Below are 57,671 nucleotides of genomic sequence, written 5' to 3' on the forward strand. Positions count from 1 at the left end.
AAACGGGTTGGTCGCTGCGAGTTGCCGCACCTTGTCGTAGAGGGCAAACGTCCTCAGGCGCCAGTCAGCTATGTCAACTGCGGACATCGCTGGGATAGTGTCCTCGAACTCGTCGTGCTGCGTGGGGGCCATATGCCCAGCCTAGTCCTGTGCGTGTCGCGGCAGCCCCGCCAGTAGGCTGTGCTCATGACTGGCATGAGGAACTGTGGCGGCATTCCGCTGAAAGTTGCTGCCCTGGCGCTGGCCGGCTCTTTGCTGGTGGGTACGGCAGCCTGCTCATCGGAGAACAAGGGCCCACAGGTCACCTCCACGGCATCATCGCGGCCCAACAGTTCCGAATCGGGGACAGGGTCTCCGGAAAGCACGACGACGAGCCCCACCCCCGATGCCGGCCAGCCTTCGTCGTCGGCTGCTTCCAGCGGGACGGGCTCACCGTCAGGGTCGGCACCTGCGGGTTCGGAACCGGTGCCCACGGCCCTTTCCTGGAAAACGTATACGGATGCAGCGAAGAGCGTTAGTTTTGAGCTTCCCAAGGATTGGATCGCCCAGTCGGCGCCCCCGGACGCCGGTTCTTTGCCCGGGGCGGTGAAGGTGGAGGTGAAGGACGGGGCCGGGAAGTACATAGCAACACTTCACACGGGCCTGGCCCCCTCAGTCCCTGCGGCCTGCCCCGCCGGACAAGGAAAGCCCTACGTGGTGGTCAGCAGCACGCCCTTGGATGTGCCCCACTCCGACGGCCCGGACACCATTGATCCGCGGGTGGTCTTCCGTGTCATCCAGGGCTATAAGTTCTTTGGTTCCTATGGCATTACCAACACGGTGGCGGGGGTCGACGGCCAGGCGTGTGAACTGGCGAACCGGGTAAAGGGACCGGCCGGAAAGGGGGATTTCTCGTTCGGGGACGTCCTTGCCCTGCATGCCTTCGCTGCTGACGAGAAAGTGGCTCCGGCCCAGTCTTTCGACACCCTGGACCTGGCGGCAAAGTACGTGGCCCACGATTCCGGATTCGCCAACGTCCAGCGGATGCTACTGTCTCTGAAGGTCAATCTGTAGTCCTGGGATTGGCTGATCCACACATTTGGCGGCGATGGGGGCTGCCCGCCGCGACCCACCCCGGAGATCAATGGAACGCAACGTTGCTGCCTCGCTCGTTTTCAAGACCGCAGCCAACACCAAGGTGGCCATGGCCATTGCCGTGGCCCACAATCCCGGCTTTGACTCGGTCACCGAAAAGCTGTCGGTCACGGTTGCGGGCGAGGAACTTCCTGTCGCCGAACTCAGCGACCACCACGGAGGCCGGTTCCACTACCTTGAGCTTGCCGAGCCCAGCGAAGTGTCGGTGGAATACAGCGCCACCGTTCTGGGTCATGCCGAACCGGATTCGTCCTCGCCGATGGAGCTCATCCGGTATGTCCGGCCAAGCCGCTACGCAGAGTCGGACCGCTTGCTTCCCACTTCCTACGCCGAGTTCGGCAGCCTGCATGGAGAGGAACTGCTCCACGCGGTGCGGGACTGGGTCCACGGCGAACTCCGCTACGTGAGCGGTTCATCGAGGGGAACGGACGGAGCCGTTGAGACGCTGCTGCACCGCAAGGGCGTGTGCAGGGATTTCGCCCACCTCGCCATTGCCTTGCTGCGTTCCAAGGACGTTCCCGCCCGCCTTGCCGCGGTCTATGCCCCCGGACTGAGTCCCATGGACTTCCATGCTGTGGCGGAGGCCCATGTGGACGGCGCCTGGCGGATCATCGACCCCACAGGACTTGCACCGCGGGAGTCGATGCTCCGCATCACCGCCGGGCGTGATTCCTCGGATACGGCGTTCCTCTCCACAGTGGGTGGAAGCCTGTCTTTGAAGACCCTCAAGGTCAGTGCGTCGGTAAACGGAGAGCTCCCGGTGGAGAACCACCGGGAGCTCGTCAGCCTGCGCTAGTGGCCGGCCACTGACGCGCGGAGCTTCTCCGTCAACCGCAGGAGTTCGCGCTGTTCCTCCGCCGTGAGAGCCGGCGCCACCAGGGTGGCGATGTCGCGCACGTGTTCACGTCCGATCGTCTTTTGAAGTTCGCTGCCGGCTTCGGTGAGGGCCAGCAGGACCCCGCGGCCGTCGTCGGGCGCTGTTGTCCGCTCCACCAGCCCGCGCTTTTCCAAACGGTCAACCAAACGGCTCAAGCTGGACTGGCTCAGCAGGACTTTGTCGTTGATTTCATTCAGCCGCAGCTGCCCGGATGGGCACCGCGAGAGCGTGAACAGGACGTCGTACTCCTTGACCGGGAGCGTCTTGAACGCCGGACCTGACTGAAGCTTCCGCATCACCGCCACCTGGGAGCGGAACAACGACTCCCAGGTTTCGGCGGCGAGGCGAACGGCAGATGATGCCGGGGGCGTGGACATCAGGCGTCCTGCCCCGCTGCACCGGCAGTCGCCGGGTCCGCGACCTTGGCCTCCAGGGCGGCTGCCACCCGGGAAGCGTGCGTGGGGGCATCCGGTACGTGGGCGGGCTTCATGGCCGCGTATTCCTTGCGCAGGACCGGCAGGACTTCCTCGCCGAAGAGGTCCAGCTGCTCGAGTACGGTCTTCAGGGGAAGTCCGGCGTGGTCGATCAGGAACAACTGGCGCTGGTAGTCGCCGAATGCCTCACGGAATGTCAGGGTCTTCTCGATGACTTCCTGCGGGCTGCCGACGGTGAGCGGCGTCTGCGACGTGAAGTCCTCCAGTGAGGGTCCGTGCCCGTAAACCGGCGCGTTGTCGAAGTAGGGACGGAATTCCTTCACGGCGTCCTGGGAGTTCTTCCTCATGAAGAACTGGCCCCCGAGCCCCACAATCGCCTGGTCGGCCTTGCCGTGGCCGTAGTGCTCGTAGCGCTCACGGTACAGGCCGATCAGCTGCTGGTAGTGCTCTTTGGGCCAGAAAATGTTGTTGGCGAAGAAGCCATCACCGTAGTACGCAGCGACCTCGGCGATTTGGGGAGTACGGATGGAACCGTGCCAGACGAACGGCGCGACGTCGTCGAGCGGCCGCGGCGTAGACGTGAAGTTCTGCAGCGGGGTGCGGAACTTGCCGGACCAGTTGACGGTATCTTCATCCCACAGTTTGCGGAGCAGGCTGTAGTTTTCGATTGCCAGTTCGATGCCGTCCTGGATGTTCTTGCCGAACCACGGGTACACCGGTGCGGTGTTGCCGCGCCCGAGCACCAGGTCCACGCGGCCATCGGAGAGGTGCTGAAGCATGGCGAAGTCTTCGGCGATCTTGACCGGGTCATTGGTGGTAATCAGCGTTGTTGCAGTGGAGAGCGTGATGCGCTCCGTCTGCGCGGCGATGTAAGCCAGCGTGGTGGTCGGGGAAGAGGAGAAGAACGGCCTGTTGTGGTGCTCGCCCAGGGCATAGACATCCATGCCGATTTCTTCGACCTTTTTGGCGATGGCAACGGACGCCTTGATGCGCTCGTTCTCGGTGGGCGTGCGGCCCGTTGTGGGGTCAGTGGTGATATCGCTGACGCTGAATACGCCGATCTGCATGATGTGCCTTTCTCCCTGCCCGTGGTCCCGGGCTCTGTAAACAGTGTACCTCAAACTAGATGCATTTGCATGTATCAGTGCCTGTAACAGGGCAGGGCCGGGAATTGTTCCCGGCCCTGCGTGAAGGTTTGGCGTGTGGCTACTCCGCGGGATTATGGGCCGCGCGGCGGCCTGTGACCCGGGGGATCATGCCGGTGGTCCAGTCCTGGAACCCATCAGTTGCACTGCCGCCTTGCCCGTTGCTGCCAGCGTCCGGGGTTGGCTTCTCCTGCAGATCCCGCAGCAGTTGCTTCTTCTCCCGGCGCCCCTCCACCAACTTGTAGAGTACGGGAACCAACACCAGGGTCAGTGCCGTGGAGGAGACGAGCCCGCCGATCACCACGATCGCGAGCGGCTGCGAAATAAAGCCGCCGCCGCCGGTCAGGCCCAACGCCATCGGCGTCAGCGCGAAGACGGTGGCCAGCGCCGTCATCAGGATCGGGCGGAGCCGTTGCCGTGCGCCATGGGTGATGGCCTCAGCCACGCTCATTCCGGGACCGCCGTCGTGCGGTTTGCGGTATTGGTTGATGAGGTCGATCAGGACGATCGCATTGGTCACCACGATGCCCACCAGCATCAGCATGCCAATCAAGGACGGAAGGCCCAGCGGGACGCCAGTCAGCAAGAGGAGCCCCACGGCGCCCGTTGCGGCAAACGGAACCGAGACCAGCAGGATCAGGGGCTGTATGAGGGACTTGAAGGCCGCAACCATGATGACGTAGACAATGGCGATGGCGGCCAGCAATGCCAGGCCCAGTTGGCGGAACGACTCGGCCTGCTGGGTGGTGGCGCCCCCGATGGCCGCGGTGACGCCGGGCGGCAGCTCCACAGTGGCCAGGCGCTGCTGCACCGCGGTGCTGACACTGCCCAGGTTGGAGCCCGACGGCGTAACGGTCACCCGTGCGGTGCGCTGGCCATTGCTGCTGGTGATGGACACGGGCGTATCCACTTGCTCGACGGCGGCGATGGACTCGAGCGCGATGCCTCCGCGGGCTGTGGGAAGCTGGAGCGCCCGAACGGCGGCGATGCTGGTGAAACGCGTACCCTCGCCGATCTGCACGGGGTAGTCGTCGGTGTCGATCCGGACTGTGCCGGCAGGGATGGGGCTGACAGTCGAGGCCAGGAAGGCGCCTACCTGTTCCTCGGTCAATCCAGCGGCCACAGCCTTGGCCCGGTCAACCCGGACCTGGACCACTGATTGGGTGGAGGCAAGGTTGGTGGAAACTTCGCTGCTGCCGGGAACACCCTCCATGGCCTTGACCATGGCATCGCTCGCCGTCTTAAGGTCCGCGGAGTTGGCGGCCTTGATGGTGATGTCCACTGTTGAGGACGTGCCGAAGCCGCCTTGCTGTGAGCCAACAGTAATCTTGCCGGCTGCTCCTGCCAGCTTGTTGCGGACTTCGTCCTGGAGCTTGCCCTGGTTGACCTTTTCGTCAGTGACGATCGTGAAGGTGGAGTTGGATGACCCTGTGGAAGTCAGGGCAGCGAAGCCGGTCTGGGCATTGCCGGAGGTGACCTGCACATCCTTGATGCCCTGGATGCCTTTGAGGGAGTCCTCGACCTTTGTGGCCTCGTCGCTGGTGGCCTGGAGGCTTGTGCCGGCCGGAAGTATCTGCCTGACGGTCATGCTGTTCTCACCGGAGCGGCCCAGCAGGTCCGTGGCTAGCAGCGGTGATACGGCGATGGTGGCCACCAGGATCAGGGCCGCCGCGGACAGGGTGATGACCGGGTGCTTCTGGGTCTTTGTCAGGATGGGCAGGTAGCCGCGCTGGAGCCGGCTCCGCTGCTCGGCCTCACGTGCCTTCGCCGCGGCCTCCCTGGTTGAGGCCGCCGCTTCCGCGCCCTTGCGCGGGGAGGAGAGAAACCAGTAGGCCAGCACGGGAACGATGGTCAGGGAAACCAGGAGCGAGGACAGGAGGGCGATAGTGACGGTCAGGGCGAAGGGCCGGAACAGCTCACCGGCGAGGTCGCCCACGAACGCTATCGGGAGGAACACCGCCACCGTGGTCAGCGTCGAGGCCGTGATCGCTCCCGCGACCTCGCGGATGGACGTCAGGATGGCGGTGAGCTTGTGTTCCCCATAGCTCAAGTGCCGTTTGATGTTCTCGATGACCACGATCGAATCGTCCACCACGCGTCCGATGGCAATGGTGAGGGCGCCCAAAGTGAGGATGTTGAGTGAGTACCCCGTGGCCGAAATGCCGATGAACGTTATCAGCAGTGACAGCGGGATGGACACTGCCGTGACCAGGGTGGAGCGGACGGACATCAGGAACACCAGGATGACCGCCACGGCGAAGCCGAGGCCCAGGAGTCCTTCAGTGGTCAGGTCCTTGATGGATTTTTCGATGAAGGGGGCCTGGTCAAAAACCGGTGTAAAGGTGGCGTTGTTGCCCAGTTCCTCTTCCATGGGTCCGATGGCGTCCCGGACTGCGTGTGAGATCGCCACGGTGTCGCCTTCGGGCTTCTTGGTGACGGACAAAGCCAGCGTGGGTTTGCCGTTGGTGCGCGTTATGGACGTGGGAGCGTCGTCCTTGATGCTGACGTCGGCCACGGCTCCGATGGTGGTGGCTTTGCTGGTCCCTGCCAGCGGAAGACCCTTAATGATGTCCAGGGAGTCCACAGGGCTGCCCAGTTGGAGCGACAACGTTTTGCCTTGGTCCTCAATGGTGCCGACGGGAACCAGGGTCCCATTGTTCTTCAGCGCACCGCTGATCGACTGCACCGAGGCGCCGGTCGCTGCGAGGTCCGCCTGGCGGGGCTGGATGAGGATGTGTTGGCTGGCGCCGCCGGTCACATCGGCGCCACGGACGCCGTCGATCTTTTGCAGCCGTGGCACGCTGAGCCGCAGGAGGTCGGCATTGAGTTCGCTCAGTGGCTTGTCCGAGGAAACCGCCAGATAGACGATCGGGAAGTCACTGATGTTGCCTGCGATCGACTGCGGTTCCACGTTGGCCGGGAGGACCCGCTTGGCGTTGGAGATTGCCCGGTCGATCTGGTTGCGTGCCCTGTCGAGGTTCGAACCATAGGTGAAGACCATGGTGATCTGCGAAACGCCGTTGCGTGAGGTGGACGAGGTTGATTCAAGTCCCTCAACGCTGTTCAGCGCGGTCTCCAGCGGCTGGCTCAGCTGCTTGTCCACTACCTCGGGGGAGGCGCCTGGCATGGACGTGACAACCGTGATCTGCGGGAACTCGATGGACGGAATGAGCTCCTGCTTCAGCGACCCCATGGTGATCACGCCGAACACCGCCGCAAAGACGGTGATCAGCGCGATCAGGGCCCGGTTTCCCAGTGAAAGCTTTGCCAGGCGGAACATTGCATGGACTCCTGTGGTCTACGAAACGATTCGTCTGACGGGAACCGGCCGCAGCCCCGGTGTGGCTTAGCCCTGGATGGCGTTGGCCACTTCCAGTTGCAACGACCTGGCCGTGCTGGCTTCCAGTTCGGCGGCAAGATCGGCGTTCTCGTTGAGCTTGACGCCGTAGCCCGGCATCATGTCCTTGAGCTTGGACTGCCAGCCCTTGAAGTTCTTCGGGAAAGACTTCTGCAGGAGTTCGATCATGATCGGCACAGCGGTGGATGCTCCCGGTGACGCACCGAGCAGGGCGCCGATGGAGCCGTCGCGGGAGGCAATGACCTCAGTGCCGAACTGCAGGACGCCGCCCTTTTGAGGGTGCTTCTTGATGATCTGCACGCGCTGGCCGGCGGTGATCAGTTCCCAGTTGCTGCCCACGGCCTCGGGGTAGTACTCGCGCAGCGATTCCACCTTGGCCTCGTGGCGCTTGGCAACTTCCTTGATGAGGTAGGCCGTAAGGTCCATGTTGTCCTTGGCCACTGCAAGCATGGGGATGATGTTCCCCGGGCGGATGGACAGTGGAAGGTCCAGGTAGCTGGAGGTCTTCAGGAAGTTCGTGGAGAAGCCGGCGTACGGGCCAAAGAGGAGCGAACGCTTTCCGTCAACGAACCGGGTGTCCAAGTGGGGAACGGACATCGGAGGGGCGCCAACGGAGGCCTGGCCATAAACCTTGGCGCTGTGCTGGGACGTGATGGCGTCGTCGGTGCAGCGGAAGAACTGGCCCGAAACCGGGAATCCGCCGTAGCCCTTGCTTTCGGGGATGCCCGAGGCCTGCAGGAGGTGCAGGGCACCGCCGCCTGCGCCGACGAAGACGAACTTGGCGTGGATGCGGCCATGCTCGCCCGACTTGGCGTGCTTGATGGACAGATCCCAGCCACCGCCGGACGCGCGGTTGATGTTGGTGACATCGTGGCCGTAGTTGACCTCCGCGCCGCTGCTCTGCAGGTAGCCGGTCAGCTCACGGGTCAGGGCGCCGAAGTCGACGTCGGTGCCTTCTGCCGCGCGGGTGGCGGCAACGCGCTGCTTGCGGTCACGGCCCTTGACGATCAGGGGCGCCCACTTGGTGATCTGGTCCTGGTCCTCGGTGTACTCCATGCTGCGGAACAGCGTGTTGGGTTTGAGGGCCTCATAACGGGTCTTCAGGAATTTCGCGTGGTCATCGCCAATGACGAAGCTCATGTGCGGAACAGTGTTGATGAAGCCCTTGGGGGACCCGATGACATTGCTGTCCACCAAGTGGGACCAGAACTGGCGTGAAAGCTGGAACTGTTCGTTGATGTGGAGAGCCTTGGAAGGGTCCACGGATCCGTCTTTGGCTGCCGGGGAGTAGTTAAGCTCACACAGGGCAGCGTGTCCGGTGCCGGCGTTGTTCCACGGTCCAGAGCTCTCGAGCCCCGCTTCGTCGAGCCGTTCGAACAGGGAGATGGTCCAGGTGGGTTCAAGTTGCTTGATGAACGCACCGAGGGTGGCACTCATGATTCCGCCGCCAATAAGGACGACGTCGGCATGTTGAGTCTTGGAAATGAAGGTCACGATCAATCTCCGTTAGCGGCGGCACTGGCTGTCACAGAATATCCCCGCGCAGACCCAATACTGAAATTGTGGGGAATCGTCAAGGCTTTAAGCGGACGTTCGTGAAAACTTCGTTGAGGACCGGCGAAGCCGGGTAGCTTTCCACCTTGTTGGACAATGCCAGGGCCGAGATGGGGAAGGCGATGGGAACAGCCGGCACGGAGGCCGCGATCTCAGCATTGATGGCCTGGTACTGGGCATTGCGCTCATCGCCCTCAGGCATGGCGCGTGCCCGTTCGATCTTGTGGAAGACTTCCGAGTCCGTGTAGCCAAACTCCGCGCGGGTCTCCCCGAACAGCGGCCCCAGGAAGTTGTCGGCATCGGCATACGAGCCGTTCCACCCAAGCAGGTGGAGGCCACGGTCCCCGGCGGACTGCACCTTCTGGAGATAGCCGTTTTCCCAGTCGACAGGCACTGGCTTGATGTTGAAGCCCACTGCCACCAGTTGGCGGCTGATTTCGGCGTAGATCTTCTCCGGAGTGGGCATGTAAGCCCGCGTGGCGTTCAGCGGGTAGTAGAACTTCAGTTCCTCGCCCTTGTAGCCGGCCTTCTCCAGGAGTTGTTTGGCTTTCTCGGGGTTGTAGCCCAGAGAAGGGGCGTTGTTGTTGAAGCCGCTGAGCTTTGGCGGCACGAACTGGGACGCCTGGGCAGTGTTGTCGATGAAGAACTTGCGGATCAAGGATTCCTTGTCCACGGCCATCTCGATGGCCTGCCGGACCTCCAGCTTGTCCAGGGGAGCCACAGCCTGGTTGATTCCCAGGTACATGACGGAGAACGGGTCCCGTTGGATGATCTGGACGCCCTTCTTGACCAGTTGGTCGAAGGTCGCGGGCGTCACGAGGTCGTAAGCATCGATTTTGCCGTCCAGCAGGGCCTGCTGGCGTGTCTCGGCGCGATCGTAGGGAATGAAGTTGATCGTGGCTATCTGGCCCCTGTTGCCCCAATACCCTTTGTAGCTCTGAAGGGTGATCTTGTTCTCGTCCCAGGTTCCAAACACGTACGGGCCAGTCCCCACGGGGTGGCTTGCGTAGGCGGAAACAGCCTGGCCGTTCCGGGTTTGGTCAAGGACGTTGGCGCGTTGCGACTCCAAGGCCGCGGGCGAGGAGATGGCGAAGGCCGGGAGGGTCAGTGCCTGCAGGAACCCGGTGAAGGGCCGTGTCAGGTTGATCTGCACGTCAGTGGGGGAGACCACCTTGCAGTCCTTGAAAATGGAGAACACAGGCTCATCGGAATACGCCTTGAAGACGCCCTGGAAGGAAATCCCCGGCGCTTGCTTGCGCAAGTCCGCGGGGAACGTGAACCAGCGGTTGAAGTTGGCGCAGACCGCGGCGGAGTCGAAGGGCGTTCCGTCGTGGAAGGTCACTTTGGAACGGAGCGTGAAATCGTACGTCAGTCCGTTATTGCTGTCTTTCCACTCGGTGGCCAGCAGGGGAGTGGTCTCTCCGGTTGATCCGTCAACGCCGACCAGCCCTTCAAGGACCTGGCGCGTTACGCGGTAGGACTCCGAGTCGGCGGTCATGGCCGGGTCAAGGCCCAACGGCATCGAGCCAGTGCCGAAGTTGAACGTGGCTGCCGGCTCGGCCGGCGCGGAGTTGTTGGCCGACGACGACGGCGCAGGACCGGGCGCTCCGGTGCAGGCTGCCAATCCCAAAACTGCAAAGACAGAGCCCACCCTGAGCAATTGCATGGTCAGGCTCCGCGTTTTGCTGCTTGCCACTCTTGTCCCCTCAAGCCGGTTGGAATGCCTTGGCCGGCTTAGGCCAGACCGCGTTCCAGTCTAGTTGAACGTCCTGAGTGTCCCTCCCAGCAGTTTTTCAGGGATATGTCCGGCGGGGGTTGAGCAAAAAACCCCCGGTTTTGCAGGGGTCTGCAGCCGGGGGTGTTCGCTTTGGCGCTAAGCCATGGCAGTTCACTTACTACTGTGCGTTATTTACTGCTGTGCGCAAGGGGGGACTTGAACCCCCACGCCCGAAGGCACAGGAACCTAAATCCTGCGTGTCTGCCAATTTCACCACTCGCGCTTGACGGCAGAGGTACTTCCCTGAGGGATGCCCAACGCCGTATACGGCCTCAAGTGTACCCGTTACTTGTCCAGCTTGAGGTCCCGGCGCAGCTTGGCCACATGGCCGGTGGCACGCACGTTGTACTGGGCCAGGGAGACCTTTCCATCCGGGTCGACCACAATGGTGGAACGGATCAGCCCCATGTACGTCCGGCCGTAGTTCTTCTTTTCACCCCATGCTCCGTAGGTTTCGGCAACCGCATGGTCCTCATCGGACAACAGTGGGAAAGTGAGTTGTTCTTCGGAGGCGAATTTGGCGAGGGCTGCCACGGAATCGGGGGAGACTCCTACGACGTCATAGCCGGCCGCCTGCAGCGATCCCAAGGTGTCACGGAAGTCACACGCTTCCTTGGTGCATCCCGGTGTCGAGGCTGCCGGGTAGAAATAAACGATCGCTTTACGCCCGCGGAAGTCGGACAAGCTGACGCTTTTGCCCGTGGCGTCCTGCAGGGTGAAGTCCGGTGCTTCGTCGCCGGGGATAAGTCGTTCAGCCAAAATATACTCCTTGCTTTCGGTCGCGATTTCCCAGTTTAGACCGCAGAAGCCGCGTCCACGGCTCTTGCGCGCATATACTGTCGGCATGCCAGATATGGAGAGATGGCCCACTACCCGATTGCTTTCGACAGCTGCGCGGCTGGTGGAAATCTCGTGGAACGAAAAATTGAAGTCCATCGGTCTTACCCACGCCGGTGTCATTGCCATGCAAGTACTTGCAGCCAAGGGTGCAATTACCCAAGCGGCTTTGGCCGAGGTTGCGCGGGTCAAGGCCCAGACCATGGGGACCACTCTTGCGAGGTTGGAGCTGCACGGACACGTTACCCGGCAACGCAGCGACTCCGATCGCAGAAGCCACGTGGTTACCCTGACGGAGGCCGGCAGTGCTGCCCTCGCTGAAGCCGTGAAGCTTGAGCAGGACGTCTTGTCGCCCGTCGCTGTGGACACGGCCAGGTTGCGCGAGGAACTCACGATTGTTGTTCGCGGGCTGGCTGGTTTGCCCGCACCGGATCAGGAAGCCCGGCAAGTCGAAACTGACATGCCGCAGGTGTGATTCAATAAGCCCGTCGGCGGGCTTCCCGTAGGGAATTCCTGCCGGGCAAAAGCAAAAGGCTCCGGATCGTGTGAACGATCCGGAGCCTTTTGCGTTGGTGCACCCCCCGGGACTCGAACCCGGAACCCATTGATTAAGAGTCAATTGCTCTGCCAGTTGAGCTAGAGGTGCAGCTATTGTTTCGGTCCCGCAAGGAATTCGCATTCCCCGTTGACCTCCGCAACGACAAATAACTCTACACCACAATTCGCTGGTTCAAAACCACGTTCAAAGGGAGGCATGCCATTGCATTCCGGAGGGAAAACAAAAGACCCTGGAGTGATTTCACTCCAGGGTCTTTCAGTGGTGCACCCCCCGGGACTCGAACCCGGAACCCATTGATTAAGAGTCAATTGCTCTGCCAGTTGAGCTAGAGGTGCAGCTGTTGATTTCGATAGACCATCGGGCGTTTCTTTCCCCGGCGATCTCCGCAACGACATGTAACTCTACACGACTTCCCCCGAACTGTGAAATCGGGCAGTCCGAGCTGTCCTGTCTCAGGATCTGCCCCGCAAAATCAGCGCAAAGTCGGGGTTTTGGTTGTTGCTGAGCACCCACAGGTCCCCGTTCGGGGCGCGCGCCACGTCCCGCAAGCGGCCGTATTCGCCTGTGAAATAAGCCACAGGTGATCCTGCTCTTTCATCCTCCAGAGGAACGGCCCACAGGCGCTGGCCCCGAAGGGCGCCCGTGTAGGCCACCCCGTCCACGATTTCCAGTCCGCTCGGCGATGCCTCGGAGGTGGAGGGCCATACTACTTTTGCATCAATCAGGCCGCTTCTGCCGGGTGCGCCGGTCACCTGCGGCCACCCGTAGTTGCCGCCAGGGGTGATCAGGTTGAGCTCGTCGTCCACATCGGGGCCAAACTCGCTTGCCCACAGCCTGCCTTCGCCATCCCATGCAAGGCCCTGCACGTTCCGGTGTCCGTAGCTGTAGACGGGGTTGTCCCCGAACGGATTGCCCGGTGCCGGACGGCCCTCCGGAGTCAGCCGGAGGATCTTGCCACCCAGGGCATTCTTGTCCTGCGGCTGGTCCCGGCGCTGGGAGTCGCCGGTTCCGACATACAGCATCCCGTCCGGGCCGAAGCGAATCCGGCCGCCGTTGTGGGTTGATGCTTTCGGGATGCCGGAGAAAATGACTTCCGGCGCCCCGAGGTCCACCAGCTTCGTCGCATCCTGTCGGAGCCGCATCCGGGCAATCCGGTTGTCAGTAGCCGAGGTGAAGTAGGCGTACAGCCATCGGTCGGCGGCGAATGATGGCGACAACGCAAGGCCCAGCAGCCCGCCTTCGCCACCAGGAACGACGCCGGGCACCTCACCCAGCGGCGTGGCCTTGGCGTCCTTGATCCCCACAACCTTCGCCGAGTCGCGCTCCGAAACCAGGGCGGTGCCATCCGGCAGGAAGACGACGGACCACGGCAGCTGCAACCCGACGTCGAGCTTTTTGAGGACTTCCAACTCCGGGGGCGCCTGCGTTGCATGACCTGTTCCGGAACTGGACGATCCGGAATTGTCTTGGTTTGGGGTAGCCGCCGTGCCTGGAGAAGAGGTGCTTCCTGTGCACGCCGAAAGCGTCATCGCCAGGGAAAGCGCAAGGGCGGCCAGGAGCTTCTTCAACGCAGGTCAGCGCCTGCTGCTTCAGTGCCTGCTGCGCCTGGGTGGCCGGAATCCGGCGGCTTCAGCGTGCGCTGCCGATTCGAACCATACGTCCGCCTCGACGTCGTCGTAGCCGGCTGTGTCTTCATCGTGGTAGGTCATTGTCGCTGCGATCGCCTTGACGGGATGTCCTTCCCGCTGCGTGCTGGACGAGCCGGTTCCGTAGGGCTCTTCCGCCGCGAGGTGCCCGGACGCAGGAGTGTCTTCAGCGGCGGCACTCTCGGCGCCGGGCAGCGTGGGGGAGTGCGGGTCGGTGTACTCGTGGTGATGGACCGGGGCGCCGGCCGCGTCGGTCCATGATGATTCCCATTCTGCTTTGTCGGCAGCGTCATCTGCCCTCGTGACGTCGTCAGCGGTGACTTCAGCTACGGGTGCGGCTTCCCAGTCGTCCACGTCTCCGGCATCGGCCGAGTGCAGTTTGGCATCCGTGTCCACTACTGGCTCGTCGACTACCGGTTCTTCCACCACCGATTCTTCCAGCACCGGCTCATCCACGACCGGAGCCGCAACGGCCGGTTCCTCGACCGTCAGACCTGGGGTTCCGGAAGCCCCGGTGGTGGAAGGCTCAGCAGTTGCGCCGGTGGTGGAAGGCTCAGGCTGCATGGCGGGCTCGGCGATTTTTGCATCAACTGGAGCAAGGTCTTCGTCTCTGACCGCTTCATCCCGGACCGCTTCATCACGCGCAGCTTCATCCCTGACCGCGTCGTCCCCGGTCGGCCCGCTTCCTTCGGCAGCCGCCTTTCCGAGGTTGGTCACTCCTGCCAGTCCGGCAACCCCGGCTGTCACCGCACCGGGATCCGGCACTGACCCGGTATTGGCGGGCTCCATTGCCGCTGGAGCTTGGCTTGCGGTGGAATTCGAGGCTTTGTTGCGGCTCATGAGCCACCAAACAATGGCAACGATCAAAACAATGACAATGACCCAAATTAACCAATCCATGGCGGGTGCCCTTCTGCTCACAGGGGTGCAGTACGTGGTATTTCCGACGTTACGTGCCTGCTAATGGGCTGTCCAGCGTTTGGGCGGCCCGTCCCCAAATTCATCAGATTGCTTAGTAGAAGCGTGGTCGGAATTACTTTGGAGTGAATTCCTTCGCGTCACCTAGGGTGGCTGCATGGACTTCAAAAGGCTGCAGATTCTTCGCGAGTTGGCAGACCGCCAAAGTGTTGGCGCCACAGCGGATGCCATGAATGTCACTGCTTCCGCCGTTTCCCAGCAGTTGAAGACACTGCAGGCGGAATTGGGCGTGACGCTGGTGGAGAAGGTCGGCAGGGGAGTGCAGCTCACTGAGGCTGGGCGGGCCATGGCTGCAGCGGCGGCTGAAATCGCCACGGCCATGGCACGTGCAGAGTCAACCGTGGACATGTACCGGAAGGGATGGCAGAGGCGCGTATCGGCGGCTTTCTTTCCCAGCGCTGCCGAAATGCTGTTGCCGGGAATGCTGCATCGGGTCGCGGCGGTGGAGGGCTTGGGTTTCGATGCGCATTTCGAGGACCCTGGAACGGCGCATTTTGCTCAGTTGGTGGCTGACTATGACGTCGTGCTTGCCCACAGCGTGGACGGTCCCGAGGTTTTTGCCCGGCCGGGGCTCGCGGTGGTGCCGCTGCTGGAGGAAGCACTCGACGTGGCAATGCCGGCCGGCCATCCGCTGGCAGCCAAAACGCAGCTGACTCCCGAAGACGTGGTGGGCCATCCTTGGATCGGCGTCCCGGAGGGATTTCCCTTCGACGCGGTCCTGCGGCAAATAGAAGTCCACGCGGGAAAGCAGGCTACGCGGGGGCAGCGGTATCCGGACCTGAGGGTGCTGGAGGCGTTGGTGGTGGCTGGCCACGGGATCTGCCTGTTGCCCCGTTACACGGGCCGTGCCAGCGCGCGCAGGGGATTGGTGCTGCGGCCCCTCGCGGGCGTGAAAGCGAGCCGGAGCATTGTTGCCTTGGCCCGGCAGGAGGTGGCAGCCAGGGCCACCATTGCCGGAGTTCTTGAAATGCTTCAGGCAGAGGCTGCCGGAATAGCCGGCTACACATAGACTTTGGACCATGACCGACACCAACACTGCTGCAGAAAACACGCCGGACATCAAACCCCGGAGCCGGGTCGTCACCGATGGCATTCATGCGGCTCCTGCCCGCGGCATGTTCCGTGCGGTCGGCATGGGCGATGACGACTTTGCCAAACCGCAAATCGGCGTGGCCAGCTCGTGGAACGAAATTACGCCGTGCAACCTTTCGCTGAACCGCCTGGCGCAGGGCGCCAAGGAAGGCGTCCACGCCGGTGGTGGTTTTCCGATGCAGTTCGGCACAATCTCCGTTTCGGACGGCATCTCCATGGGCCATGAAGGCATGCACTTCTCGCTCGTTTCCCGCGAAGTCATAGCCGACTCCGTGGAGACCGTGATGCAGGCTGAACGCATTGACGGCTCCGTCCTGCTCGCCGGATGCGACAAGTCCCTCCCGGGCATGCTGATGGCCGCCGCCCGCCTGGACCTCGCATCTGTCTTCCTCTATGCCGGCTCGATCATGCCCGGCTGGGTCAAACTGGAGGACGGTTCGGAAAAGGAAGTCACGCTCATTGACGCTTTCGAAGCAGTCGGGGCCTGCGCGGCCGGCAAGATGAGCATGGAGGACCTGACCCGCATAGAAAAGGCCATCTGTCCGGGCGAAGGCGCCTGCGGCGGCATGTACACGGCAAACACCATGGCCTGCATTGGCGAGGCCCTTGGCATGTCCCTCCCGGGGTCCGCGGCGCCGCCGTCGGCAGACCGCCGTCGTGATGACTTCGCACGCAAGTCCGGCGAAGCGGTGGTTAATTTGCTGCGCCTTGGCATCACAGCACGCGACATCATGACCAAGAAGGCATTCGAGAATGCCATCGCCGTGACCATGGCCTTTGGCGGGTCCACCAACGCCGTGCTGCACCTGCTGGCGATCGCCCGCGAGGCAGAGGTGGAACTGACTCTGAACGACTTCAACCGCATTGGTGACAAGATCCCGCACCTGGGCGACTTGAAGCCCTTTGGCCGCTACGTCATGACCGACGTGGACAAGATCGGCGGCGTGCCGGTCATCATGAAGGCACTGCTCGACGCCGGCCTGCTGCACGGTGACTGCCTCACCGTCACCGGCAAGACCCTCGCCGAGAACCTTGCCTCGATCAACCCGCCGGACCTGGACGGCAAGATCCTCCGTGCTCTGGACAACCCCATCCACAAGACCGGCGGCATCACCATCCTCCACGGCTCCATGGCGCCCGAAGGCGCGGTGGTGAAGAGCGCCGGCTTCGACGCAGACGTTTTCGAGGGCACGGCCCGGGTGTTCGAGCGCGAGCAGGGTGCCCTCGATGCCCTGGACAACGGTGCGATCCACAAGGGCGACGTCGTGGTCATCCGCTACGAAGGCCCCAAGGGCGGCCCGGGAATGCGCGAAATGCTGGCCATTACCGGGGCTATCAAGGGCGCCGGCCTTGGTAAGGACGTGCTGTTGCTGACAGACGGCCGCTTCTCGGGCGGGACCACGGGCCTGTGCATCGGCCACGTTGCGCCTGAAGCCGTCGACGGCGGTCCGATCGCCTTTGTGCAGGACGGCGACCGCATCCGCGTCGACATAGCTGCCCGTTCGTTCGACCTCCTGGTTGATGAAGCCGAGCTCGAAGCCCGCAAGGAAGGCTGGCAGCCGCTTCCGGCCAAGTTCACCAAGGGTGTCCTGGCCAAGTACGCCAAGCTGGTCCACAGTGCCTCCGCGGGGGCTTACTGCGGATAAATTTCCTGTCGCGACTCCGCTCCGGCAACGGGGCGGAGTCCGGTAGGCGGACATCGCTGTCCAAATGGTGAGATACGATTGTGCTCAATTGACACGTATCTCACTTAGAGGGAACACTGAACGCATGATCACATTCGTTACCGTCGGCGTCGTCGTCCTTACCAAGCGCGTGGCTTAGCCCGACTGGTAACGAACCGTCACGCGCAAACCCCTCGAAGAGCCGCAAGGCTGAGGGGTTTTTTTATTCCCACGACCCACCCATTGAAGATCCACTAAGGAAGAGTCCGATGAGCAAAGGATCGCCGATCAGCCCCTCGCTGATGGCTGCAAAGTCCGCTGGAGCCCACAAAGCTCCGGAAAAGGTCGACCGTTCGACGGAGTCCGTCGTCGTCGATTCTGCTGCACCTCTCTCTCCTGTACTTGGGCCGAACACCGTTGTACCCCCGACGGTGATGACCGGCTCGCAAGCAATTGTCCGCTCGCTCGAAGAACTCGGCGTGGACGATATTTTTGGTTTGCCCGGTGGCGCGATCCTGCCCACCTATGACCCCTTGATGGCCTCCAGCATGAATCACATCCTGGTCCGTCACGAACAGGGAGCCGGCCACGCCGCGCAAGGCTACGCCATGGTTACCGGACGGGTTGGCGTTTGCATCGCCACCTCGGGACCCGGTGCCACCAACCTCGTTACCGCCATCATGGATGCCCACATGGACTCCGTGCCGATGGTGGCCATCACCGGCCAGGTCGCCAGCGGTGTCATTGGCACCGATGCCTTCCAGGAAGCTGACATCGTGGGTATCACGATGCCCATCACCAAGCACTCGTTCCTGGTGACCGACCCCAACGACATTCCGCACGTCATGGCGGAGGCTTTCCACCTCGCATCCACCGGCCGGCCCGGTCCCGTGCTGGTGGACATTGCCAAGGACGCCCAGGTTGGCCAGATGACATTCTCCTGGCCCCCGAAGGTGGATCTGCCCGGGTACCGCCCAGTGGTCCGCGGGCACAACAAGCAGGTCCGCGAAGCTGCCAAGCTGATCGCCGCATCGAGCAAGCCCGTACTGTACGTGGGTGGCGGCGTTGTGAAGGGTCACGCCTCTGCGGAGCTGATGGAGCTCGCGTTGGCAACGGGCGCTCCCGTGGTCACCACCCTGATGGCCCGTGGCGCGTTCCCCGACTCCCACCCGCAGCACGTCGGCATGCCCGGCATGCACGGCTCAGTCTCGGCCGTCACCGCCCTCCAGCAGGCGGATCTGCTGATCACGCTCGGTGCCAGGTTCGATGACCGCGTCACCGGTGTCCTGAAGACCTTCGCCCCTTTCGCAAAGGTCATTCACGCCGACATCGATCCCGCGGAAATCTCCAAGAACCGCACGGCCGATGTTCCCATCGTGGGCTCAGTGAAGGAAATCATTCCGGAACTCACCGAAGCGGTGAAGTCGCAATTCGAACTGGGCGGCGCCCCGGACCTCGACTCATGGTGGGCATTCCTGAACAACCTGAAGGACACCTACCCCCTGGGCTGGACCGAGCCCGAAGATGGATTGACTGCTCCGCAGCGCGTGATCAAGCGCATCGGTGAGCTCACCGGACCTGAAGGCATCTACGTTGCCGGCGTTGGCCAGCACCAGATGTGGGCCGCGCAGTTCATCAAGTACGAGCGCCCGCATGCCTGGCTGAACTCCGGTGGAGCAGGAACCATGGGATACTCGGTTCCGGCGGCCATGGGTGCCAAGGTTGGTGAGCCGGACCGCGTTGTCTGGGCCATCGACGGTGACGGCTGCTTCCAGATGACCAACCAGGAACTGGCCACCTGCGCCATCAACAACATCCCGATCAAGGTAGCCATCATCAACAACTCCTCGCTGGGCATGGTCCGCCAATGGCAGACCCTGTTCTACGAGGGCCGCTACTCGAACACTGACCTGAACACGGGCCACGACACCATCCGGATTCCGGACTTCGTCAAGCTGGCCGATGCCTATGGCTGCGCAGCTTTGCGTTGCGAGCGGGACGAGGACATCGACGCCACCATCCAGAAGGCGCTTGAGATCAACGACCGCCCCGTAGTGATCGACTTCGTTGTGAGCCCCAACTCGATGGTGTGGCCCATGGTGCCCTCGGGCGTCAGCAACGACCAGATCCAGGTTGCCCGCAACATGACCCCGGAATGGGAAGAAGAGGACTAGGCATGACCCGTCACACACTGTCCGTTCTGGTAGAAGACAAGCCCGGCGTGCTGACCCGCGTGGCCAGCCTTTTCGCCCGGCGTGCGTTCAACATCAACTCACTTGCCGTGGGACCCACCGAGGTTCCGGGAATGTCCCGCATGACAGTCGTCGTCGATGCCGACGGAGACCTCATCGAGCAAGTGACCAAGCAGCTCAACAAACTGGTCAACGTGATCAAGATTGTTGAACTGACTTCCGAATCTTCCGTACAGCGTGACCACATCCTGGTCAAAGTACGTGCGGATGCCGCGACACGCCTGCAGGTTACCCAGGCTGCAGACCTGTTCCGTGCCGCCGTCGTCGACGTGTCCACAGACTCGTTGGTGATCGAGGCAACCGGTACCCCCGAGAAGCTCGCTGCGCTGTTGTCAGTGCTCGAGCCGTTCGGCATCCGTGAAATCGTGCAGTCCGGCACCTTGGCCGTTGGACGGGGATCCCGCTCCATGAGTGACAGGGCGCTACGCTCCGCGTAAAACCAAGCGCGGTGGGTCCACGGCTACCGATGGCCCACCTGCCGAGCGTTGCGTCCAGAACCGCAGCACCACATCAATATCTACGAAAAACCACTCAAGAGGAGTTACGCAAGTGACTGAAATGTTCTACGACGACGACGCAGACCTGTCGATCATCCAGGGCCGCAAGGTAGCCATCGTTGGCTACGGCTCCCAGGGCCACGCCCACGCGCTTAACCTGCGCGATTCCGGCGTCGAGGTTGTCATTGCACTCAAGGACGGCTCGAAGTCGGCCGCCAAGGCCGAGGACGCAGGTTTCACGGTCAAGAACGTTGCCGACGCCGCCGAATGGGCCGACGTCATCATGATCCTGGCGCCGGACCAGCACCAGCGCTCGATCTACAACGACTCCATCAAGGACAAGCTGACCGAAGGCAAGGCGCTTGCGTTCGCACACGGCTTCAACATCCGCTTCGGCTACATCGAAGCCCCGGCAGGCGTTGACGTCATCCTGATCGCCCCGAAGGCACCGGGCCACACTGTGCGCCGCGAATTCGAAGCCGGCCGTGGCATCCCGGACATCATCGCTGTCGAGCAGGACGCTACCGGCTCTGCTTGGGACTTGGCCAAGTCCTACGCCAAGGCAATCGGCGGCACCCGTGCAGGCGTCATCAAGACCACCTTCACCGAAGAGACCGAAACCGACCTCTTCGGCGAGCAGTCCGTCCTTTGCGGCGGTGTTTCCCAGCTCGTCCAGTACGGCTTCGAAACCCTCACCGAGGCCGGCTACCAGCCGCAGATCGCCTACTTCGAGGTCCTTCACGAGCTCAAGCTCATCGTTGACCTCATGTGGGAAGGCGGCATCGCCAAGCAGCGCTGGAGCGTTTCCGACACCGCTGAGTACGGCGACTACGTCTCCGGCCCGCGCGTCATCACCCCCGAGGTGAAGGAAAACATGAAGGCTGTCCTGGCTGACATCCAGTCCGGTGCCTTCGCAAAGCGCTTCATCGACGACCAGGACAACGGCGCCGTCGAGTTCAAGGAACTCCGTGCCAAGGCCGAGCAGCACCCGATCGAAGAAGTTGGCCGGGAACTGCGCTCCCTGTTCTCCTGGCAGCAGCAGGACGCCGACTACGTCGAAGGCTCCGCAGCCCGCTGATTGCCCCGCTTGGCAGCAGCAATGCACCAGTACTAAGCAGCGACGCCCGTCCGGCGATTTACAGCCGGGCGGGCGCCGCCGTATGTGCCCTGTTTCTCCACCGAATTGCACCCCCGGTGGAGCTGTGAAGTTCTTCACATCCCTTCCGGTCCGGCCGTAACATCCCTCGCCGGCACCGGAAACACAGCCCGGATTCGATATTCTGGGCTGGTCCCGGCGCCGTGCCCGGGCCACGCATCCGCTCCTTGTCCAGTTCTGTCCCAAGTTGTCCAAAGTAAGGTGCCACCCCGTGTCAGCCAGCAAACCCGTCGTCCTCCTCGCTGAGGAACTTTCGCCCGCAACAGTCGAGGCATTGGGCCCGGACTTTGAGATCCGCCAGACCGACGGCGCCGACCGTTCCCAGCTGCTGTCTGCCATCGCCGACGTCGATGCCATCCTGGTCCGATCCGCCACCCAGGTGGATGCCGAGGCAATCGCCGCGGCCAAGAACCTGAAAATCATCGCCCGCGCAGGTGTGGGCCTGGACAACGTGGACATCAAGTCCGCAACGCAGGCCGGCGTGATGGTTGTCAACGCACCGACCTCCAACATCGTCTCGGCTGCCGAGCTCACTGTGGGCCACATCCTGAGCCTCGCCCGCCACATTCCGCAGGCCAGTGCCGCGTTGAAGAACGGCGAATGGAAGCGTTCCAAGTACACCGGCATTGAGCTCTTCGAGAAGAAGATCGGCATTATCGGCCTTGGCCGCATTGGCGCGCTGGTGGCAGCACGTCTTCAGGGCTTCGAAACCGAGATCCTCGCCTACGACCCCTACATCACTTCCGCAAGGGCAGCGCAGCTGGGCGTCAAGCTGGTAACTCTGGATGAACTTCTGGAGAACTCCGACTTCATCACCATCCACATGCCCAAGACGCCGGAAACCGTGGGAATGCTGGGCGCCGACGCCTTCAGGAAGATGAAGGAGTCCGCGTACGTCATCAACGTCGCCCGTGGCGGGTTGGTGGACGAAGAAGCGCTCTACACCGCGTTGAAGGAAGGCCAGATCGCCGGCGCCGGAGTGGACGTTTTCGTCAAGGAACCCAGCACCGATCTGCCGTTCTTCGAACTCGACAACGTTGTTGTGACCCCGCACCTTGGCGCGTCCACTGACGAGGCCCAGGAGAAGGCCGGCGTCTCCGTGGCAAAGTCGGTCCGCCTGGCCCTCGCCGGCGAGCTTGTACCCGATGCCGTGAACGTAGCCGGTGGCGTCATCGCCCCCGACGTGCGTCCGGGCATTCCGCTGATCGAAAAGCTGGGCCGGATCTTCACCTCGCTTACCCATGCGTCGCTCACGCAGATCGACGTAGAGGTTGCCGGAGAGATCGCCGCCCTGGACGTAAAGGTCCTTGAGCTGGCAGCACTGAAGGGTGTGTTCGCCGATGTCGTCACGGAGCAGGTTTCCTACGTGAACGCACCGGTCATCGCCGAGCAGCGCGGTATCAACACCCGCCTCATCACCACCCCGGACGCCGAGGACTACCGCAATGTCCTGACCATCCGCGGTGCCCTCAGCGACGGTTCGCAGATCTCCGTCGCCGGCACGCTGACTGGTCCCAAGCAGGTGGAGAAGCTGGTTGGCGTCAATGGCTACGACGTCGAAATCCCCATCAGCGAGCACCTCGTGGTGGTGGCCTACGCCGACCGCCCCGGCGTGATCGGCACCATCGGCCACATCCTGGGCATGAACAACATCAACATCGGCGGCATGCAGGTGGCCCGTCAGACTGAAGGTGGCCAGGTCCTCGCACTCCTGACCATCGACAGCTCCGTGCCGCAGCAGGTACTGGAGGCCATCAAGGCCGGCATCGGCGCCGACATGGTCCGCGAAGTGGACCTGGAGGACTAGGACTGGTTCCCATCAGCTGAAGTTCGCGTGCCGGCGACACACCTTTGGCACGCAGAAGTGGCCGGTCTGCTTACAATGGCTGGGTCCGGGATTCGGACCCGGCAGCAGGCCGGCCACAACTTTCAGCACATTCAGCCCGGTATTCCGCTGTGTTTTTTCAGGAATCCCGGACCGCGTGTGCGCGCCCGCAATCAAGGTCTCAGGGAGCCCAATGAACGCCGTCCAAAGGTTCATCAGAAGCCGTGTGCTGCTGCTGACCGCGGCCATTTTGATCGTCGCTATGTGCTTGTCCGTCCTCGTCCAGAGCCAGTCGCAGGCGGCTCTGAACCGGACAGTGGATGAGAATTCGCGGGGACTCTACGACATCCTGGTCCAGGCAAAGCCGGACCAATCGCAAAATGGCGACGGCGGTGCGTTGATCCAGCCCGAAATCGCCAACGGCCAAGGCGGAATCAGCTTTGACCAGTTGGAGAAAATCCGTGGAATGGGCCAGACCGCCGTGGCCGCTCCCATCAGCCTGGTCTCACGCGTCTCCCAGAACCTTGAAGCGCCGCGCCTGAACGCCATGGACTACCTTGGCTACAACGCGGGCCTTGCAGGGGCAGTAACGGCCGGGGACCCCTCGGCCATGGACTCCAGCAAGTGGCCTGCCCCGGAGTCGGTGTTCTCGGATTCTCCCAAGAAGTACCGCCTGACCGCCTCTGCCACCAGCTCTGACGGTGTCAAGGAGCAAACGCTCTTCAAGACCAGCGCTGAAGGCACCCTGGGCAAGGGCCGCCTGGTCAAGGAGCAGGCCGCCGGTGGCAGCAACGTCCGGATCGCAGGACCCGACGGCGAGACCGGCATCAAGTTCCCGGCTCCCGCGCTGGGCTCCGAACACAACCTCTTCAATCTCTCCGTGGCGCTGCCCCTGGCACCCGAGGTGACCGAATCCGTCGTCGCCGTTGATCCCGCCGCCGAAAGGGCGCTGCTGGGTTCGGCAGGCGACTTCCTGGCGCCGTTGGAGAAGGCGCCGCCGGCAGATGCACGCGACGCCGGTGCGATCGGCCGTCACTTCGAAAGCCTCTTCACCACCGGCCTGAGCATGCAGCAGCTGGAGGAGGGGCCGGACTTCCTTGGCGTGAAGCTCAAGTACTGGGCGCCCCTCATGACCCAGTACCAGCAGGCCAAGCGTGACGGCCTGTTGACCGCTGATTCCAAGGCCATTCCGTTGATCGTGCGTACGGGGACGTCCTTGGACCTGAAGTACTCGGTAAAAATCGAGGAACTCGACGCCAGTGGCAAAGTGGTCAAGGACGTCGGTACGGTCACCCGTTCCCTGGACAAGGACTACCTGCCGTTCGTCTCAAAGTCCCCCTTCGCCCTGCAGTGGCCCGGGTCCACGGACCACAGCCAATTGCTGGGAAGCACAGCGGCCTTCAGCCAAGGCCTGTACGACCCCGCGACCTGGAGCACGGCGTTTGCTGCGGCACCGAAGTACAAGGACGGCGACGAAGCTGCCAATGGTGCCTCCGACAAGACTGCGACGCCGGGGGACTGGGTGACCGTCAACCGCTTGCCTGAAAAGTCCTCCTTGGGCGCGGCCGTGGACCAGACCCAGCGCAAACCCGTTGATGAGCGTTCCTACCGCGAAGACCTTGAAACGGGCAAGAAGCCTGCCGCACCCCTGCCCATGGTGTACGGCACGTTCGACCCCGCTGCTGTCCAGGCGGCTGCCGGTGACGTCAACAAGCTGCCCCTGGGCGGCTATGACCCCACGCCGATGACGCTGACCAAGGATGCCGAGGGCAAAGACGTCCAGGGTGCGGAACTGAAGCCTTCCCTGAGTGCCACGGGCTTGGTCAGCCAGTCTGCCGGCGCCATCACCGATTACTACGGCCTTGCAGCCGCCCGCGGCTATGACGCCAACGCCAATGTCATCGACGCCGTGCGGGTCCGTGCGGCTGCGGCCGGCAACTGGAAGACCGCGCAGCCCGAGGTTGAGAAGCTGGCAGCGCAGATCCGTGAACTCGGCCTCGAAGCAACTGTTGTGGCCGGCTCCGCGCGTGAAGACGCCAACATCTTCGTACCCGGCTACAGCAAGGACGACGCCGGCAAGGAGTCCGCGCTGGGCACCGTCCAGCAGTCGTGGGTCCGCCAGAACGCGGCTGACGCAGTATCCGGCTCCCTGACCGGTACGAACATCACCCTGCTGTTCCTGACGCTGCTGGGCGCGACCCTCCTGACGGGCGCCTCCACTGTCAGCTACATCCGCCAGCGCAGAAGCGAGGCAGGCATCCTCCGTGCCATGGGCTGGACGCAGAAACGCATCCGCTCCTGGGTCCTGGAGGAGTTCGCCGTCGGCGCCGCAGCCCTTGCTGCCGCAGGGGTGATCCTCAGCCTGCTGAGCTGGAACATCGCCACCGTCCTCGTTTCGGTAACGATGCTCGTCATCTACAGTGCTGCTGCCCTGCTGGCTGCCCAGCAGTTGCGGCACCGTGTGGTGATTGACCAGGAGCCGCAGCACGACGAGCGATTGGTCACGGTGGACTCACCGTTGACGTTCGCCAACAGGCAACTCACCACCAACCGTTTCAACTCCGTTTCGCTGGCAGTGGCCGTGGGCGTTTTTGGCGCGGCAGTCGGCGCACTGATCGCACTCTTGATCGACATTCCGCGCGCCGCAGGTGCCAGCGCACTCAGTGGGCTGGCCGCTGCGAGCATTGCCCTGCCGAGCGTCATTCTCGCCGTCTTCGGCGTCGTGGTCGGGCTCCTGCTGACGCTTGTCACCGGCAGGTTCGAGCTCCACGCCAAGCGGGAATACCTGGGCACCTTGCGGGCCATGGGCTGGAACCCCGACATGCTGGGCCAAGTCAGGTTCTTCGAAAACGCACTTGTCGGGACGGTGGCACTTCCCCTGGGTGTGCTTGGTGCCCTGGGGCTTGGGTTGCTCCTTGCCCCCTACGCCGCTTTGTGGGCCGGACTCGCCGGGCTGCTGGCCGTAATTTGCTGGATTCCCATTGCAACGAAAGTAGTCAAATGACTGACAACCTCAACCCCGAGCCGACGGCAACCCCGGAAACCACGGAAGAGTCGCTGCAGACCCGCGCCAACACCATCGTGAGGGCTGCCGACCACGCAACGCCCCTGGAGCTTAGCCGGGTGACCATCCACTACGGTGGCGACAAGGGCGGCGCCGAGGAAGTCGACGTCGTCGATGACTTCAACCTGACCCTGCACGCCGGTGAGATGCACTGTGTCGCCGGCCGAAGCGGTTCCGGCAAGACCAGTATCCTGACCGTCAGCGCCGGACTGACGCTGCCGACGTCGGGCAAGGTCTTCTGGGAGGGCCAGCCGCTGGACGCCATGGGTGACGACGAAATCGCCGACCGCCGCCGTGCACTCATTGGCTACGTCGACCAGGGCGGTGCCTTGATCGATGGCATGAGCGCCCTGGAGAACGTGCTGCTTCCCGCTGTCCCCGACGGTGAGGTCGAACAGCGCACGGAAATGGCAAAGGACCTTCTTGACCTGGTGGGACTGGGACGTCGAATGCGCCACCGCCCTGCGCAGCTCTCCGGTGGTGAGCGCCAGCGCGTTGCAATCGCCCGTGCGCTGATTCTGGGCACCCGTGTCCTGGTGGTGGACGAACCCACGGCCAGCCTTGACCGGGCAGCGGCCAACCGCATCATCGGCATCCTGAAGGACACCACCAGCGACGGCATTGCCGTGCTTGTTGCGTCCCACGACCACGAGCTGGTCCGGCTCAGCGATACGCTGACCGAACTTAACTAAGCTATTCCGCCCGAAAAAAAGGTAACTTCTTAGAGTGACGTCTCCAGAGAAATCTCCGTTCTACATCACCACCGCTATCAGCTACCCCAATGGCGTGCCCCACATCGGCCACGCCTACGAGGTCATTGCGACTGATGCCATGGCGCGCTTCAAGCGCCTTGACGGCCATGAAGTCTTCTTCATGACCGGAACGGACGAGCACGGCCTCAAGATGCAGCAGTCCGCAGAGAAGGAAGGCATCACTGCCAAGCAGCTCGCGGACCGCAACTCGGCAGCATTCAAGCAGATGAGCCAGGACCTGGGGATTTCCCACGACCGCTTCATCCGCACCACGGACCAGGACCACTACGCAGCCTCCCAGGCCATCTGGAAAAAGATGGAAGCCAACGGCGACATCTACCTTTCCAAGTACGAGGGCTGGTACTCGGTCCGCGACGAGGCCTACTACGTCGAGGACGATACCGTGGTGAAGGAGGACGGTCTCCGCTACTCCAAGGAAACCGACACCCTGGTCACCTGGACCGCAGAAGAAAGCTACTTCTTCCGGCTCTCCAACTACCAGGAAAAGCTCCTGGCCCTGTACGAAGCCCAGCCTGAATTCGGGGCTCCGCAGTCCCGCTTCAACGAGGTCATCAGCTTTGTGAAGCGCGGCCTCGAAGACCTGTCGATCAGCCGCACGACCTTCGACTGGGGTGTTCCGGTCCCGGGCGACGAGAAGCACGTCATGTACGTCTGGGTGGACGCCCTGACCAACTACCTCACAGGCGTGGGTTATCCGGACATCGAGTCGGAGTCCTTCAAGAAGTTCTGGCCTGCGGATGTGCACGTCATCGGCAAGGACATTTCGCGTTTCCACGCGATCTACTGGCCCGCGTTCCTGATGAGTGCCGGTCTGGAGCTTCCGCATCGCGTCATGATCCACGGCTTCCTCACCAACAACGGTGTGAAGATGTCCAAGTCGCTGGGCAACGTTGTTGCTCCCCAGGACTTTGTGGAGCAGTACGGCCTGGACCAGTGCCGGTACTTCTTCCTCCGCGAGGTGCCCTTCGGAGCTGACGGCAACTACAACCACGAGGCCATTGTGGGCCGCATGAACGCTGACCTCGCGAACAACTTCGGCAACCTCGCCCAGCGTTCCTTGTCCATGGTGGCAAAGAACTGCGAAGGCAAGGTCCCGCAGCCGGGCGCCTTCACCGCTGAGGACGAAGCCCTGCTTGGCCAGGCCGGTGCACTGCTCGAGACAGCCCGGAGTGCTTTCGAAAGGCAGGAGTTCAGCCGTGCCCTCGAAGCCATTTGGACGGTTCTGGGCGACACCAACGCCTACTTTGCCGAGCAGGCTCCGTGGGTCCTGCGTAAAACGGACATCGAGCGCATGAACACGGTCCTGTACGTCACTTTGGAGGTTGTCCGGATCGTGGCGATCCTCGCGCAACCGGTCATGCCGTCGTCGTGCGCCAAGCTCCTTGACGTCCTGGGCCAGCCGGCAGGCGATGCCCGCCAGTTCGCCGCCATCGCCACGCCGCTCGTGGCGGGGACGGAACTGCCGGCTCCGGCCCCGGTCTTCCCACGCTACGAAGAGCCCGCCGAGGCCTAAAGCCGCCAACGCCCGCTCACGTACCAGCCCTGAACGAGAATCGCTCTCTCACTTCCCATCCGGTTTACCGGTGAAGTGAGAGAGCGATTCTTATATGCCCACGGGATGTGGGAGAGCGATTCAGGCTGTGGCAAGGCCCTCAACCGGTGAGAGGCGCGCTGCACGCCGTGCGGGGACCACCGAGGCCAGCGAGCCGGCCACAACCGCCACGCCAAACACCGCCGCCAGCTGCAGCCACGGTACGACAGGAACAACGCTCGCCACCGCGCCCAAGCTCGCCTGGGCGCCGAGCCACCCGTAGACGATGCCCATGCCAGCGCCCATGAGGGCAGCGACGCCGGCAACGAGCACGGCCTCGATCGCCAACATCCCACGCAGCTGGCCGGTCGTCAGGCCAAGGGCACGGAGAAGCGAATTCTCACGCGTCCGTTCCAGGACCGAAAGGGACAACGTGTTGGCCACCCCGATCAGCGCGATCACTACGGCGACTCCGAGAAGGGCCGTCACCACCAGCAACAGGACATCGATGATGCTGTTGAACGTCACCCGCTCAATGGCCGCGCCGCTGACGGTGCGCTCGTGGACGCCCAGAGCGGAAGCGATCTCCTTCTGGATGGCCTGGACTTGGTCGCCGGAGACTGAATCATCCAGCTTCACCCACACCATGCCCGGTGTCTCCGGCAAGGGGCCCGAAGCCGTGCTGGAAGACTCCACAAATGCGGGGATATTCCTGGTCCGCAGAACCTTCGCGTCGAGGGTGACGGGGCCACCCGCCGTCGAAAGGGTGGCTGCGCCCACCGGCGAGTCCTCGGGCAGGTAGACGGTGCCGGGAACCGGCTTCAAGTGGTTGTCCCGGAGGACGGATGCGGCATCGGTGGCCGACAGGCCGTAAACGGTTGTTGCGCCGCCGGCGGCGTCGTTGTTAAGGGTGGCCACAGGCTGCAGCAGGACCGCCGCGCTGACGCCGTCGAGTCCCTTGATCCGGTTGAGTGCCCCGGAAGGATCGCCGGACGCGGCAGTTTGTGCCGACAGGTCCACCGGATAGTTTTCCGCCAGTGTGTCGTTGAAAGCCTGGCGCGACGTCGCTGCGCCGGTCATCATCAAGGAGACCAAGGTGACGCCGATCAACAGGGCAGCCGCGGTGGCCGAAGTCCGCGCAGGGTTGCGGGTGGCGTTCACTGCGGCGAGCTTTCCGGGGACACCGGCCGGGGCCGCCAGCCGGCCAGCCAGGGCAACCACGGTGGGGATGAACAACGTCGAACACAGCAGGATGCCCACAAAGGAAGAAGCACCGCCGATCAGGGCGACCCCAAGGGCCACATTGATGCTCCCGTACACCAGCAACGCCGTGCCACCCAGCAAAGCTGCCAGGCCCACGAACAGCCGGACCTTACCGCGTCGGTTCCGTACGGACGCGTCCTCTGCGGGGCGCAGCGCGGCAAGGGGCGCGACGGCGGTGGCCGCCTTCGCGGGGACCAGCGCCGCGACAACGGTCAGCAGAGTTCCAGCCACCAAGCCGGCGATGATGGCCGACGGCGGCACGGCCAACGTCGCGAACGCCTGCTCAGGTTGTGACCTGGCCCAGGCGATCAGGGCGCTCATCAGTCCGATCGCCGCGAGGACACCCAGCACCGAGGAGACGAAGCCGACAACAAGTGCCTCCAGCATGACCGAGCCGCGGATCTGACTGCGCCCGGCGCCGAGGCATCGAAGGAGAGCCAGCTCCCTGGTGCGTTGTGCCACCAACACGGAGAAGGTATTGGCCACCACCAAGGTGGACACCAGGACGGCAATGCCTGCGAAGGCAAGCAGGACAATGGTCAGCTGGTCCTGGCCTGCGCTCAACATGGCCACCGTCGAGGTGACCTTTTCCTGTGCCGTCTCCAGCACAGGGCCTGCCGCGCCCGCGGCTTCCATCCGCCGGGAAATGTAGTCCTTGGCCGCAGAAACGTCTTCACCCGGTTTGAGCGCGAACTGCAGCCCCGAGAAGCCGGCCCCGGCATCCTGTACCGCGTTCATGACGGAGTCGGAGCCTACGAGTTGGGCCGCGGAAGACGAGAAGGGATCGTTCGTGGCCTTGATCAGGCCGGAGATGGTGACCTTGGCTATCTTGACTGGACCGCTGCCATGCAATTCGAGCGTGTTGCCTACGGCCAAGCCGAGGTGCTCGGCCGTCTTGACGTCGATGGCTGCTTCCAGCGCGTTGGACGGCATGGAACCGGAGGCGAGGGTGGCGCCTTCCAGGGATGAGGGTGCTGCATTGCGCAAGCGCCCGTACTGCTCTCCGCCGCCGGCCTGGAACGTCACGTAGGTGGAGCGCTCGGCGTAGCTCGCCTTTACTGCCGGGGCAGAAACGGCGGCGTCCACCGCGGCCTGGCTGAAGGGCTCGCCGTTCTTGGAGGTAGCCACAAGATCGGCGTTGCGGTAGGCCTCGCCGATGCTGGCGCCCAACGAGGCATTGGTACTTGCGCCGACCATGAGTGTGGAGGAAAGGAACATGACGGAAAGCATCACGGCCAGCCCGATGGCTATGAACCGCCGGTAATGCGTCGTCAGTTGGGAAACGGCAACCCGCAACATGGCTCAGGCTCCCAGCTTGCCGAGGGCTGTCAGGACGGAGTCCGCCGTGGGTTCGTGAATCTCGCCCACCAGGCCGCCGTCGCTCATCAACACCACCCGGTCGGCGTAACTTGCTGCCACGGGATCGTGGGTCACCATGATGATGGTCTGGCCCATCTCCTGGCTGCTCCGGCGCAGGAGGGCCAGCACCTCTCCGCCCGCCCTCGAGTCCAGGTTGCCCGTCGGCTCGTCACCAAACACGACGTCGGGACGCGTCAACAGTGCCCGGGCTACAGCGACGCGCTGCTGCTGGCCGCCGGACAGCTCATGGGGGCGGTGCTTCAACCTGTCTTTCAACCCAAGGGTGCTGACAACGGTTTCCAGCCACCCGGCGTCGGCCGTTGTTCCTGCCAAGGCGAGCGGAAGCGTAATGTTTTGCTCCGCCGTCAGGGTCGGCACCAGGTTGAAAGCCTGGAACACGAATCCGATCCGCTCCCGTCGGAGGGCCGTGAGCTGGCGGTCGTTGAGTCCGGTGAGCTCCGTGCCACCGAGGACGATGCGGCCTGAGTCAGCCGTATCCAGCCCGGCCAGGCAATGCATCAGTGTGGACTTGCCCGAGCCGGAGGGCCCCATGATGGCGGTGAACTTGCCGGCGTCGAAACTCACGGACACCTCGTTCAAGGCGGTCACGATCGTATCGGCGCGGCCGTAGCTCTTCGTGAGGTTGAAGGCTTCGACGGCGGGACGGGCCTTGGCAGCGTCCGATCCCGCTTGGCGGCCGGTTCCGGGAGGGTGGGGGAGAGGCGTGAATGTCGTCATGGTTCCACGCTATGTTCGGGCGCATGCCCGCGGGATCGGGCTGTGGGCCCATTGTCGCGGACGGGCGCTCATACCGTGGAATGAGCCGGGCTAGGACCCCGGGGCGACAACGCCTGTCTCGTAGGCGATGACCACCACCTGCACGCGGTCCCGGGCGCCCAGCTTGGCCAGGATATGCCCCACATGCGTCTTCACGGTTGCTTCGGAAAGGAACAGCCCCGCAGCGATCTCCGGATTGGACAGGCCTTGGGCGATGAGCTGGAAAACTTCCCGCTCACGGTTCGTCAGGGACTCGACGGCGGCCGCGTGCTCGCTCTGCTCCGGGGTCTGCGTCCTGAGCAGTGGTGCCACATGGTCCAAAAGGCGACGGGTGGTGGACGGTGCAATGACCGCATCGCCCCGGTACACGGTGCGGATGGCTTCAAGGAGTTCTTCGGGCGGGGCATCCTTCAGCAGGAACCCGCTGGCGCCGGCTTGAATGGCTGCCAGCGCGTACTCGTCGAGGTCGAAGGTAGTAAGGACCACGATCTTCACGTCCGCCCGTTGCGAACCCGCTGGTTGCGCGGCAGCCTGTTCCAGGATGCGGCGGGTGGCCTCGATGCCGTCCATTCCGGGCATTCGGACATCCATGAGGACCACGTCCGCGGTAGTAGCGCTGAGTGCTTGGAGGGCTTCGATTCCATTGCCCGCCTCTGCCACCACATCCAGGTCCGGCTGCGAATTGATGAGCATGCCAAGGCCGGAACGGACCAGCTGCTGGTCGTCGACGAGTGCAACCCGGATGGGTGGGGGGAGTTCAGGCATTGCTTAGGCCTCCGAATAGGGGATGAAAGCGGACACGCGGAAGCCGCCGCCCTGTTCGGGGCCGGCCGTCAAGGAACCATCGTAGAGCGAGACGCGCTCACCCATTCCCCGCAGTCCGTTGCCCCCACCTGCCGCGGGCGGATCAGCTGCGGCGCCCCGGCCGTCGTCGACGACGTCCAACTGCAGTCCGCGGCCCTGCCAGGTGAGCGTCAGGTTGGCCGTGGCCTTGGGGCCGGCGTGCTTCATGACGTTGGTGAGGGACTCCTGGATGATGCGGTACGCGGTGAGTTCGGCACCGGCGGGAAGTGGCCGCCGGGGTGTCCCGAGCTGTTCGAAACCCACTTGGAGGGTGGCGGCGCGGAAGCCCAGGAGGAGTTCATCCAGGTCGGCGAGCCTGGGTTGGGGGCGCGTCGGAGAGTCCTCGTCCGAGCGCAGGATGCCCAGCAGCCGCCGCATTTCCCCGAGCGAGTCCCTGCCGGTGGCTGCGATGGTGGCCAGTGCTTCGGTGGCAAGTTCCGGTTTCGCGGCGGCAGCGTACCTGGCACCGTCCGCCTGCGTGATGATGACGGACAACGAATGAGCCACGATGTCGTGCATCTCCCGGGCTATGTGGGAACGTTCGTCGGCGGCAGCCAGTTTCCGCTCCTGCAACTGCTCCACTTCCATCCGGCGGGTGCGGTCCTCGAGGGCTTGGAGCTGGAGCCTGCGCACGCGGGTGAGGTCGCCCAAGGTCCAGCTGACCAGGACCAGCATCCAGATCAGCACCGTGTAGAGCGCACCGATGGTGAGGCCCATGATGCCCGACTCCGCGCTGCCGGCGTACTCGCGTGTCGTGAGCATCACGCCACCCACCAGTCCTGCCACCAGGACGGTGCGGCTCGCCCAGGCCGGGCCGTAGGCCGCAGTGGCGTAGATGATGAGCGGGACGGCGATCTGGCCCGCCACGGGTTCGGCGCCGGCCGCCCACTGGATGAGGCATACCAGGATCACGACGCCGGCCGCTGCCGCTGGGCGCGTCCGTCGCCATGCGAGGGGCAACAGGAGGCTGCAGGAGAGGAGGAACAGCCAGGGCCGGTCGGCCAGGAGGTAGACGGGTCCAAAGATCAGGATGAGGAGGCAAGTCGCCGTCAAGTCCACTGTGAAGCGGTTGATCCGGAACCATTCGTATACTGCGTGCCTTCTGTCCACGGTACGACTCTATTCGCTGCGCCGGGGCGCAGGCATCATGCCGTGGTCTGAATCCGCCCGGGATGAGTGTTCGAAGAGTGAGACGATTTTGACCAGCATGTGGATTGCTTGGCTAGATAGACGTATGAGTGCATCGTCCATCAATCTCGCTGTCATCCCCGGTGACGGTATTGGCCCCGAGGTCATCGCCGAAGCCGTCAAGGTCCTGGAAAAGGCTGTCGCCTCCGAAGGTGTCGCCCTCGAGCAGACCCACTACAAGCTCGGTGCCCAGCACTGGCTTGAGACAGGCGAGACGCTGCCGGACGAGGTCCTTGCAGACCTCCGGACCCGCGATGCCATTCTTTTTGGTGCCGTGGGAGCCGCTCCGGGCGACACCCGGATTCCCTCGGGCATCATCGAACGCGAAATGCTCCTCAAGCTCCGCTTCAGCCTGGACCACTACGTAAACCTGCGCCCGTCCCGGCTGTATGGAACCGTTGGCAGCCCTTTGGCCAACCCCGGCACCATTGACTTCATCGTGGTCCGGGAAGGAACCGAGGGCCCCTACGTGGGCAACGGTGGTACCTTGCGTGGCGGCACCCCGCACGAAGTTGCCACGGAAGTTTCCCTTAACACCGCGCATGGAGTGGAGCGCGTTGTCCGCGATGCCTTCCGCCGTGCAAGCGAGCGTCCGCGCAAGCACGTCACCCTGGTCCACAAGCACAATGTCCTGGTCTTCGCGGGACACCTGTGGAAGCGCACGGTTGAGGCAGTGGCCCAGGAGTTCCCGGACGTCACCCACGATTACCTGCACATCGACGCGGCCACCATCTTCATGGTCACTGATCCCTCGCGTTTCGATGTGATCGTCACCGACAACCTTTTCGGCGACATCCTCACCGACCTCGCCGCTGCCGTCACGGGCGGTATCGGCTTGGCGGCGTCGGGGAACATCAACATGGACCGCACGGCACCATCCATGTTCGAACCCGTCCACGGCTCAGCTCCGGATATCGCCGGACAGCAGAAAGCCGATCCCACCGCGGCCATCCTCTCCGCAGTGCTCCTTTTGGACCACCTTGGCTACACCACGGCGGCCCGGAAGATCGAAGCGGCAGTTGTTGCCGACGTCGAGAACCGTGACGGCGCGCCCCGCAGCACCGCTGCCATTGGCGACGCCATTGCGGCCGCACTTTAGGCCCATCACCCAGGCGTAAGCTTGTCTTGAATTATTTATCTGCTTCCCTGGTCCATCGCTGAACCATCCCGTTTTGAAGGGGTCCCGGTTCGCCATGCCAGGTAGCTGACTGTGGAGGAAACATGACTCAGACTGCCCATGGCGTCGAATTCAGCCAGCAGCTCTCGGAAAACCCGAAGTCTGCTGAGGAGCGTGCAGCCGTCCTGGCGAACCCGGGATTTGGCGACTACTTCACCGACCACACCGCCGTCGTCGACTACAAGGTCGACGCCGATGGCACTGGCGGTTGGCAGAATGCCCGGATCGAGCCCTATGGCCCCATCTCGCTTGACCCTTCGGCCGCCGTCCTGCACTACGGCCAGGAGATCTTCGAGGGCCTGAAAGCCTACCGCCACGCCGATGGTTCGGTGTGGACCTTCCGGCCCGAAGCGAACGCGGCCCGCCTGAACAAATCGGCCCGCCGCCTGGCACTGCCGGAACTGCCGGAGGAGTACTTCCTCGGCGCCATCCGCGAACTCGTGCAGGCAGACCAGGAATGGGTTCCGTCGGGCGACGGCGAAGCCCTGTACCTTCGTCCGTTCATGATAGCCACCGAGGCTTTCCTCGGCGTCCGGGCTGCCCGCGAGGTGTCCTTCCGCGTCATCGCATCCCCGGCCGGCAACTACTTCGGCGGCGAACTCAAGCCCGTTTCCATCTGGATCTCCCGCGAGTACGCCCGCGCCGGCCGTGGCGGGACCGGTGCCGCCAAGTGCGGCGGCAACTACGCCGCCTCGTTGATTGCACAGCAGGAAGCTGAAGCAAACGGCTGCAAGCAGGTGCTGTTCCTGGACCACTTCAACGACGACGCCGTGGAAGAACTCGGCGGCATGAACGTTTTCTTCGTCATGAAGGACGGCTCGCTGGTGACTCCCGCGCTGAGCGGCACCATCCTCGAGGGCGTCACCCGCATGTCCGTGATCCAGGTGGCCAAGGACATGGGCCGTGAAGTCTCCGAGCGGAAGATCACCCTGGACGAGTGGCGCGATGGCGTTGCTTCCGGTGAGATCACTGAAGTGTTCGCCTGCGGTACTGCGGCTGTGATCACGCCGATCGGTGTCCTCAAGGATGCAACCGAGTTCATCGGGGCAGAAGATGCCAAGGCCGGGGAAACCACCATGGCTATCCGCGAGAAGCTCCTGGGTATCCAGACCGGAACCGTCGAGGACACTCACGGCTGGCTTACCCGCCTGGTCTGATCCGCAGGATTTCGTAGAACCATTAAGCGCCCGACGGCGGCCGGTCACCTTGGTAGTCAAGGTGACCGGCCGCCGTCCTGCTTCCCGGACGCTCGTTCACATCCCGGGTGCTTGAGTCGATCGCTCGGTCACATCCTGGGTGCTTGGGTCGATCGCTCGCTCACATCCTGAGTGTTTGGGGTGGGTCGCTCGTTCACATCCCGGGTGTTTGGGGTGGCCAGTCCCGCGCCGGACTTATCCGGAAGACGCGCATGTGGTGGAGGGTTGGCGTTGAAGGCCGTGGGACGTGATGGAGGGTTGGGGTTGAAGGCCGTGGGATGTGGATGAGGATCGGAAGGATGCCAAGATGGGACTGTGACTTCTGAACCAATGGCGACTCCGGACAGCACGCCCACGGGCGGTTCCTCCTTGCAGGGCAGCAGCGATCTGACACGCTTCAGGCTCGCCCCCAACCCGGGCCCGATGAGCCTGGACGGCACCAACTCTTACATCATCAGCGCACCGGGTTCCGGCCGCACCGCCGTTGTGGACCCAGGCCCCAAGGATGAACAGCACCTGGCTGAGCTGGCTGCCGCCGGTCCGGTGGACCTGATTCTTATCACCCACCGCCACGCCGACCACACCGAAGCCGCCGCCCGCTTCCATGAGCTGACCGGTGCACCTGTCCGAGCGGCCTTGAAGGAGCACTGCCATGGCGGCGAGCCGCTCCAGGACGGTGAAGTCATCAACGCCGGAGGCACTGAAATCCGCGTCGTCGCAACCCCGGGCCATACCTCCGATTCCGTATGCTTCCAGCTCCCCTCCGATGGCCCCACCGGCTCGGTCCTCACAGGCGACACCATCCTGGGCCGGGGCACCACAGTGCTGGACTACCCGGATGGCCGGCTGGGGGATTACCTTGCCAGCCTGGACAAACTCGAAGCCCTCGGACCGGCAACACTTCTCCCTGCCCACGGCCCGGTTCTTCCTGCCCTCGACGAGAAGTGCCGCGAGTACCGCAGTCATCGCCAGCAGCGCCTGGACCAGATCCGGGCAGCCCTTGCCCAGGTGGGCAAGGACGCCACCGTCGCCCAGGTGACGGACGTGGTGTACGCCGACGTCGATCCTTCCGTCAGGTGGGCGGCTGAGACCTCCGTCGCGGCACAGTTGGATTACCTCCGGAGCTAGGGCATGACTGTAGGCTTGAACCCATGCGTATCGCCCGGTTTGTAGTTGATTCTGATCCCCTTTACGGCGTCGTGGAAGGCGAGCCCGGCAGTGAGGAAATCACTGTCATCAACGGCGACCCTTTCTTCAACGGCGTCGAACGTACCCACGTGAAGCACAAGCTGGAGGACGTTCGGCTCCTGGCTCCGATCATTCCGCGGAGCAAGGTCATTGGCGTCGGCCGGAACTTCGCGGAGCACGCTGCGGAGCTAGGCAATGAAGTGCCGCAGCAGCCGTTGCTCTTCCTCAAGCCGAACACGTCAGTGATCGGCCCGAACGATCCCATCGTCCTTCCCGAGTTCTCCGAAGAGGTCTCCTTCGAGGCTGAGCTGTGCGTGGTGATTGGCCGCATCTGCAAGGACGTCCCGGAAGATCGCGTGGACGACGTCATTTTCGGCTACACGTGCGGCAACGACCTCACGGCCCGGGATGTCCAGAAGACGGACCTCCAGTGGGCCCGGGCCAAGGGATTCGACACATCCGCCCCGCTCGGGCCGTGGATCGAAACAGAGCTCGACCACGAGGACCTCTCCATCCAGGGCCGGCTCAACGGTGAGCTTCGCCAGGATGGCAGCACCAACCAGATGATCCGTGGCGTGCGCGAACTCGTCTCGATCGTTTCGCACGCGTTCACCCTGTTGCCGGGCGACGTCATCATGACAGGCACCCCGGCCGGCGTCGGTCTTGTCAGCGAGGGCGACCGCTTCGAAGTGGAGATCGAAGGCATCGGCCGGTTGTCCAACCCGGTGGTTCGCCGCTAGGGAGCCGGAGGCATCAAAGGCACGACGGCGGTACCCACCTTTCGTACGCAAGGCGGGTACCGCCGTCGGGCACTTTCGGCGGGGAATCCGAGACGACGCCAAGCGGTAAAGTTGGAACTACTATGACTACTGCTTCTGCGTCCGCCGCTGCCTCCAGCGCCATTCCTGCCGTCAACGCCGAGACCCCGGTCCGTGTACGTTTCTGCCCGTCGCCCACGGGAACGCCGCACGTTGGCCTGATCCGCACCGCCCTGTTCAACTGGGCCTACGCACGCCACACGGGCGGCAAGTTGATCTTCAGGATCGAGGACACCGACTCTGCCCGCGACAGCGAAGAGAGCTACCACCAGCTTCTGGATGCGCTCAAGTGGCTCGGCATCAACTGGGATGAAGGCGTAGAGGTCGGCGGACCGCACGAGCCATACCGCCAGTCGCAGCGCGGCGAGATCTACCAGGACGTGATCGCCAAGCTCAAGGCCGGGGGACACGTTTACGAGTCGTACTCCACGCCGGACGAGATCGAGGCGCGCCACAAGGCAGCAGGGCGGGACCCCAAGCTGGGCTATGACGGCTTTGACCGTCACCTCACCGAGGAGCAGCTTGCACAGTTCAAGGCTGAGGGCCGCGAGGCCGTCCTGCGCCTCCGCATGCCCGACGAGGACCTGACCTTCAACGACCTCGTCCGCGGCGAGATCACCTTCAAGGCCGGTTCCGTTCCGGACTTCGCAGTGGTCCGTGCCAACGGTGCCCCGTTGTACACGCTGGTGAACCCGGTGGACGACGCATTGATGGGGATCACGCACGTTCTGCGTGGCGAGGACCTGCTGAGCTCCACACCCCGCCAGATCGCCCTTTACCGTGCGCTCTACGCGATCGGTGTTGCCGAGTACATGCCGGAGTTCGGCCACCTCCCGTATGTCATGGGCCAGGGCAACAAGAAACTGTCCAAGCGTGATCCCGAGTCCAGCCTGTTCCTGCACCGTGAACGTGGCTTCATCCCCGAGGGCCTGCTCAACTACCTGTCGCTTCTGGGCTGGTCCCTGAGCGCTGACGAGGACATCTTCACGGTGGAGCAGCTCGTGGCAAACTTCGACATCCACGATGTCCTGGGCAATCCTGCACGCTTCGACATCAAGAAGGCTGAAGCCATCAACGGAACCCACGTGCGGATGCTCTCTCCCGAGGACTTCAAGGAGCGCCTGGTTCCTTACCTCCGCGCTGCCGGATTCGTGGGCGAGATCCTTACTGCCCGCCAGGAGGAGATCCTCGCAGAAGCAGCTCCGCTGGTCCAGGAACGCATCACCCTGCTGGGCGAGGCTCCTGAAATGCTGGCGTTCCTGTTCAAGGCCGATGACGCGATCGACATTGCGGACGACGCCCGAAAGGGTCTCCCAGCCAACCTGGAGGAGGTTTTGGACGCTGCCCTCGCGGCCTTGGAGCCCATTGACGAGTGGACGGCGGAGAACATCCAGACCGCGCTCAAGCAGGCACTGGTGGAGGACCTGGGCATCAAGCCCCGGGCGGCTTTCGGGCCTGTCCGTACGGCCATCTCCGGGCGCCGCATTTCCCCGCCGTTGTTCGAGTCGATGGTGATCCTGGGCAAGGATTCCTCATTGGCCCGCGTTCGCGCTTTCCGCGGCTAGGACGGCACCGGCCATGGCGATTGCAACTGCGTTCGGCGACATCCGCGGTGTCCTTTTCGACATCGATGACACCCTGGTGGACCTTGAATACGCCATGACGACGGCGCTGCGTGACGTCAGCGAACATCTCCTGCCCGGCCTTGACCAGGCCGGGTGGGTGAAGTTCGGCCGTATTTTCACGCACGAAACCACCCACTTCTACGACCGTTACCTGGCCGGGGAGCTGACGTTCAATGAGCAGCGGCTCCTTCGCGGGCGGGCAGCTTTGGGCCACTTTGGCGTGGAGCTCGAAGACGGCGAGGAAGCCCAGGCATGGGTTGCTGAATACCACCAACGGCAGACCTCGTATGTGCGGGCCTTTGGCGATGTCGAAGAAGTGCTGGACGCCCTCGATGCCGCTGGTGTACCTTACGGGGCGGTCAGCAACAACGTCCACGATTACCAGCGCGCCAAGCTGGACGGTGCCGGCCTGGCGCGGATCACAACGCTGGTGGGAACGGACACCGTGGGTGTCCCCAAACCTGATCCCGCCATCTACCTCGAAGGCGTTCGACTCCTGGGAACCAACCCGGGGGAGACCCTCTACGTCGGTGACAACCGGCTGCTCGACGCCGACGGTGCCACCGCGGCCGGACTCGTGGGCGTCTGGCTCAACAGAACCGGTGAGGTGGTGGAAGAGTTCACCGGCCCTCAGGTGGATTCACTCTCGCAGTTGCTGGCCACGGCTTCCACTGCAGCGTGACTTTTCATGTGATGCAGGTAACGGCTCGCCGATTTGTGCAGGTGGCAAGACTCCGGTAGAGTCATTACTCGTGCTGAGGGGCACGGAGGGAAAAGCCAAGGGAAACCGAGGCGGGGAACTCCGGTCCAAAAGTCACTTTGGGATATGGTGTAATTGGCAACACTACGGTTTCTGGTACCGTCATTCTAGGTTCGAGTCCTGGTATCCCAGCTCTGAAATCCGCGTAAATACGCCGGAAATTCGGAACCTCCAAGCCGCGGAAGCGATTTGGAGCGAAGCTGAAAGTATGAAATACTCATTCAGCTTGATCGCCGGAAACGGTGACAAAAAAGTGCAAGGCCCCATCGTATAGCGGCCTAGTACGCCGCCCTCTCACGGCGGTAACGCGGGTTCGAATCCCGCTGGGGTCACAAATGAATCCCCCGGAACACACGTTCCGGGGGATTTCTTTTTCACGTTGCGCCTGCCGGCCCTCCTGAAGCCGACCGGGCTGGCATGATGATGCTGTGACCGCAAACGAAGACCCCACAGCTTCCCGAGCCAGCCCCGTGCCACCTGCCGTGCCACGGTCTGCTCCGCACGGTGCGGCAGCCGCCGTCGAAACCCTGGAAGCTGCACGCGCGGGACTTGCGGCCACCACTCTTCCCCTCGCGATGCCTGAGGCGCAGGAAGCACGCCGGTGGATCAATGAGTCCCTGGCGCAGCTCGAGGACTACATCATTCCCCGCTACCGCAGCCTGGACGCACCGCTGCTGGCCGTCGTCGGCGGTTCAACCGGTGCCGGCAAATCGACGCTGGTCAACGCACTGGTGGGGTTTCCGGTAACCCGTGCGGGAGCCATCAGGCCCACAACACGCCAGCCGATCCTCCTGCACCACCCCACGGACGCCGAGTGGTTTGAAGGACAGAGGATACTGCCGAGCCTGCAGCGGATCCGGGGAACGGTCTCGGCAGTTCCTGCCCCGGCCAACCGGGCCGGCGCCGCACCGGATGCACAGGCGATCACGTCGTTGGTGTTGCTGGGACACGAAGCGGTGCCCCAGGGGATTGCACTCCTGGACGCCCCGGATGTGGACTCCATTTCAGACGATAACCGCAGGCTCGCCGGGCAACTGCTGGCCGCAGCGGATCTCTGGATCTTTGTGACCACCGCAAACCGATACGCCGACGCCGTTCCCTGGCGGCTGCTTCTGGATGCGGCTTCGCGGGATATCACCGTGGCCGTGGTCCTGGACCGCGTGCCGCCGGAGGCCGAGGAGGAAGTCAGGACCGACCTCCAGGCAATGCTGGACCGCCAGGGCCTCGGGGATTCGAAGCTCTTTGTTGTGCCCGAAAGCGCCCTGGACGGGCTTGGAATGTTGCCGGAGGGTGCGGTGGAGCCATTGCGGCGGTGGTTGGGGTCCTTGGCTGCCAACGCCTCCGGCCGTGCCGATGTCGCCCGCCGGACGCTCAACGGGGCCGTGAAGGCCGTGAGCGTCCGTTTGGAGGGAATAGCCGGTGCGGCGTCGGCGCAGGAAGCTGCCGCCCGTGACCTGGAAAGCGCATGCACAGCGGAATATGAGCACGCGCTGGCCCGTATCCTCGAAGCCACCAAGGACGGTGCGCTGCTCCGGGGCGAAGTGCTGGCGCGATGGCAGGACTTCGTGGGAACGGGGGAGTTCTTCCGGACCCTGGAACAGAACATCGGCCGCATGAGGGACAGGATGGGCGCTTTTTTCCGTGGCGAGCCGGCCCCGGCCATCAAGGTGGAGACCGCGATCGAAACCGGGCTGCAGGCCGTGATCCTTGACGAAGCCGCGAACGCTGCCGAAAACGTCGACAGGCGCTGGCGGTCGGACCCGGCGGGGCGCCATCTGCTGGGCCCCGATGACCTCTCCGGGACCAGCGAGGGTTTCGACGAAAGGGCTGCCGCGGCCATCCGTACCTGGCAGGAGGGCCTGATGGAAATGATCCGCACGCAAGGCCAGGGCAAGCGGACCCAGGCGCGGTGGCTGTCCTTCGGCGTCAATGGCCTGGGTGCTGCGCTTATGGTGGTGGTGTTCTCGATGACGGCAGGACTAAGTGGGTTGGAGATCGGTATCGCCGGCGGAACTGCGGTAGTGGGCCAGAAGCTGCTGGAAGCGGTGTTCGGCGAGGACGCTGTCCGTCGTCTTGCCCAGCAGGCCAGGCAGGATCTCCACACGCAATGCCAGCGTCTGCTCGATGATGAACGCCACCGTTTCCTCGGCCGGCTCGAGGCTGCCAAGCCCGGCTCAGGCAAGGATCTCCTGCTGCACGCCAAGGCCCTCCGCCGGCTGGCAGGGGCCGCATGAGCCGCCACAGCCTGGTGCGCGAGGCATCCCAATTGCAGCGCAGGCTTGAAGCACTGAATACGGCGCGTGAACTTGCCGAGGGCGTCCTTCCTGACGAGGAACTCCAATCCGTCCATGACGTTCTTGAGCGCGCTGCATCCCGGCGTTCGTTGTCGGCAGGGCATACGGTGGTGGGCTTCTTCGGTGCCACAGGGAGCGGCAAGTCCTCGCTGTTCAACGCCGTGTCCGGCAGCGAGCTGGCAACTGCGACGGCCCGCCGTCCGACAACTTCGCAGCCTTTGGCGGGCATCTGGGGTGAAGAGGGCAGCGGTCCGCTGCTCGATTGGTTGGGCGTGTCGGACCGTCACGCCCTGCCACCGGTTCCCGGTCTTGCCGGTGAGGATGCGGGTCTGGTTCTCCTGGACCTGCCGGATTTCGATTCCACCCGGCTCGAAAACCGCGTGATCGTCCAGCGCATGGTGGGCGTGGTGGATGTCCTGGTGTGGGTGATGGACCCGCAGAAATACGCCGACGCTGCCGTGCACAACGAGTTCCTGCGTCCCATGGCCTCCCACGGTGCCGTCACCTTGGTTGTGCTGAACCAGATAGACAAGCTCAGCGCCCCCGATGCTGCCGCCGTGATGGAGTCCTTGGAAGGGATCCTGGCGCGCGATGGCCTGGGCACGGTTCGCGTGATGGGCGCGTCAGCGCTGACCGGCGACGGCGTCCCTGCTGTCCGCAGGGCCATCAGGAACGTCGCGGTCCAGCGGGAGGCGGCTACCCAGCGCTTGGCTGCCGATATCGCCAGGGCTGCCGCCGGGCTGGCCGCGGCCTCCGGCGACGGCGAGGCCCGGGGAATCAAGTCGGGCGCAAGATCGCGCCTGGCCGCGGAATTGGCGACGGCGGCCAACGTACCTGTGGTGGTGGACGCCGTTCAGCGTTCCTTCAAGAGGGAATCGGCCCGCAGGACAGGATGGCCTGTGACGCGGTGGCTGTTGCGATTCCGCCCCGATCCTTTGCGCCGGCTGAACCTGGGCAGGAACGATACCAAGCCTGAGTTGAGCCGGACATCCTTGCCTCCAGCCGGAGCACCTGAGCGCGCCCGGACGGATGCGGCAGTCCGGGAGTTCGCGGATGAGGCCTCGACGGGCGCTCCCGGCCCATGGCGCGCGTCCATTCGGGGAGCTGCGCGGGACGGTCGGGAACAGCTGCCCGATGCCCTGGACCAGGCCATTGCCGGAACAGATTTGAAGACTGCGAAACGTCCCCTGTGGTGGCTGCTGTTCAACACCTTGCAGTGGTTTGCGCTCCTGCTGGCGGTCGGTGGCCTGGGCTGGCTTGGCGTCCTGGCGGCCCTGGGCTACTTCCAAATGCCCGTGCCGGAAGTTCCGCGCACGGAAGGATGGCCCTGGCCCACCCTTATGGTGGCCGGGGGAGTTGTGTTGGGAGTGCTGCTGGCCATTGCCGGGCGCATCCTGGGTGGCTGGGCCGCGCGCATCAGGGCCTCGGGGGCGGCCAAGCGCCTGAAAGCTGCCGTGGCAGTCGTAGCGGAGCAACGGATCGTGGAACCCGTGGACGTGGAAATCACGCGGTTGAAGGCCTTCAACGCTGCATTGAAAGCTGCACGCCCGGGCCAGGGATTGCAAAGCCCCGGATTCACAAAGGCCAAGGAGCCCGCCGACTAGAGGGCTGCGGCGGCATCCCTGACTTTGACCAGCGTACGGAGGTTCCTGGTGGTGGTGCTTGCCTTGTAGCGTGGCTTGGCGGAGAGCTTGCTGACGGGGCTGTCCAGCGTCCCGCCGGCGGGTGCCAACCACGCGGAGGCCTCCGGGCCCAGGCGCACCTGCTCCACGCCTTCCAGGGAGTCGCCAGCGGCGAAGAGCTCGTCAAGCATGGCTGTATCGGAGGCCAGGGTGATGTAACTGTGCGTCGACTTGTCATCTGCCGGGTAGGGGCAGGCATCGACCAGTTCGGCGACCCTCGCTGAGGTCAGAACCACTACCCACGCGTCATAGCCGAAGGCATCGCGCAGGCACTTTTCAAACTCTGCCTTGACGTCCTTGGTACCGAGGTCGCTTTGCAGCACCACGTTTCCGCTGGCCAGCAGCGTCTTTACCTTGGAAAATGGGTAGTCCTGGAGCGCGGCCTTGAGATCGGCCATCTTGATGTTGATGCCTCCCACGTTGATCCCGCGCAGGAAAACGGCGTAGGTCTCCATGGCTAGTCGTTGTTCTTCCGCAATGCCTCGGTCAGGACCCGTGCTGCATTGCAAACCACTTCGGCGTGCAGGCGGCCGGGCTGGCGGGTGAGGCGTTCGATGGGCCCCGAAATGGACACTGCCGCGATGACCCTGCCGGACGGTCCGCGGACCGGAGCTGAAACCGAGGCGACCCCAGGCTCGCGCTCGCCGAGGCTCTGACCCCAGCCCCGGCGTCGTACTCCTGCCAAAACGGTCGGTGTAAACCGGGCGTTCTGCAGTCCTTCCAGGAGGCGGTCGTGGTCTTCCCAGGCGAGCAGTACTTGCGCGGCCGATCCTGCTTTCATGGACAACTGCGTGCCCACAGGAATGGTGTCGCGGAGACCGATGGGACGCTCGGCCGAGGCCACGCAAACACGCCAGTCACCCTGGCGGCGGAAAATCTGGGCGCTTTCGCCCGTCGCGTCGCGAAGCTGGATGAGCACCGGCCCCGCAGAGGCGATCAGCCGGTCCTCCCCGGCAGCGGAAGCCAGCTCGACGAGCCTGCTGCCCAGGACAAAACGCCCTTGGATGTCGCGGCTGACGAGCCGGTGGTGGACCAGGGCCAATGCGAGGCGGTGAACCGTGGGGCGGGCGAGGCCGGTTGCTGCTACGAGTTGGGCAAGTGTTGTTGGTCCTGCCTCAAGGGCATCGAGCACCTGTGCCGCTTTATCAATGACACCGACTCCACTAGAATTGTCCATGTAATGATATTGCCGTCTCAATATCTGAGATGCAAGTTGTTTCGCTGGCCTATTTCGCAGCGCTGCTGCTTCAGTGGAACAAGACCACGTTTAAGTGGGCAAAGATCAATGCAACATGCCAACCGCAGTGAAGGGAGCAAGGCCGTGGGAAAGACACTGGCCGAGAAAGTCTGGGACGCACACATCGTGCGCAAGGGTGAAGGCGAAGGAGCCAACGCCCAGCCCGATCTTCTCTTCATCGACCTTCACCTCGTCCACGAAGTGACATCCCCGCAGGCATTCGAGGGACTGCGCCTGGCCGGCCGCAAGCTCCGCCGCGTGGACCTGACCATCGCCACGGAGGATCACAACACTCCTACGCTGGACATCGACAAGCCAATTGCCGACCTGACCAGCCGCACCCAGATCGAAACCCTCCGTGCCAACTGCAAGGAATTCGGCGTCCGCCTGCACTCGCTGGGTGACAAGGAACAGGGCATCGTCCATGTGGTGGGCCCCCAGCTGGGCCTCACGCAGCCGGGCATGACCGTCGTGTGCGGTGACTCGCACACCTCTACGCATGGCGCCTTCGGTGCGTTGGCCATGGGCATCGGCACCTCCGAGGTGGAGCATGTCATGGCCACCCAGACGCTTTCCTTGAAGCCGTTCAAGACCATGGCCATCAATGTCGAGGGCACCCTGCGTCCCGGCGTCACTGCCAAGGACATCATCCTGGCTGTCATCGCGAAGATCGGCACCGGCGGCGGACAGGGCTACGTCCTGGAATACCGTGGTTCCGCGATCCGTGCACTGTCGATGGATGCCCGCATGACCATCTGCAACATGTCCATCGAGGCAGGCGCCCGCGCCGGTATGGTCGCCCCCGACCAGACCACCTACGACTACATGCAGGGCCGACCCCACGCGCCCGAAGGCGCCGACTGGGATGCCGCCGTCGAATACTGGAACACGCTGCACACCGACGAGGACGCCACGTTCGACGTCGAGGTGGACCTGGACGCTGACACGCTTGAGCCGTTCGTGACCTGGGGCACCAACCCGGGCCAGGGTGTTTCCCTCTCCGCGAAGGTGCCGTCCCCGGAGGACTTCGGTGACGAGAACGCCAAGGCTGCCGCCGAGCGTGCCTTGACGTACATGGGCCTGGAGGCCGGCACCCCCATGAAGGACATCCGAGTGGACACTGTCTTCCTGGGTTCGTGCACCAACTCCCGCATCGAGGACCTGCGTGCTGCAGCGGACATCATCCGCGGCCGGGAAAAGGATCCGAATGTCCGGATGCTGGTTGTTCCCGGTTCGGCCCGTGTCCGGCTGGAAGCCGAAGCGGAGGGCCTGGACAAGGTCTTCAAGGAATTCGGTGCTGAGTGGCGCTTTGCCGGATGCTCCATGTGCCTGGGCATGAACCCGGACCAGCTGGAGCCGGGGGAGCGGTGTGCCTCGACGTCCAACCGCAACTTTGAGGGCCGGCAGGGCAAGGGCGGCCGCACCCACCTGGTCTCTCCCGTCGTTGCCGCAGCCACAGCCGTCCGCGGTACGTTGAGCTCGCCGTCGGACCTCGAGTCGGCCACCACAGGCACTTTGACCGGAATCGCAGTCTAGGAGGATCCCCATGGAAGCTTTTACAACACACACCGGCATCGGGGTCCCGCTGCGCCAGTCCAACGTGGACACCGACCAGATCATTCCGGCCGTGTACCTCAAGCGCATTACCCGGACCGGCTTCGAGGACGCCCTGTTCGCTGCTTGGCGCAAGGACGAGTCCTTCATCCTGAACCAGGCTCCATTCAACGCCGGTTCCGTGCTTGTTGCCGGACCTGATTTCGGTACCGGCTCATCGCGTGAACACGCCGTCTGGGCACTCAAGGACTACGGATTCAAGGCAGTCCTCTCTTCCCGCTTTGCCGATATTTTCCGTGGCAACTCCGGCAAGCAGGGCCTCCTCGCCGCGCAGGTTGCCCAGGACGACATCGAACTGATCTGGAAGGTGCTGGAGAATGCACCGGGCACCGAGGTCAAGGTGGACCTCGTGTCCAAAACGGTGGAATGCGGCAACGTGGTGGCGCCCTTCGACATCGACGACTACACCCGCTGGCGCCTCCTGGAGGGCCTGGATGACATCGGGCTGACCCTCCAGCACGAAGAGGACATCACCGCTTACGAAGCCACCCGCCCCTCCTTCAAGCCCAAGACCATCCCGGCGAAGGTTGACGCCCACTGACCTGGCCGGCGCACAGCTTGATTTTCTGCGGACAGAGGACCGCCGGAGCCCTTTTCAGGGGCCCGGCGGTCCTTTTTTGCGGAGCATTTACCGGAGAAGGATCCTCGCGGCGCGGGGCGGGTCCATTTCGGTTCGGTAACGCGAGCTTCTATGCTTAGCTGGAGCCTTTGTAAGTTTGGGGGGCGAGTAGTCGTGAGGAAACCGGTATAGATGAGTAGTGTTCTGACAATCCGCGGTGGCGTCCCGTTAACCGGACGAGTGACCGTTCGCGGTGCCAAGAACCTTGTGCCCAAGGCCATGGTGGCCGCGCTGCTGGGCAGTGAACCATCGGTGCTGAGGAACGTGCCGGAGATCAAGGATGTGGAGGTTGTCACCAGCCTCCTGCAGCTGCACGGGGTGACCGTGGTGAAGGATCCGGTATCGGGCGACCTCACCTTGGATCCGACAGAAGCCAAGACGGCATCAAGCACTGCGATTGATGCCCATGCGGGCGATTCGCGCATTCCCATCCTGCTGTGTGGGCCCCTGATCCACGCGATCGGCGAGGCCTTCATTCCCGACCTTGGCGGATGCAAGATCGGCGACAGGCCCATTGATTACCACCTGAACGTACTTCGTCAGTTTGGTGCGGTCGTGGAAAAGCGCCCCGGCGGCATCCACATTTCGGCACCCCATGGCCTTCACGGTGCCAAGATTTCCCTGCCCTATCCCTCAGTGGGAGCTACCGAGCAGGTCTTGCTCAGCGCAACCCGCGCCGAAGGCATCACGGAGCTTATTGGCGCAGCGACTGAGCCTGAGATCATCGACCTCATCGCCGTCCTCCAGAAGATGGGCGCCATCATCAGCGTCCAGACGGACCGCACCATTCGCATCGAGGGCGTCAAGGACCTCCGTGGGTACAACCACCGTGCACTCCCTGACCGCAACGAGTCCGCTTCCTGGGCTTCCGCGGCCTTGGTAACCCGCGGTGACATCTTCGTTGAAGGCGCCTCCCAGCGGGACATGATGACGTTCCTGAACACCTACCGCAAGGTCGGCGGCGGCATGGACATCGGAGATGACGGCATCCGTTTCTACCACCAAGGTGGAAAGCTCACCCCACTGGTCCTCGAGACGGACGTCCACCCCGGGTTCATGACCGACTGGCAGCAGCCTCTGGTGGTTGCACTGACCCAGGCCGAGGGCGTGTCGATTGTCCATGAAACCGTCTATGAGAACCGCTTTGGTTTCACCGAGGCCTTGGCCCGGATGGGAGCGAACATCCAGGTGCACCGCGAGTGCCTTGGCAGCGTTCCCTGTCGCTTCGGTCAGCGGAACTTCCTCCACTCCGCCGTGATTTCAGGCCCAACGCCTCTTCGGGGCACCGATATCGACATCCCCGACCTCCGCGGCGGCTTCAGCCACCTCATTGCGGCGCTGGCTGCCACCGGAACATCCAGGGTCACGGGAATCGACATCATCAACCGCGGCTACGAGCGCTTCACCGGGAAGCTGGCTGCCCTGGGCGCCGATTTCGACATCACCACCATCAAGTAGCGGGGGATCCTTTGAAGGAATCGGCCACGAGCCGTGCCATGTTCATATTGCTGGCGGGCATTGCACGTCCGGCGATGAACCTGTTGATGGCAAAGAAGTGGGAAGGCCTCGAGAATCTTCCCGCGGGCGGCTTCATCGCGGTACCCAACCACTGCACCGAGATTGACCCGATTGTGGTGGGACACATGGTGTACAACCAGAAGCGGCCACCGCACTTTCTGGCGAAATCCGGGCTCTTCAAGGTGCCCGTGCTGGGAAGCCTTCTGCGTGCCGCGAAACAGATCCCGGTTGAACGCTCGACGGCGGGAGCGAACCGCTCGCTGCAGCTCGCCAAGGAGGTGGTGGACGCCGGTGGCGCCATCATCATCTACCCGGAAGGAACCCTTACCCGGGATCCCGGCCTGTGGCCGATGAAGGGCCACACCGGGGCTGCCCGCCTTGCTTTGCAAACGGGTGCGCCTGTGGTTCCCGTAGCCCATTGGGGCGCGCAAGAGGTCTTTCCCCGCTATGCCAAGCGCTTCCATGTGTTTCCTCGGAAAACCGTCCGGGTCCTTGTGGGGGAACCGGTGGATCTGAGTGCCTTCGCAGACCGGCCCCTTGACCGGACTACCCTCACCGAGGCCACCGATGTGATCATGGACGCCATCACGGCGCTCCAGGAGACGCTCCGTGGCGAAAAGGCACCCGCTGAACGATGGGACCCAGCGCTGCACAAGCAGTCCAAGCACGGCCGTTTTGTGGAGGGCACTCCCTCCGAGGCCCAGGATCCGGAGGACGGCAAGTGACGGTGATCGAAAGCGCTGGCTTCGTTCCCACCACAGTGGCCGTCCTGGGCGCAGGGTCCTGGGGAACCACGTTCGCGAAGATCCTCGCGGACGCGGCCAGTGCTTCAGGCGTTGAACGCAGCATCCGAATCTGGGGGCGCCGCCCCGAGGTGGTGGAGCAGATCAACTCGCTTCACCGCAATGAGCAGTATTTGAAGGACATTGACCTCCCCGCGTCCATCACTGCGTCCACGGATGTGGCCGAGGTTTTGAAGGACGCGACCCTCGTGGTCTTGGCCGTACCGGCCCAGTCCTTGAGGCCGCAGCTGGGTGACTGGAAGCCGCTGCTGTCATCGGAGGCAGTGGTTGTATCGCTCATGAAGGGCCTGGAATTGGGCACGGACGCGCGCATGAGCGAGGTTATTGCCCAGGAACTTGGTCTCTCGGACACACGTGTTGCTGTGGTTTCCGGACCCAACCTGGCGATGGAAATTGCCCGGGAGCAACCAACTGCCTCCGTAGTTGCCTGCAGTGACGGTGATACCGCCGCAGCGATTGCGTTGTGCTGCACGGCACCCTATTTCCGCCCTTACACCAGTACGGATGTTGTGGGTGTGGAGATCGGCGGGATCGTCAAGAATGTGATTGCCCTTGCCGTGGGGATCTGCGAAGGCCGGCAAATGGGCGACAACACCAAGGCCTCGGTGATTACCCGGGGGCTTGCTGAAACGTCGCGGCTGGCTTTGGCCCTTGGCGGTGAAGCCCACACGATGGCCGGGCTGGCCGGCCTCGGCGACCTCGTTGCCACCTGCTCCTCCGCACTCTCCCGCAACCACACTGCCGGCCGCTTGCTGGGTGAAGGTCTCAGCCTGGAGCAGGTTGCCGAAGAGATGACGCAGACTGCTGAAGGCATCAAGTCCGGTCCGGCAGTGCACGAACTGGCCGGAAAATTGAACGTCGAAATGCCCATCACCGCAGCCGTAGTGGCCGTGCTTGAAGGCAGAATGTCCGTTGATGACCTGGGACCGCGACTGCTGGCCCGGGCACTGAAGTCCGAAGGCGACTACTGATGGTGATTGAAGAACCCACTGCCGCAAAGGCAAAACCCCGCGTAGCCATCCTTTTTGGTGGCCGCTCGAGCGAACACGCTGTCAGTTGTGTCACGGCCGCTGGCGTCATGGGAGCCATCGACACCAACAAGTACGAGGTCATCCCCATCGGGATCGCGAAGTCGGGCCAGTGGGTCCTGGCTTCAGGCGACACCAGCCAGTGGTCGTTGAGCTCCACGGCGCTTCCCGAGGTCGCGTCGTCCGGCAAGACCGTGACGTTGGCAGAAATCGGCGGTGAGCACCAGCTGATCGTTACCGAGCCCAATGCCGTTCCCCAGGAACTGGGCACCGTGGACGTCGTGTTTCCCTTGCTCCATGGTCCTTGGGGCGAGGACGGCACCATCCAGGGCCTCCTGGAGTTGTCCGACACCCGCTACGTGGGCGCCGGCGTGCTGGCCTCCGCAGTGGGAATGGACAAGCACTTCATGAAGGTGGTCTTCGAGTCGGCAGGCCTGAAGGTTGGCCCCTACGTGGCAGTAACGGACCGCGAATGGGTGACCGATGCCGAAGCCGTCCGCAAGCGCGTGGACAAGCTTGGATACCCGGTATTCGTCAAGCCCGCCCGCGCTGGTTCTTCCATGGGAATCTCCAAGGTGGACTCGCTGGATGGCCTGGATGCCGCCATTGAGGAAGCCCGCCGCCACGACCTGAAGTTGGTCATCGAAGCGGGGATCGTGGGACGGGAAATCGAGTGCGCCGTTCTGCAGGGACGTGGAACCGATGCACCCCGTACTTCCATGCCTGGTGAAATCGCCGTTGCTGCCGGCGAGCACCAGTTCTACGACTTCGCTGCCAAGTACGTTGAGGACGGGGCGGCAGCACTGAGCTGCCCTGCCGACATGCCGGACGAAGCGATTGCCCGGGTCCGTGAACTGGCCGCAGTGGCATTCGACGCCGTTGGGGCAGAGGGCTTGAGCCGGGTGGACTTCTTCTACACTCCGGCCGGTGAGCTGATCATCAATGAGATCAACACCATGCCCGGCTTCACCCCCAAGAGCATGTACCCCCAGATGTGGGCTGCCTCGGGACTGGCCTACGGTGAGCTGATCGACGAACTGATCCACTTGGCACTGACCCGCAAGACAGGCCTGCGGTAGTCCAAGGCCGGCGTGCGGGCCTGACGTTACTTGCTCGAAGGCAGGTTCTGGAGGTCTTCCTGGCCCACGCACTTGCCGGTCGCCTTGATTTTCCCGACGGCGGCGGCGAGCTCCGTGAGGACGGTTGCGGAGCTGATGTTGGCGGCCTCCAGTTTGACCGGGTCTATCAGGATTTCCGTCGCCGGTTCACGTCCAAACGTGGTGAGGGTATAGACGGGATCGCCTTCCTTGATGACCCAGTCGATGTCGTTCACGCTGACGCAGCGGTCGGTGGTGGGTCCAGGCACATTGACGCCGCAACGGAGGATGACCTGCGACGGGTCTCCCCATGCCGCCGTCGCCTGGCTGTTCGTCTTGCGGAGGGCAGCATCGCCGATCTTGTCGGGCAGGGCCACCATCATCGGGGCGCAGGCCGGGTTCGCGGCGTCCGTGGCAGCGGTCACGTCAACGGCAGGTGAACAGGCCGACAAAGCGAACACGGCTGCAGAGGCCATGGAAATGGACATGGCGGTACGGCGGAGGGTCTTTCGATGCATTCCTCCAGCCTATCCCGCACGCAGCGCGGGCCGGACTTGAGTAGCCCCGGTCACATAGCCGCGAAGGTGTCTCCTGGCCCGTGCGTCGTTATCGTGTCGGTGGATCGCGATAGCGTAGAGCCGTGCCCGCAGAACAAATGACCGTCCAAGACCTTTCGGAGCCGGAGCTCCTGGCCCGGATCTTTCCCCGGCTGAACAGCAGCCCCGGCATCCTGCTGGGTCCCGGGGACGATGCCGCCCTCGTCGCTGCCCCGGATGGCCGCACCCTGATATCCATAGACACCCAAACCCAGGACCAGGACTTCAGGTTGCTGTGGAACAACGGCTACCGGACCAGCGGATACGACGTCGGCTGGAAGGCCGCGGCGCAGAACCTCAGTGACATCAACGCGATGGGTGGCAGCGCCACCTCGCTTGTGGTGAGCCTCACCATGCCGCCATCCACTCCGGTCGACTGGGTGGAGGCTTTTGCGGACGGCCTCACAGCGGCCATCGTGGCGTTGGGCGCCCCGGACTGCTCTGTTGCCGGGGGCGACCTCGGCCGCGGCCGCGAGATCGCGGTGACCGTCGCCGTCGTCGGGACGCTTGCGGGAAGGACGCCGGTGCTGCGCTCGGGGGCCCGTGACGGCGACGTCGTAGCCGTAGCCGGGACGCTGGGACGCGCGGCGGCGGGCTTGGCATTGCTGGAGAGCGATGTCCAGTTTGAAGAACTCAACGACGAGTTGAGGGGCCTCATGGACAGCCAATGCAGGCCGGTGCCGCCCCTGGCAGCCGGACCGCTTGCTGCCGTTGCCGGGGCCACTGCCATGCTGGACATTTCTGACGGCTTGCTGCGCGATGGCGGCCGGCTCGCCACCGCCAGTGATGCTGTGCTGGATTTTGATCCCGTGGTGTTGAAAAAGTATGCCGCCATGCTGGAACCGGCGGCCGCCTTGCTGGGTCTGGAAGCGATGCCATGGGTTTTGGGCGGGGGAGAGGACCATGGGCTGCTGGCCACGTTCCCAGCAGGAATTCAGCTGCCGCAGGGCTTCACTGCGATAGGCTCAGTTCAAGCCGTTGTCGAGCCGCCAGGCAGCGGGGTCCGGATTGCCGGGCATGCTGCTGACACCGTTGGATGGGATCACTTTGCAGACTAAGATCGCCGCGAATGCGCACGCCATGAAGCGTTGGCTCGGCAAAGCAGAGGTGGTCCTCGGGAACCACAGCGACCGCCTTAATGCGATCAACATCTTTCCGGTTGCCGACGGCGACACGGGCACCAACCTCTACCTGACCGTCCGTGCTGCCGTTTCTGCGTTGGGTGAACCCGTGCCCGACGCCCCTGAATCCGGCCACGATGTTGGCGCCGTGCTCTCGAAGGCCGGACAGGCAGCCATGGAACAGGCGCGCGGCAACTCCGGAACGCTGTTCGCCGTGTTTCTGTGCGCCGCGGCCGAGCCTTTGGCCGGCAAGAGCCGCCTCAGTGCCCCGCTCCTGGCCACTGCTTTGAACAGGGCCCAAATCCGTGCGTGGTCTGCGCTGAGTGAACCCGTGGCCGGAACCATGCTCTCGGTCCTGGAAGCTGCCGCACATGCCGCCCAACGGGTAGACGCTGAACAGGACGGCGACGACAGCAACCATGCGCTCGGCTTGTCGCTGGATGCCGTGGTGGAGGCCGCCTATCAGGCTGTTCTCCGCACGGAGGATGAGCTGGTCCAGTTGCAGGAAGCGCACGTGGTCGATGCCGGTGGCGTCGGCATGCTGCTGGTGCTGGACTGCCTTCGATCGGCGGTACTGGGCGAGGAACTGCAGGATGAAATCCTGGATGGCTTGCACGGCTACAAGCTGCAGGATCCACACATCCATGAACACATGCCGGCCGATGACGGCGTGGAGGTCATGTGCACCATCAGTCTTTCCCCGCTCAATGCGGCCATCCTGCGCCAAAGGCTGGATGAGATGGGTGATTCGGTCATCATGAGCCAGGTGGGCGGTACCCAGGCAAACGACGACGAGGATGAGGAATCCACCATGGAGGCCAGCTACCGGTGGCGCGTGCACGTCCACGTCCCGGACCCGGCGCCCGCCGTCGAACTGATCCGTTCGCTCGGCGAGCCCACGGATATCGCCGTCAGCCAGCTCGCCTTGCCCCGGCATGATTCAGACCAGCCCCGGCATGATTACTGAACTGGAGCTGCCCCTCGAACGCAGGATCGGTAAGCGGTCCGCGGCTGTTATCGACAAACACCTGGGCCTGAAAACAACCGGTGCCCTGCTGAACTACTTCCCACGGCGCTACCTGAGCCGAGGTGAGCTGACCCCCATCAGCAACCTGCCGTTGGACGAAGAGGTCACGCTGATAGCCCGCGTCTTGTCCAACAGCACCAGGCAGATGCGTGCCCGGCGGGGATCCATCACGGACGTGGTCGTCACCGATGAAGCCGGCGGAAGCGGCGTTCCGGGGACCCTGAAGGTGAGTTTTTTCAACGGGTTCAGGGCGAAGGCGGAACTCCTGCCCGGTCGCCGGGCCATGTTTTCAGGGAAGGTCAGCCGCTATGGCGGGGCTCTTGGCCTGACCAATCCGGACTTCCTGTTGTTGGACGAGGACCCTGACGCTGAGGGCTCCATGGACCCCGCGAAGCTCGCTGCAATGCCGATTCCGGTGTATCCGGCAACGGCCAAACTGACCAGCTGGTCCATCCATAAAGTGATCACAGCGCTGCTGCAAACCCTGGACCTTGATGCGCTTGAGGACCCCATTCCAGCATCCATTGCCGGCAGGGACCGCTTGCTCAGCGTCGCGGAAGCGTACCGGCTCATTCACTCGCCCGAGACTCCGAAGGACTGGCAGCAGGCGCAGGAACGTTTCCGTTACCAGGAGGCCTTGGTCCTCCAAACCGCGCTGGCCCGCAGGCGTGCCCAGCTTGCCGCCGAGGAAGCAACTGCCAGGCGCCCCTTGTCCGGCGGCCTGCTCAGCAAGTTCGACCAGAACCTGCCGTTTACGCTGACCGCCGGCCAGTCCGCCGTCGGAAAAACGCTTGCCGAAGAGCTCGGCCGGGATACCCCCATGAACCGGCTCCTGCAGGGAGAAGTGGGTTCCGGCAAGACCATCGTTGCCCTGAGGGCCATGCTCCAAGTGGTTGATGCGGGCGGGCAGGCTGCCCTTCTTGCACCGACCGAGGTCCTGGCTGCCCAGCACTTCGATTCCATCCGGCGGACCCTTGGCCCGCTGGCCCGTGACCACATGTTCGGTGGGGCGGGCATGCTTGGCGGAGATTCGGAGCAGCAAGCTGTCCAGGTAACGCTGCTGACCGGTTCCATGCCCACGGCCGCCCGGAAGCAGGCAATGCTGGATGCGGCGTCGGGGAACGCCGGGATCGTTATTGGCACGCACGCCTTGCTCAGCGACAAGACGAGCTTCCAGGACCTCGGCCTGATCGTGGTGGATGAGCAGCACCGCTTCGGAGTGGAGCAACGTGATGCGCTCCGGGCGAAAGCCCAGCGGCCTCCGCACTTGCTGGTGATGACCGCAACGCCCATTCCGCGTACCGTAGCGATGACCGTTTTTGGTGACCTCGAGACTTCCATCCTTGACGAACTTCCAGCCGGCCGTGCACCCATTACCACGCATGTGGTAGGCCTTTCAGAAAACCCTGGATGGGCGGACCGGATCTGGAAGCGTTCGCGTGAAGAGGTCGAATCCGGGCACCAGGTCTATGTGGTGTGCCCCAAGATCGGATCGGACGACGACGGCGACTTCAGTCCGGGGGAATCGGAACCAAGCGACGCCTCGCTTTCGGACGAAGGAACGGCGAGGGAGCTCGCGTCGGTGACGGCCGTCGTCGAGAGCCTCGTTCAGGAGCCATCCCTTGTGGGCGTAACCGTGGCACCGCTTCATGGTCGGCAGGATCCGCAGGTGAAGTCCGAGACCATGGCCTCGTTTGCGTCCAACCAGACCCAGGTGCTGGTGTCCACAACCGTCATTGAAGTGGGCGTGGATGTCCACAATGCCACGTTGATGGTGATCCTGGACGCCGATCGTTTTGGCATCTCGCAACTCCACCAGCTACGTGGCCGTGTGGGTCGTGGTGGACTTCCGGGAACATGCCTCCTGGTGACCACCTTGGAACCGGGGCACCCTAGTCGTCGACGCTTGGAGGCGGTCGCCTCCACCACCGACGGATTTGAGCTGTCGCAGGAGGACCTGAAGCTGCGCCGGGAGGGTGACATCCTGGGGGCGTCCCAGTCCGGTGGGCGCTCCACGTTGAAGTTGCTCCGGGTCCTTGAGCACGAGGACATCATTGCCCGTGCACGGGCTGATGCACAGGCTTTGGTAGGGCAGGACCCTGCGTTGGAAGGTCAGCCGGCCCTCGCCGCCGCGATTGATGAATACTTGAACCCCGAGAAGGAGGCGTTCCTTGAACGCGGTTAGAAGCCTGAGGCAGCGTCCACAGGGAGGGCGTCAGTGAGCCGGATCATCGCCGGAGTCGCCGGAGGCAACCCTTTGGCAAGCGTCCCCGGGACGGCCACGCGACCCACCACGGACCGCGTCAAGGAGGCGCTGTTCTCACGGCTGGAATCGTTGGCGGTCATTGACGACGCCAGGGTTCTCGACCTGTACGCAGGTTCGGGGTCCCTGGGCGTTGAGAGCGCGAGCCGGGGAGCCCGCAGCGTGGACCTTGTGGAGTTCGATGCCCGGGCCAGCGATGTTTGCCAGCGGAACGCGGACCTGGTCAACCAGAGCCTTGGAACAAAGAAGGTCTCGGTCCATCGTTCCAAGGTCGAGTCATTCCTGGAGCGGGCGGGGGACCAGGCCGTATGGGACCTGGTCTTCCTCGATCCGCCCTATCCGTTGGAAGAGCCGGCCCTCGGTGCGGTACTGGCGAAGTTGGCTCCCCACCTGGACGACGCCGCCGTGGTGGTGGTGGAGCGCAG

Annotated in this window: 45 protein-coding genes, 5 tRNA genes and 1 pseudogene (2 of these 51 cut by a window edge); 32 read left to right on the forward strand and 19 right to left on the reverse strand. The window is 63.6% G+C overall.

Annotation, left to right across the window (positions count from 1 at the left end):
- A pseudogene (locus AB0N72_RS12420) lies at positions 1-132 on the reverse strand (DUF1684 domain-containing protein); it reaches 538 nt to the left of the window's first position.
- 54 nt (positions 133-186) lie between these two features.
- On the opposite strand from AB0N72_RS12420, the gene AB0N72_RS12425 reads away from it, so the two are divergent.
- Both AB0N72_RS12425 and AB0N72_RS12430 read left to right on the forward strand, forming a co-directional pair.
- Positions 187-1,053: a hypothetical protein gene (locus AB0N72_RS12425; protein WP_363930686.1), complete on the forward strand. Its 867-nt coding sequence runs from the start codon at positions 187-189 to the stop codon at positions 1,051-1,053.
- 70 nt (positions 1,054-1,123) lie between these two features.
- Positions 1,124-1,930, forward strand: coding sequence for a transglutaminase family protein (locus AB0N72_RS12430; protein WP_363930687.1), 807 nt, complete (start codon positions 1,124-1,126; stop codon positions 1,928-1,930).
- Here the strand turns inward: AB0N72_RS12430 and AB0N72_RS12435 are convergent.
- From AB0N72_RS12435 to bcp, 7 genes are all read right to left on the reverse strand, one after another.
- Positions 1,927-2,388 carry a MarR family winged helix-turn-helix transcriptional regulator gene (locus AB0N72_RS12435; protein ID WP_363930688.1) on the reverse strand — a complete coding sequence of 154 codons (462 nt, stop codon included), beginning with the start codon at positions 2,386-2,388 and terminating at the stop codon, positions 1,927-1,929. The two genes, AB0N72_RS12430 and AB0N72_RS12435, sit on opposite strands and share 4 nt — an antisense overlap.
- Positions 2,388-3,512, reverse strand: a complete 1,125-nt coding sequence (locus AB0N72_RS12440; RefSeq protein ID WP_363930689.1) for an LLM class flavin-dependent oxidoreductase — start codon at positions 3,510-3,512, stop codon at positions 2,388-2,390. Before AB0N72_RS12440 ends, AB0N72_RS12435 begins: the two co-directional genes overlap by 1 nt.
- A 139-nt stretch (positions 3,513-3,651) precedes the next feature.
- A complete protein-coding gene (locus AB0N72_RS12445; RefSeq protein ID WP_363930690.1) occupies positions 3,652-6,870 on the reverse strand; it encodes an efflux RND transporter permease subunit in 3,219 nt (1,072 codons plus the stop codon).
- A gap of 66 nt (positions 6,871-6,936) precedes the next feature.
- Positions 6,937-8,442 carry a malate:quinone oxidoreductase gene (locus AB0N72_RS12450; RefSeq protein WP_363930691.1) on the reverse strand — a complete coding sequence of 502 codons (1,506 nt, stop codon included), beginning with the start codon at positions 8,440-8,442 and terminating at the stop codon, positions 6,937-6,939.
- A 79-nt stretch (positions 8,443-8,521) separates the two neighbouring features.
- Complete coding sequence (locus tag AB0N72_RS12455; RefSeq protein WP_363930770.1) at positions 8,522-10,168, reverse strand: ABC transporter substrate-binding protein; 1,647 nt, start codon at positions 10,166-10,168, stop codon at positions 8,522-8,524.
- Positions 10,169-10,420: 252 nt separating this feature from the next.
- Positions 10,421-10,502, reverse strand: a tRNA-Leu gene (locus AB0N72_RS12460).
- A gap of 62 nt (positions 10,503-10,564) precedes the next feature.
- Positions 10,565-11,038: a thioredoxin-dependent thiol peroxidase gene (gene bcp / locus AB0N72_RS12465; RefSeq protein ID WP_363930692.1), complete on the reverse strand. Its 474-nt coding sequence runs from the start codon at positions 11,036-11,038 to the stop codon at positions 10,565-10,567.
- An 85-nt stretch (positions 11,039-11,123) separates the two neighbouring features.
- On the opposite strand from bcp, the gene AB0N72_RS12470 reads away from it, so the two are divergent.
- Positions 11,124-11,591 carry a MarR family transcriptional regulator gene (locus tag AB0N72_RS12470; protein WP_363930693.1) on the forward strand — a complete coding sequence of 156 codons (468 nt, stop codon included), beginning with the start codon at positions 11,124-11,126 and terminating at the stop codon, positions 11,589-11,591.
- Between the two features lie 95 nt (positions 11,592-11,686).
- Here the strand turns inward: AB0N72_RS12470 and AB0N72_RS12475 are convergent.
- The 4 genes from AB0N72_RS12475 to AB0N72_RS12490 form a co-directional block, all read right to left on the reverse strand.
- Positions 11,687-11,762: transfer RNA gene (locus AB0N72_RS12475), tRNA-Lys, on the reverse strand.
- Positions 11,763-11,934: 172 nt separating this feature from the next.
- A tRNA-Lys gene (locus AB0N72_RS12480) sits at positions 11,935-12,010 on the reverse strand.
- A 117-nt stretch (positions 12,011-12,127) separates the two neighbouring features.
- Positions 12,128-13,204 (reverse strand): PQQ-dependent sugar dehydrogenase, encoded by a 1,077-nt coding sequence (locus AB0N72_RS12485; protein WP_363930771.1) that lies wholly within the window; start codon positions 13,202-13,204, stop codon positions 12,128-12,130.
- A gap of 60 nt (positions 13,205-13,264) precedes the next feature.
- A complete protein-coding gene (locus tag AB0N72_RS12490; RefSeq protein ID WP_363930694.1) occupies positions 13,265-14,221 on the reverse strand; it encodes a hypothetical protein in 957 nt (318 codons plus the stop codon).
- 175 nt (positions 14,222-14,396) lie between these two features.
- Here AB0N72_RS12490 and AB0N72_RS12495 point away from each other — a divergent pair, with 175 nt between their 5' ends.
- From AB0N72_RS12495 to metG, 9 genes are all read left to right on the forward strand, one after another.
- Positions 14,397-15,308, forward strand: a complete 912-nt coding sequence (locus AB0N72_RS12495; protein WP_363930695.1) for a LysR family transcriptional regulator — start codon at positions 14,397-14,399, stop codon at positions 15,306-15,308.
- Between the two features lie 10 nt (positions 15,309-15,318).
- Positions 15,319-17,037 (forward strand): dihydroxy-acid dehydratase, encoded by a 1,719-nt coding sequence (ilvD, locus tag AB0N72_RS12500; protein WP_363930696.1) that lies wholly within the window; start codon positions 15,319-15,321, stop codon positions 17,035-17,037.
- 287 nt (positions 17,038-17,324) lie between these two features.
- Positions 17,325-19,229 carry an acetolactate synthase large subunit gene (locus tag AB0N72_RS12505; RefSeq protein ID WP_363930697.1) on the forward strand — a complete coding sequence of 635 codons (1,905 nt, stop codon included), beginning with the start codon at positions 17,325-17,327 and terminating at the stop codon, positions 19,227-19,229.
- A gap of 2 nt (positions 19,230-19,231) precedes the next feature.
- Entirely contained in the window at positions 19,232-19,744 is a 513-nt protein-coding gene (ilvN, locus tag AB0N72_RS12510; protein ID WP_021470923.1) for an acetolactate synthase small subunit, read from the forward strand.
- 112 nt (positions 19,745-19,856) lie between these two features.
- Complete coding sequence (ilvC, locus tag AB0N72_RS12515) at positions 19,857-20,882, forward strand: ketol-acid reductoisomerase (RefSeq protein WP_363930698.1); 1,026 nt, start codon at positions 19,857-19,859, stop codon at positions 20,880-20,882.
- Between the two features lie 289 nt (positions 20,883-21,171).
- A complete protein-coding gene (gene serA, locus AB0N72_RS12520; RefSeq protein ID WP_363930699.1) occupies positions 21,172-22,767 on the forward strand; it encodes a phosphoglycerate dehydrogenase in 1,596 nt (531 codons plus the stop codon).
- 211 nt (positions 22,768-22,978) lie between these two features.
- Positions 22,979-25,789, forward strand: a complete 2,811-nt coding sequence (locus tag AB0N72_RS12525) for an FtsX-like permease family protein (RefSeq protein ID WP_363930700.1) — start codon at positions 22,979-22,981, stop codon at positions 25,787-25,789.
- Entirely contained in the window at positions 25,786-26,541 is a 756-nt protein-coding gene (locus AB0N72_RS12530) for an ATP-binding cassette domain-containing protein (RefSeq protein WP_363930701.1), read from the forward strand. The genes AB0N72_RS12525 and AB0N72_RS12530 overlap by 4 nt, the downstream gene beginning before the upstream one ends.
- A gap of 34 nt (positions 26,542-26,575) precedes the next feature.
- A complete protein-coding gene (gene metG, locus AB0N72_RS12535; protein ID WP_363930702.1) occupies positions 26,576-28,135 on the forward strand; it encodes a methionine--tRNA ligase in 1,560 nt (519 codons plus the stop codon).
- 120 nt (positions 28,136-28,255) lie between these two features.
- On the opposite strand, the gene AB0N72_RS12540 is transcribed toward metG, so the two are convergent.
- The 4 genes from AB0N72_RS12540 to AB0N72_RS12555 form a co-directional block, all read right to left on the reverse strand.
- Positions 28,256-30,715 (reverse strand): FtsX-like permease family protein, encoded by a 2,460-nt coding sequence (locus tag AB0N72_RS12540; RefSeq protein ID WP_363930703.1) that lies wholly within the window; start codon positions 30,713-30,715, stop codon positions 28,256-28,258.
- A gap of 3 nt (positions 30,716-30,718) precedes the next feature.
- Positions 30,719-31,513 carry an ABC transporter ATP-binding protein gene (locus AB0N72_RS12545; protein ID WP_363930704.1) on the reverse strand — a complete coding sequence of 265 codons (795 nt, stop codon included), beginning with the start codon at positions 31,511-31,513 and terminating at the stop codon, positions 30,719-30,721.
- Between the two features lie 90 nt (positions 31,514-31,603).
- On the reverse strand, positions 31,604-32,317 hold the full coding sequence (locus tag AB0N72_RS12550; protein ID WP_363930705.1) for a response regulator transcription factor: 714 nt from the start codon (positions 32,315-32,317) through the stop codon (positions 31,604-31,606).
- Positions 32,318-32,320: 3 nt separating this feature from the next.
- Positions 32,321-33,505, reverse strand: coding sequence for a histidine kinase (locus AB0N72_RS12555; protein ID WP_363930706.1), 1,185 nt, complete (start codon positions 33,503-33,505; stop codon positions 32,321-32,323).
- A gap of 124 nt (positions 33,506-33,629) precedes the next feature.
- On the opposite strand from AB0N72_RS12555, the gene AB0N72_RS12560 reads away from it, so the two are divergent.
- The 10 genes from AB0N72_RS12560 to AB0N72_RS12605 all read left to right on the forward strand — a co-directional run bounded on the left by AB0N72_RS12560 (position 33,630) and on the right by AB0N72_RS12605 (position 44,245).
- Entirely contained in the window at positions 33,630-34,682 is a 1,053-nt protein-coding gene (locus tag AB0N72_RS12560; RefSeq protein WP_363930707.1) for a 3-isopropylmalate dehydrogenase, read from the forward strand.
- 122 nt (positions 34,683-34,804) lie between these two features.
- A complete protein-coding gene (locus AB0N72_RS12565; protein WP_363930708.1) occupies positions 34,805-35,917 on the forward strand; it encodes a branched-chain amino acid aminotransferase in 1,113 nt (370 codons plus the stop codon).
- A gap of 369 nt (positions 35,918-36,286) precedes the next feature.
- Positions 36,287-37,084: an MBL fold metallo-hydrolase gene (locus AB0N72_RS12570; protein ID WP_363930772.1), complete on the forward strand. Its 798-nt coding sequence runs from the start codon at positions 36,287-36,289 to the stop codon at positions 37,082-37,084.
- 23 nt (positions 37,085-37,107) lie between these two features.
- Positions 37,108-37,884, forward strand: coding sequence for a fumarylacetoacetate hydrolase family protein (locus AB0N72_RS12575; RefSeq protein ID WP_363930709.1), 777 nt, complete (start codon positions 37,108-37,110; stop codon positions 37,882-37,884).
- Positions 37,885-38,006: 122 nt separating this feature from the next.
- Positions 38,007-39,527 carry a glutamate--tRNA ligase gene (gene gltX, locus AB0N72_RS12580; protein ID WP_363930710.1) on the forward strand — a complete coding sequence of 507 codons (1,521 nt, stop codon included), beginning with the start codon at positions 38,007-38,009 and terminating at the stop codon, positions 39,525-39,527.
- Positions 39,528-39,540: 13 nt separating this feature from the next.
- The gene (locus AB0N72_RS12585) at positions 39,541-40,269 is read left to right on the forward strand and encodes an HAD family hydrolase (protein ID WP_363930711.1); all 729 of its coding nucleotides are present in this window, start codon (positions 39,541-39,543) and stop codon (positions 40,267-40,269) included.
- Positions 40,270-40,407: 138 nt separating this feature from the next.
- Positions 40,408-40,479, forward strand: a tRNA-Gln gene (locus AB0N72_RS12590).
- A 127-nt stretch (positions 40,480-40,606) separates the two neighbouring features.
- Positions 40,607-40,679 (forward strand) — tRNA-Glu (locus AB0N72_RS12595).
- Between the two features lie 96 nt (positions 40,680-40,775).
- A complete protein-coding gene (locus AB0N72_RS12600; protein ID WP_363930712.1) occupies positions 40,776-42,581 on the forward strand; it encodes a dynamin family protein in 1,806 nt (601 codons plus the stop codon).
- The gene (locus tag AB0N72_RS12605; RefSeq protein WP_363930713.1) at positions 42,578-44,245 is read left to right on the forward strand and encodes a GTPase; all 1,668 of its coding nucleotides are present in this window, start codon (positions 42,578-42,580) and stop codon (positions 44,243-44,245) included. The genes AB0N72_RS12600 and AB0N72_RS12605 overlap by 4 nt, the downstream gene beginning before the upstream one ends.
- Here the strand turns inward: AB0N72_RS12605 and AB0N72_RS12610 are convergent.
- Together AB0N72_RS12610 and AB0N72_RS12615 are read right to left on the reverse strand one after the other, a co-directional pair.
- Positions 44,242-44,778, reverse strand: coding sequence for a DUF1697 domain-containing protein (locus tag AB0N72_RS12610; protein WP_363930714.1), 537 nt, complete (start codon positions 44,776-44,778; stop codon positions 44,242-44,244). The two genes, AB0N72_RS12605 and AB0N72_RS12610, sit on opposite strands and share 4 nt — an antisense overlap.
- Positions 44,779-44,780: 2 nt before the next feature.
- Complete coding sequence (locus AB0N72_RS12615; protein WP_014922101.1) at positions 44,781-45,500, reverse strand: IclR family transcriptional regulator; 720 nt, start codon at positions 45,498-45,500, stop codon at positions 44,781-44,783.
- 144 nt (positions 45,501-45,644) lie between these two features.
- On the opposite strand from AB0N72_RS12615, the gene leuC reads away from it, so the two are divergent.
- The 6 genes from leuC (at position 45,645) to AB0N72_RS12645 (ending at position 52,221) form a co-directional block, all read left to right on the forward strand.
- A complete protein-coding gene (gene leuC, locus AB0N72_RS12620; protein ID WP_363930715.1) occupies positions 45,645-47,096 on the forward strand; it encodes a 3-isopropylmalate dehydratase large subunit in 1,452 nt (483 codons plus the stop codon).
- Between the two features lie 10 nt (positions 47,097-47,106).
- Positions 47,107-47,715 carry a 3-isopropylmalate dehydratase small subunit gene (gene leuD, locus AB0N72_RS12625; RefSeq protein WP_363930716.1) on the forward strand — a complete coding sequence of 203 codons (609 nt, stop codon included), beginning with the start codon at positions 47,107-47,109 and terminating at the stop codon, positions 47,713-47,715.
- Positions 47,716-47,925: 210 nt separating this feature from the next.
- Positions 47,926-49,251 (forward strand): UDP-N-acetylglucosamine 1-carboxyvinyltransferase, encoded by a 1,326-nt coding sequence (gene murA, locus AB0N72_RS12630; protein WP_363930717.1) that lies wholly within the window; start codon positions 47,926-47,928, stop codon positions 49,249-49,251.
- 11 nt (positions 49,252-49,262) lie between these two features.
- Positions 49,263-50,036: a lysophospholipid acyltransferase family protein gene (locus AB0N72_RS12635; RefSeq protein WP_363930718.1), complete on the forward strand. Its 774-nt coding sequence runs from the start codon at positions 49,263-49,265 to the stop codon at positions 50,034-50,036.
- Entirely contained in the window at positions 50,033-51,085 is a 1,053-nt protein-coding gene (locus AB0N72_RS12640) for an NAD(P)H-dependent glycerol-3-phosphate dehydrogenase (RefSeq protein ID WP_363930719.1), read from the forward strand. The genes AB0N72_RS12635 and AB0N72_RS12640 overlap by 4 nt, the downstream gene beginning before the upstream one ends.
- Positions 51,085-52,221 carry a D-alanine--D-alanine ligase family protein gene (locus AB0N72_RS12645; RefSeq protein WP_363930720.1) on the forward strand — a complete coding sequence of 379 codons (1,137 nt, stop codon included), beginning with the start codon at positions 51,085-51,087 and terminating at the stop codon, positions 52,219-52,221. The genes AB0N72_RS12640 and AB0N72_RS12645 overlap by 1 nt, the downstream gene beginning before the upstream one ends.
- A 26-nt stretch (positions 52,222-52,247) precedes the next feature.
- On the opposite strand, the gene AB0N72_RS12650 is transcribed toward AB0N72_RS12645, so the two are convergent.
- The gene (locus AB0N72_RS12650) at positions 52,248-52,757 is read right to left on the reverse strand and encodes a DUF3515 domain-containing protein (protein WP_363930721.1); all 510 of its coding nucleotides are present in this window, start codon (positions 52,755-52,757) and stop codon (positions 52,248-52,250) included.
- A 137-nt stretch (positions 52,758-52,894) separates the two neighbouring features.
- Between AB0N72_RS12650 and thiL the strand changes: the two genes are divergently transcribed.
- The 4 genes in view from thiL to rsmD are tightly spaced (at most 33 nt apart) and all read left to right on the forward strand, a layout consistent with a single transcriptional unit that may run on beyond the window.
- Positions 52,895-53,893, forward strand: coding sequence for a thiamine-phosphate kinase (gene thiL / locus AB0N72_RS12655; protein ID WP_363930773.1), 999 nt, complete (start codon positions 52,895-52,897; stop codon positions 53,891-53,893).
- A gap of 22 nt (positions 53,894-53,915) precedes the next feature.
- Positions 53,916-54,923: a DAK2 domain-containing protein gene (locus AB0N72_RS12660; protein ID WP_363930774.1), complete on the forward strand. Its 1,008-nt coding sequence runs from the start codon at positions 53,916-53,918 to the stop codon at positions 54,921-54,923.
- A complete protein-coding gene (locus tag AB0N72_RS12665; protein WP_363930722.1) occupies positions 54,913-57,168 on the forward strand; it encodes an ATP-dependent DNA helicase RecG in 2,256 nt (751 codons plus the stop codon). Before AB0N72_RS12660 ends, AB0N72_RS12665 begins: the two co-directional genes overlap by 11 nt.
- Positions 57,169-57,201: 33 nt before the next feature.
- Positions 57,202-57,671, forward strand: the 5' portion of a protein-coding gene (gene rsmD, locus AB0N72_RS12670) for a 16S rRNA (guanine(966)-N(2))-methyltransferase RsmD (protein WP_363930723.1). Its footprint extends 97 nt past the window's final position; 470 of the gene's 567 nt are visible here — the first part of the coding sequence; the start codon lies at positions 57,202-57,204; its stop codon lies beyond the right edge, outside the window.

The organism is Paenarthrobacter sp. NPDC089307, from assembly GCF_040685055.1.
Taxonomy (GTDB): Bacteria; Actinomycetota; Actinomycetes; order Actinomycetales; family Micrococcaceae; genus Arthrobacter.

What these genes read in the sequence shown, in the direction of transcription:
- ilvN (WP_021470923.1), top strand. Translation starts at nt 19,232, where the DNA reads ATGACCCGTCACACACTGTCCGTTCTGGTAGAAGACAAGCCCGGCGTG.
- AB0N72_RS12440 (WP_363930689.1), bottom strand. Translation starts at nt 3,512, where the DNA reads ATGCAGATCGGCGTATTCAGCGTCAGCGATATCACCACTGACCCCACA.
- AB0N72_RS12525 (WP_363930700.1), top strand. Translation starts at nt 22,979, where the DNA reads ATGAACGCCGTCCAAAGGTTCATCAGAAGCCGTGTGCTGCTGCTGACC.
- AB0N72_RS12650 (WP_363930721.1), bottom strand. Translation starts at nt 52,757, where the DNA reads ATGCATCGAAAGACCCTCCGCCGTACCGCCATGTCCATTTCCATGGCC.
- murA (WP_363930717.1), top strand. Translation starts at nt 47,926, where the DNA reads ATGAGTAGTGTTCTGACAATCCGCGGTGGCGTCCCGTTAACCGGACGA.
- AB0N72_RS12445 (WP_363930690.1), bottom strand. Translation starts at nt 6,870, where the DNA reads ATGTTCCGCCTGGCAAAGCTTTCACTGGGAAACCGGGCCCTGATCGCG.
- AB0N72_RS12495 (WP_363930695.1), top strand. Translation starts at nt 14,397, where the DNA reads ATGGACTTCAAAAGGCTGCAGATTCTTCGCGAGTTGGCAGACCGCCAA.
- AB0N72_RS12560 (WP_363930707.1), top strand. Translation starts at nt 33,630, where the DNA reads ATGAGTGCATCGTCCATCAATCTCGCTGTCATCCCCGGTGACGGTATT.
- AB0N72_RS12550 (WP_363930705.1), bottom strand. Translation starts at nt 32,317, where the DNA reads ATGCCTGAACTCCCCCCACCCATCCGGGTTGCACTCGTCGACGACCAG.
- AB0N72_RS12470 (WP_363930693.1), top strand. Translation starts at nt 11,124, where the DNA reads ATGCCAGATATGGAGAGATGGCCCACTACCCGATTGCTTTCGACAGCT.
- AB0N72_RS12540 (WP_363930703.1), bottom strand. Translation starts at nt 30,715, where the DNA reads ATGTTGCGGGTTGCCGTTTCCCAACTGACGACGCATTACCGGCGGTTC.
- AB0N72_RS12610 (WP_363930714.1), bottom strand. Translation starts at nt 44,778, where the DNA reads ATGGAGACCTACGCCGTTTTCCTGCGCGGGATCAACGTGGGAGGCATC.
- AB0N72_RS12605 (WP_363930713.1), top strand. Translation starts at nt 42,578, where the DNA reads ATGAGCCGCCACAGCCTGGTGCGCGAGGCATCCCAATTGCAGCGCAGG.
- leuD (WP_363930716.1), top strand. Translation starts at nt 47,107, where the DNA reads ATGGAAGCTTTTACAACACACACCGGCATCGGGGTCCCGCTGCGCCAG.
- AB0N72_RS12575 (WP_363930709.1), top strand. Translation starts at nt 37,108, where the DNA reads ATGCGTATCGCCCGGTTTGTAGTTGATTCTGATCCCCTTTACGGCGTC.
- AB0N72_RS12545 (WP_363930704.1), bottom strand. Translation starts at nt 31,513, where the DNA reads ATGACGACATTCACGCCTCTCCCCCACCCTCCCGGAACCGGCCGCCAA.
- AB0N72_RS12435 (WP_363930688.1), bottom strand. Translation starts at nt 2,388, where the DNA reads ATGTCCACGCCCCCGGCATCATCTGCCGTTCGCCTCGCCGCCGAAACC.
- AB0N72_RS12455 (WP_363930770.1), bottom strand. Translation starts at nt 10,168, where the DNA reads ATGCAATTGCTCAGGGTGGGCTCTGTCTTTGCAGTTTTGGGATTGGCA.
- AB0N72_RS12660 (WP_363930774.1), top strand. Translation starts at nt 53,916, where the DNA reads ATGAAGCGTTGGCTCGGCAAAGCAGAGGTGGTCCTCGGGAACCACAGC.
- AB0N72_RS12430 (WP_363930687.1), top strand. Translation starts at nt 1,124, where the DNA reads ATGGAACGCAACGTTGCTGCCTCGCTCGTTTTCAAGACCGCAGCCAAC.
- AB0N72_RS12485 (WP_363930771.1), bottom strand. Translation starts at nt 13,204, where the DNA reads ATGACGCTTTCGGCGTGCACAGGAAGCACCTCTTCTCCAGGCACGGCG.
- AB0N72_RS12490 (WP_363930694.1), bottom strand. Translation starts at nt 14,221, where the DNA reads ATGGATTGGTTAATTTGGGTCATTGTCATTGTTTTGATCGTTGCCATT.
- AB0N72_RS12665 (WP_363930722.1), top strand. Translation starts at nt 54,913, where the DNA reads ATGATTACTGAACTGGAGCTGCCCCTCGAACGCAGGATCGGTAAGCGG.
- AB0N72_RS12530 (WP_363930701.1), top strand. Translation starts at nt 25,786, where the DNA reads ATGACTGACAACCTCAACCCCGAGCCGACGGCAACCCCGGAAACCACG.
- thiL (WP_363930773.1), top strand. Translation starts at nt 52,895, where the DNA reads ATGACCGTCCAAGACCTTTCGGAGCCGGAGCTCCTGGCCCGGATCTTT.
- gltX (WP_363930710.1), top strand. Translation starts at nt 38,007, where the DNA reads ATGACTACTGCTTCTGCGTCCGCCGCTGCCTCCAGCGCCATTCCTGCC.
- AB0N72_RS12570 (WP_363930772.1), top strand. Translation starts at nt 36,287, where the DNA reads ATGGCGACTCCGGACAGCACGCCCACGGGCGGTTCCTCCTTGCAGGGC.
- AB0N72_RS12565 (WP_363930708.1), top strand. Translation starts at nt 34,805, where the DNA reads ATGACTCAGACTGCCCATGGCGTCGAATTCAGCCAGCAGCTCTCGGAA.
- AB0N72_RS12585 (WP_363930711.1), top strand. Translation starts at nt 39,541, where the DNA reads ATGGCGATTGCAACTGCGTTCGGCGACATCCGCGGTGTCCTTTTCGAC.
- AB0N72_RS12615 (WP_014922101.1), bottom strand. Translation starts at nt 45,500, where the DNA reads ATGGACAATTCTAGTGGAGTCGGTGTCATTGATAAAGCGGCACAGGTG.
- AB0N72_RS12505 (WP_363930697.1), top strand. Translation starts at nt 17,325, where the DNA reads ATGAGCAAAGGATCGCCGATCAGCCCCTCGCTGATGGCTGCAAAGTCC.
- AB0N72_RS12645 (WP_363930720.1), top strand. Translation starts at nt 51,085, where the DNA reads ATGGTGATTGAAGAACCCACTGCCGCAAAGGCAAAACCCCGCGTAGCC.
- ilvD (WP_363930696.1), top strand. Translation starts at nt 15,319, where the DNA reads ATGACCGACACCAACACTGCTGCAGAAAACACGCCGGACATCAAACCC.
- AB0N72_RS12425 (WP_363930686.1), top strand. Translation starts at nt 187, where the DNA reads ATGACTGGCATGAGGAACTGTGGCGGCATTCCGCTGAAAGTTGCTGCC.